Below are 48,354 nucleotides of genomic sequence, written 5' to 3' on the forward strand. Positions count from 1 at the left end.
ACGGGGATGTACCTCGGTGCTGCTGATGGAACCGGCAAACAGGGTTTCGTGGGCAATTAACTGGTTCTGCTGGTTAAGGTACAGCACCATAAACTCTTCGCGCTCCAGTCCAGCCATTTTCAGTTTCAGCCAGTCACGGGCTGCCTGAGTGGAGGTGAATGCCACGCCTGTTTCGCGCAGGTGTCGGTCAAGCAGTGTTAAAGCGCGTTTTATCGTGCGTTGTGCGGTCAGTGGAAGTACCGGTGTCAGTGGGATAAGTGACTGTTCCATCATGAGTATCCTTAATCAATAATGCGCAAAATGGCGCTGGATTCAGGGTGCTGTCGGGCGTAATCCCGCAGGCGGTAATAGTGCTCAGTCATGGCATCGCATTCGGTGCGACAGGCATGATGGCTGTATTCAATCAGGCAGACAGCGATACCTGCGGCTTCCACACTCATTTCCGCATCATTTCCGTTCATGGCGTTGAACAGATGCCATTTTTCGTTACCGTCAGCATCAGGGGCCATAAACGCGCCGCCATTGCTGAGCGTGTAAAAGGACCAGATACCACCGCTGTACTCATCACAGAAGCGGTCCATCCAGGCGAAAATATGGGGTTCCAGCGTGATCCACTGCGGAATAGCACCAAAGTACAGCGGCCAGAAATCGAGACGCTGCTCGTCAGGTACTGGTGTTGCAGTAAGGTCAAATTGAGGTTCATTAGCGGACATCAATTCGCATTGCGTTTGTGTCGTCATGGATATTCTCCGTCAATAAAAACGCCAGCGACGATGGCTGGCGTATGGGAAATAAAGGACATAGAGGGATGATGAATAGGTGTGGTCAGGAGGAGGATGCTCTGAGGATGCCGTACTGTCGGATATAACGGTTAAGCCCTTCACCGGCATCCGGTTCAAAGCACCACGCCCGCCAGATCATTTGACCTTCAGACTCACGAACCACCAGGCGGAAGTGGCTACCCTGGTCGTCTTCAATAGCGATATTTTGATACCGGCGGGTAACCGCTTCGGCCTGCTGTCGGGTAAAAGGTCCCGGTGGAAGCGTGTGAGATTCAGACATTGAGTGTACCTTAAAAGCAAAAGCCCCTGACGCAGAAGCGTCAGGGGCTATGGGTGTATGCAGGTGTGGGGTGATTATCAGAAACCCGTCTGCACCTTATATAGGCGCAAAGTTTTGCTGCCCCGGACAATCTTCACATACAGGGCATTATCTTTTGTGCCACGAACAAACCCGGCCTTTACATCTCCCTTGCAGTCACCACCGTCATAAGGGATGTTAAGTCCGGTGTTAAATACCAGGTCAATAATCCCGAAACTTAAATCTTCACAGGCTGGACCGGGCAAATCCTGAATCAGAGCAAATTTATGGTCGTCGCTGACACCGGTCAGTGAACACATGGAGGTGTTGATGTCGTTTCCCTGGCACCAGTACTCCTGTCCGGGATTGTCTTTATCCATAAGGCTTGCCGGAAGTTGAGCGGCACCGGCACTGAAGGCGGCAAGTGACAGAATGAGGGCGGGTACAGCAGAGGTCATTATTTTCAGCATGGTTTTCTTCCTGAATTAATCCAGCCCGCTGTCGGGCAAAATGAGGGAGGTAGGTATCGGGTGTTATCAGAAGCGCCGGTAGCGAAACAGCTCTTTGCCCTGGTACAACGCCACCAGGTCGTCATATTCCGGCTTCTTCTGGTTGGGCTTAAAGGTCACTACCGTGCCCGGACGACACAGGTCTTTTGCGGTGAGACCGAATTTCTTGTCCGGAGTAATGGTGAATCCTTTCGACACATCGTTGTGCATGATGGTTATCCAGCCCCACAGGCCGCCTTCGCAGTCTTTAAAGGGTGCGGAACGCACCGTGACCATACCGCCCTTACGGTCAACGAACATGGCCTCACACTTCCCCGTGACCTGACGATGCGCATCACACCAGAAAATGTTCCCGTTGTTGTCATTAACTACCGCAGGCAGCGTCCGGTTATAAGGCTGGGCCTGAACTTCTGTACAGAGCAGAAGGCTGCCAGTAATGCCCAGTATTTTAATCAGCGTTTTCATTACGTTGGTCCTTAACAGAGAAAGTATCAGGTAGCGACGATTCAGGCCCAGACAGTCAGGCCCAGCATCACCAGCCATACCCAGAAGTAAGCCGGTTTCTGACCAAGGGTTTTCGCCCGCCGCCACAAATAGAACGGCACCAGCCAGGCAAGTTTGCCGAACGTGGTGGTATCCACTCCGGCCTTACGCAGGTGTCGTTCATCGAGATACCCCAGTGCGATATTGAGCAGCAGCGTGATGAACCAGTACTGCCCACCCGAGACGGCCTCATATGCCTCGTCAAAAGACATTCCGTTCAGCCCTGCCGTCCACAGCTCGAGCGCATAACCAATGAAGGGAGCAAATGCCAGCGCCCATACCACTCCGCCCGGAATGCGGTTTCCTGGCAGTGCCGGTGGTGTAGTGCTGTGGAGCAGCGCCGAAGCCAGCGGGGTAGCGGAGATTGGCTGCCACTCCGTCATGCCCTGTCGCCATACCAAAGTGGATGCAGTCAGTTCACCGCGCGCAATCAGGCCAGTGATGTCGTCTTCGGTCACATTGTCGTGACGTATGCCATTTTTCTCGTAATGCCAGGTCATTGTTTTTCCTTCTTAACAGAGGTAATTAAATCAGTGTGTTGCCCGGCTCCTCCTCAGAGGGCCCAGGAGACAGGACTTCGCGGATACAGCTGAAGTGCGGAAGAGCCCGGATAAAGCCCGCCTGTGTGGTTAACTGGCTGAGACGTTTTAGCGGGGTGAACGTGGTGTTGAGTACTGTCACCGCATGGATGGTCGCCAGAGGATGCACGGTGATATACCCGTTAAGTTCACCGGTGAGGTACCAGCAGCCGTCAAATGAAATCAGTCGGTACGGGGCCAGCCCGTCACAGCGCTCTCCCTCGGCCAGCAGCAGTACCCGCTGGCATGCGGTAATGGCACTGACGAGGCGGTAAAACACCAGCGAGCTGACCGGTGACACTGACTGTGGGGGTTGCCACACCAGGCAGGGCATCCCTCCTGCGGTGAGCAGCATTCCCGCCAGACGCCTGTCCAGCCCCGGAAAAATATCGGCCAGTCCTGCCCGGTGAGCAAAGGTCAGCGCATCCAGCTCGCCCTGTACGCCCCCACCGGTACTGCGCAGGCGGCATTGCCCCCGTCGATACTCCAGGTCCAGATACATCAGCCGTTCGCGAAAATCCCGTCGCAGGGTACGGACTGACACACCAAACTCTGCAGCCAGCCGCGCCATGTTCAGCGTTTCACCGGCAACCAGGCGGCTGATTATCAGTGACAGCCTGACAGCCAGCCGGTCATGACGGCGCTCTGCCTGTGTCATCTTAAATCTCCGAAATAATTAACTGACTGAATATGAAATGATTCTAAAGAGGGGGGCGGACAGGGTATGGACACGGAATGAACTATTTTTTATCAGCCACCGGAGGCAGGGCCGACGCGGCACACCGTGAAATGCGGTGATAAAACACTTAATCCAATGGGGTAAAACGGACAGGGAGTGTCCTTTCTCAACATACTGATAACAAGCTCAGGACTGAAACCCACTCAGCATCGCTTCCGCCATCACCCAGAGGGCCCGGTTGAGCTTCACATCGCCGTCGATACCATGCACGGCGCGGGTATGTGTTCGCCGACCTTTTGCACTCCGACCAGTGAGCCCGCCTTTAATCAGGTTTTCCTGAATACGCTGGTATGTGGTCCACAGGTCATTGCTCTCATCCTGCCAGCGGCGTGGGGAGAGTATCTGAGGTGCTGTCACTGGCTGGTGGTCCTCACCGAAACGGTACGTCAGTGCAGCCTGTGCCAGAGCCTGTTGTGCAGGTGGCGGCAGCATCAGCGACTGCATGGCATCCCGCTTCTCTTCCACACGGTCAAATATACCCAGTACTTCATACGCCCCCTCAATCACCTGACTCACGACATCTCCTTTGTGCGGCACCCGCACCTCGCCAAACGACTCACCACAGACAAGCCCGTTCTGGCATACCGCGCGGAATAATCCCGGCAGCATCTGATACGAGCTGGTGCCGTCATGAGAGTTGAGCAGAATGACTTCCGGGACCTGTTTGCCGGTAATTTGCCCCTCCCGACGCAGGCGCAGCATGTGCTTTGTATGCTTGCGGCGACCTGGGTCACGCACTCTGGCCTGACAGGCAAAGAAGGGCTGAAAGCCTTCGCGCTGCAGACTGTCAAGGAGAGAAATCGTGGGTATATATGTGTACCGTTCACTGCGAGATTCGTGTTTGTCCTCGCTGAAAACACTGGGCACTACACGAAATAGCTCTTCGCGGGTTAACGGACGGTCACGACGGATAAGATTTGATGCGCCAAAGCGCGAAGCCAGACGGGTCATAAGCAGATTCCTCATGATGGGAAAGTAAAGACAGAAAAGCCCTACCGCTCAATCGCGGCAGGGCTCAGGAAACTACGGGTTAGAAGGGTTAATGTTCAGAAGAAGAAGTTCCAGACTGCACGAGCGACCGATACCACGATGTCGCGTACAGACTGGATAACTGTCCGAACCGGGGACGGTATCAGGGGCATGGAACTTACTGTGTCCAGTACCGAGCCGACCGTTTCACCAAAATCGTCACGGGCTTTTTTATTAATGGCATCGGTACGAAGTGGATCACTAAGCTGTACCGCCACCGGACTACTGGCCTCCCGCGGCAGGCAATGAATCATCCGTTCAGCCATTACCCGCAGCCCCCATTGCAAACGTACCGACACCGCACAGACAGGGTTTACAGGTTGGAACAACTCATGCAGCAGACAGATTTTGCGGCTGATATTTTGTTTCTGCTCTGTAGACAGCTTTTCACCACCGCAGGTGGGTTCAACCTTGTCGGACTGACTGATAACAAACAACACCTTATGCCGGTATGCTTCACCAATCACCTGCCGGTAAAAATGTTCATCCACCGCTAGTGCTCGATCATCGGCCTTAATCAACCACAGCACCAGGTCGAGCCGGGAAAGTTGTTCACGGTAGAGTGCAGCATATTCAGCATCCCGGAGTTCGGACTCTCCAACACCGGGTAGGTCCATAATTGTCATAAAGCGTTTGCCGAGCTGCAGGCGAAACTGCAGTGGTTTTCGAGTACATGCCGCCACATCACTGACCGGTGATATATCCCCAGCAAACAGGGCATTACACAGGCTGCTCTTGCCTGCTCCGGTTTTCCCCATAATGCCTATTACAGGCTCGTAGTGGGTTAACTGATTTATCTGCTGCAGAATGCGTTCAGAGACCCACTGGGGGAGGCCGGAAAGCGGTTGCTGCAGTGACTGCAGACCGTCAAATTGTTTCATTACTGCTCCTCCGAAAAAAGTATACAAAAACGGCAGAACTAAGAGGTTCTGCCGTTAATGGGATATGTTCAGAGTGATGATATATATCTGTGATCTTTTTTAATTTTCCCAACTTTTCAGTTTAGCTTTTGCGTATGCATCATTGATCAGCATCTCAATCAATTCATTGATTTTCATTTCATTTTGGCTTGCCAGATAATCAAGTTGTCTCTTACTATCTTTGCTAATATAGGTATTGAGAACTTTTTTGTTTGCAACACTATCTCTGAATTTTTTCTGACCCCATGCTTTTTTTGTTTTTATAATAAACAATTCACCTTCAGCATCGGATTTATCCTCAACCCATTGATCAAAGATTGAATGAACTTTCAGATTCAAATTTTTTTCAAACCAAAAATCCACATTACCATTAATCATTTTGTTCTTATCGAAGTAAGACATCACCCACTGATAATCTGCCAAATATTTAGCATTATATCTGACTGATGAGAACCAAAACGGATTGCCAAATTTTTTCTGGATACGGAGCCATGACCTCTTCAAACGCTCTAAGGTGGAACGGATATTATTAAAGCTTGATACACGACATTGATAGTCTATCAAAAGAATTACCCCATCATAATTTACGCCACCCTTATCAGAATCAAGGCTCCATTCAGGTAAAGTGATATCAAGAAGAGAGGGGGCATTATTATTTGTATATAGCTTGTATTCGGCATGAATATAATTAGCAACAAATGACAACGAACGCTCACAATCAATCCACTCAAGTTCACTAAAAGGTATTAACTTACCCTCAACCTCTCGCTTACTCTTTTCAAAGAAAGCTTCCGCATTCCTATACTTAACCATTTCCTTTTTATTCATATATTTAATGCAAGACTCTTTAAAAAGAGTGGCATCACCTATTCTTTCCACTAATTCACGAGACTCATCAACATGCATTAATGCTGAGCGAAAGATATCCCAGTAAAGCCATAAATTTACTCTTTTCGTCCAGAGACTGGTCACTCGCCTTTCTGCACTCATCACAACCTCAAACGTAACAACAATCGTAGAAAAAACCGTAGCACTCTACGTAGTAGAGTACGTTGTTTTTTTGTTATCACAAGCCTTTCAACGTGCACACCATGCCTGGATTTTAATGATATCTGAGAAACTTTGACGTACATCATGTAGAACGTTTACTTGGAACACTAAAAATTGACTATGTTGCACTCCCTGACGGCTGTCACGGATAGCAGGCAATATAAATGTAAAAGCCATAGGGAAACTGTGCAGTGCCATCAGGTTAAAAAATAATTAAGGTTAATTGGTATTATAGAGAGTAGATCTCAATTCATAGCCATCTAACATCCCCACAACAGAATGACAAATATCCGTCAAAAGCGATTGAACCCTGCTTTACAAGCATCCTTAAAGAGACAAAAAAACAGATGTGCTATTTCCTTTGAATTCATCCAAAGGAACAGAACAATGCAAAGACATTACCCACACTTTAAAAAATTCACTCCAAATGATTTTCTACTGAATATGATCAATCACCATCTTAATCAGATCCTGGCATGTCATTCCAAAATACTGGCGTTCCGAATGGATTTTGATTACCAGCGAGGCACTAACCGATTTATTCGTAACTCTTCCATCGAAATACAGGATGACCTTAGAGAACTGACGCAAGCAATGATCACTCTTCCCGGAGTTATCGGCTTTTTTTGGGTACTGGAATGGACATCTGAAGGGGCTGTTCATGCTCATGCCATTTTTTATCTTAATGGTCAGGAACATCAGAAATCATTCCCATTTATTTTACAGGCAGGAGAACTATGGCACCAGATTACTCATGGAGAGGGGAAATATCAGCAATGCAAACCAAAAAAATATCATCAGGACAACATTAACAATGTTGTCCGATACCAAAACAACGATGCCGTAAGCAGCTTGAGACGCATAGTGAGTTATCTGACAAAAGAAGACCAGAAATATGGCTTCCTGATCTGGGGATGCAATGAGGTGCCACTACCAGCACGACAGGGAAGACCCAGAAAATATATACCCGGCTAATACTATTTTTTACGGCACCACCGGTACCTATGCCGGAGCGGGAAGTAACAAGAATAAGACCTTCTCCGGTTTCCATTCAGATACCGGAGAATCAAATCATGACTATTCAAATTTCCCTGCTCGAAGAACAATTCATCGATATGGCATTCATTACGCAACTCACCCAGTTGACCGACAAATGGTTTTACAAACTGATTAAAGACGGTAAATTTCCAAAACCGACCAAGTTTGGCCGCAGTTCCCGTTGGCGTAAAAGTGAAGTCGAAGCCTGGCTGCAGGCTCGAATCGACGAATCACGCAGCTAGATAGCTCTCCTTACATATCACTTTCCTGACAGACACACTCTTTATCCGCTCATTGCAGAGGTTTGCGGCTGCCTGTCATTCAGTATTCAGAGATAATTCACCATGAAAGAGACAAAGACGCGATATAACAGTTTGCTAGTCAGCTATCAACGTTGGCTAAACGGGTTCACAAAACTGGTCATCATAAATGGCATGTGTCATCCCAATATTCAGGCCAGCCACCACCTGATGGTGGGCAGTCTGTACTTTCCCGGCGCGGGGCAGATGACTGCAGTGGTACCACAATGCCTTTACCGACTGATTTACGGAAGTCAGCATCCAGAAGCAGTGTCGGTAGTGACTGATATGCAAATCAGCCTTGAGACAAAGCAAAAAACTTTACTGCACCACCCAATGCTGGAAGGGATATTGCTGAGTGAATGTATCCGCCTGAAACAACGCCCACTGGCAAATAGGCTGATTAGCCTGTTACAACAATTCAGCTCACCGGAGCATCGCCACAAACTGGTCTGGCTATGTTGGTACGATCTGATGATGGGGACGACGCTGGAAGACTGGCTGGATAACCTGAAACGTATGTCACCTGAAGCTCTAGGCTTGTGGCTGGTTGGACGGCAGGAGGAAAACATATCTCTCACGCAAATGATGGATGAATATCTGCTATTTACCGGCCACTGATATCAGTTCCGACTTGTGCCAAACCGCTTTACTCCTAGGAAAAAAGCAGAGTTCCTCCCGTCTAACAGTCCAATGAACGCTTCTTCAGGAGTCTGAAGAAAGAATGGGTACCGGTGGCGGGTTACACAAGCTTCAGCGATGCAGCCTAGGCAATAACGGACTATATCGTTGGGTATTACAGCGCGCTCAGGCCGCATGAATATAGCGGTGTGTTACTCCCAAACGAATCGGAAAATCGATATTGGAAAAACTCTAGCGGTGGCCAGTCTTAGTTAACCACTTCATTCACAATGATATCCACTTTTAATGTGGGAAACCTTTTTACTTCGGTTCAGGGCGTTGGAGCAGGTCACATCCGCATCTGGCAGCAGTGGATTGCCTGAGGAGTCTGCTCCTCGTTCACAGTGGACCTAAAGCTCGGTTAGCTTGTCCGCTTTGAGCGAGGAGTGGACGTTCTCAAGGCATTGCTTACATCGAGGATGTTTTAATCAGCGGGGTGCAGGTCACCGGCATTGACTGCAACTCGTTTCAGCGATTTAAAAAAAGAGACCGCTTCAGAGAGGAAGAATTAAAACATCAATTAATTCTTGCGACGACGGGACCCACAAAGCAGCTCGAGCCGCTCTGTTGGCTGCACCGCCGAGTAACTAACCTCGGATTATTGGCCCAACTAGCTGCATGATAGCTGGCCGATTCGCTCCAAAGTAGTGCTCAGCAAAAATCTTTAATACTGTCTCCTTAACACTTATGAATGTCACGTTCGGAATCTGGGCCAATAATGCATCGCAAACTTCGTTAACTATGTCCTTGCAAATATCACGTGACCTAGGGGTACCCTGCTGAGGAGGTTGCCGGACATCGCGCGGTCGAAGATGTACCCCATTGAGTCCGAAATACCGACGAACTTCATTCACTAAGTGCGCTCTATTCATGTGTATATATTGAGCAACTCCTTCCTCCGGCGTGAACGGTAGAAAGGATATTCTCTGTCTCTCGTCTCTGTAAATGCTGATTAGGTCGAGCTTCGTAGCGTTCTCGAGAACATCTTCCGCATCGGCATCAAGCATCACGTAAGACCGCGTAATTGATGGCAGTATGGGTCGCTGCCGGACGTAAAACCTCAGTACTTCTACAAGGCCTCCCACTGCAATTACGGTGACACTTGGCGTAAGATGTTGAGACGCAATTGAGTCTGTCAGAAATCTTCGTACAAACTGTTCAAGAATCGCTCGGGCAGCTTCATCTTCAACATAAATAACTACGTCAGAGGCTGACTCCTCTTGATATGCCAACGCACCTAACACATAGGAAGGGAAGCAATTTTTAGCGCAAATCACATGACCATTCTCATCCGATTGCAAGTGTAGAATACTGCCTTTGCTAGCTTGTTTTATTAAGGTTGCCGAGTGCGTGGACACCACGACTGTAAGTGATTTATCTATTGCGATCCTTTTTAGATATTCAAGCAATTCAGCTTGCGCTGTCGGATGCAACGCCAGCTCAATCTCATCAATTAAAATCATCGCTCCACGCTTACATGACGATAGCTTACGCAAAAGCTTTAGAATACAGATTTCACCAAGGCTAAAATTCTTTTCTGAGTAGTAACTCTTAGCTTGCTTGCCATGAGCCGGCAGCTCTAAAACAAACGCTTGAGAACCAATACCCGTTCGAACGTTGGTGATCTTCAAAGCAGAAAACTTTTGTGTCCCAAAAATTTTATTAGCAGCATCAACGATATCTTGCTGAGCAGGACGAAGCTTATTTGGAGAAAAATCCTCCTTACGGGGTTCAATCCGGTCAGCATCAGCGGCTACATAAATAGTTTCAGGGTAACCTAAACCCTCTAAAAACTTACTAGCACTTTTAGGAGTTGGTGACCACCGTTCGGTAACGTAAGTGTATGCAACCTCACCGTTACTGTTCGAGTAACTAATTGAAGCCCCCTCATTGGAGTCAAGTCGAACAGACTTCCGTGATGCCGGAAAGTGGACAGGGAAAGCGTTTCTATACCCAATTCGGCGCAGGCAACCTAGGACAGATGACTTGCCAGTACCATTGGTGCCTGTAAGTAACCAAACTCCAGTGCCAGGAATATCAAACTCAAGACTATTGATATGCCGTAATTTTTTAATGATTATCTTAGCCACATCCTATTCCTTGCTAATTCATTATTTATGCTTTAATTTACCGATTAAAGCACACGTCGAAAACTCCTGCAAAACTTTAAATGGGAACTCGAGGTAGTCATTCCGGCGGCGCGGTAAAGCTTTTCCATCCTCTGGTGCATTTTTAGTGCGCCCCTATACTCACTCCCCGCACTATCTGATATAAGGCAATACGACGACTCGACAACATTTATTGGAAAGAGATTGTACCTTCAATCAAGATCGCTTCTCCAGCTTAAAACTTACCCGAACTCTTACTTGCTTCAGGGCAAAGACATTCTGTCTCTTCGGTGAGTAGTGGCTTTTTGAGCGGCACCGCCTCCGTTCAGGGGAGTGTATATCATGCCGGAATTTTGTTTCTGAATAGAGCAGGATTTTGGGTCAGGGTCATTAGGGAAAAGGACAATTATTTAAAAAATACATTTAAATAAACGATTAACAATGTTGATATTACGTCCTGTCTTTCATTCCTCCGCTATTTGATTGAGCTAAGGTTTTGTCCGCAGTATGGGATACTGAAAACGTCCGCTTCTGGCACTGAGTGGACGTGTTTACTGGGGGGAAGGTCCGCTGCGAGCGAGAAGCGGACATAACTGATGAAGTGTTAACTTCTTGAATTTTATCTAATTACCTTTATTGTTTCAATAGAGATATAGTATCATGATAAGCATTGAATGTATTAGTTTACACCATCACATTAGGATTCAGGATGAGTTATAGCAAAGATATTTCCAGTCGAATTTTTAAATCATGTACATTAAATAAATCCACAATCGAAAAAATAATATTTTCTCACGATGGGTTAATTGGTAATGTCATTATAATCACTGACAATGAATCTTTTGAAAAAGGATTAGATGATTTGTCAAAAACCAATGATGGACAATTTATTTCAAAGATATATTTTAGATATTACATTGAAAAAACCTTATTTGAATGTGGTGATCACCCGGATGATGATGTAGATGTTCGTGTTAAATATTTCAAAAACCTCATTAATAGTCTAAGTTTAGTTAAGCAAACAGAACATAGGGTTGTTAAACAAGTATTTGGTGGAAATATAAAAAATGGGTCTCACCCTATTAATCTAGGGCCATTTTGTTTTTATGAGATTCCTCGCCATGCAAGTCATATAAAACTTCCATTCTCAGACCCTTTCTTTAGTAAACAGCAACCTACAAAAACTGTTGTTCAATTATGTGTGAAATCATTAGATTCCTATAAAGCTTCAGAAATTGCAGACACTTTTTTCAATACACTAGAATTGTCATTTTCTTTCTTATTGGCGAAGAAAGGTAAAGAGTTTTCTATAGGTGCTTTCATGTATGAGTTTTCTCCTACCGAACCACCGATTATTTATACGGAAGGCTCAATTTTTGGAAGGACTGAAAATAAACACGAACAAGATCAAATAATTGATCTGGCTGATCTGACTGATTATTTTCCAGAAAAAAAAGCAAGCTCGATGACAAATTTTTTTAATGTCGTTTTATCTCCGGGTACCCAGCTTGAAAGAAAACTTTCCAGAGCAGTTGAATGGATTGGAGAGGCTTATCGCGATAAAAACAGATCAAGTGCCTTACTGAAAGTCGTAATTGCGCTTGAAGCACTTTTCAAAGTTAATGAACGTAGTGTTATTACTGCCTCTATAGTAGCTAGCATGGCTGAACAATGTGCTTATATAAGTGGGGAATCAGTAGATGAATGCTTAGAAATTGAAGATTACGTCAAAGAACTATATGGATTAAGATCTAAAGTAGTCCATGCTGGGTCTAATAACCTTGGAGAAAATGAGTTGAAAAAGGCGTTAACATTTAGCCGCTCCATAATTTTCAAATTGATAGACTTGAAAATCAACGAGAAATTCGAATCAATTGATGAATTGCAGCCAAAGATCCGGGAAAGCAAATATAAATCATGTCCACTATGGCAAACTACTAATTAGGACACATTAGTGTAATGGACAATGTCCGCTTATGGCACAAAGCAGACCTCCTGAAGTGTTGCGAGGCCTGCTATGAGCGAAAGGCAGGCACCCACATAGCGTTAACAGGCGTCCGAAATTTTGAAGTGGGAAAATTACTTAACACGCTTCCCCGTTTCGTCAATGACCTTCTCACCATCCTCTTTGGTAAACGCTCCTTTCTGACTTTCCGGAAGAATATCCAGTACCTCTTCGGAAGGCCGGCACAGACGCGTTCCCAGCGGTGTCATCACTATCGGGCGATTAATCAGGATCGGATGCTGCAGCATAAAGTCAATTAGCTGGTCGTCAGTAAATTTATCTTCTGCAAGACCCAGTTCCTCATACGGCTCGACGTTCTTACGTAGCAAAGCCCGAACGGAAATGCTCATATCCGCAATGAGTTTGACTAGCTCATCGCGTGAAGGCGGAGTCTCAAGGTAAAGAATAACTGCCGGCTCATTACCGCTGTTGCGGATCATCTCCAGCGTATTACGCGACGTGCCGCAGGCCGGGTTGTGATAAATGGTGATGTTGCTCATATCAGTATCTCATTACAAAGTGAAAGAGAGACGTAGCGCCAGCGCTGCCAGCGTTACAAACAGCACAGGCAGAGTCATGACAATCCCGGTGCGGAAATAGTATCCCCAGGTGATGGTCATATTCTTCTGTGAAAGGACATGCAGCCAAAGCAGCGTTGCCAGGCTACCAATAGGTGTAATTTTAGGTCCCAGATCGCAGCCAATAACGTTGGCATAAATCATCGCTTCTTTGATAACGCCTGTTGCGGTGCTGCCATCAATAGAGAGCGCGCCAACCAGCACGGTAGGCATGTTGTTCATGATGGAAGACAGGAAAGCCGTCAGGAAGCCAGTACCGAGCGTCGCGGCCCAGAGTCCTTTATCCGCCAGTACATTCAGCACACCAGAAAGGTATTCGGTTAGCCCGGCGTTGCGCAGACCGTAGACCACCAGATACATCCCCAGCGAGAAAATAACGATCTGCCAGGGTGCCCCACGCAGCACTTTACCGGTATTAATGGCATGGCCTCGTTTAGCTACTGCAAACAGGATCACAGCTCCAACAGCCGCAATCGCGCTAACGGGAATACCGAGCGGCTCAAGGACAAAGAACCCAACCAGCAGAAGAATTAAAACTATCCAGCCGGTTCTGAAGGTTGCCAGATCTTTAATCGCCTTTGCCGGTACTTTCAGGAGAGCCAGGTCGTAAGTCGGTGGAATATCTTTGCGGAAGAACAGATGCAGCATCACCAGCGTGGCGATAATAGCGGCAATATCCACCGGCACCATTACCGACGCATACTCAGTGAAGCCCAGTCCAAAGAAGTCCGCCGAGACTATATTCACCAGGTTCGACACGATAAGCGGCAGGCTGGCCGTATCGGCAATAAAACCGGCAGCCATGACGAATGCCAGCGTGGTGCCTTTGCTGAACCCTAATGCCAGCAGCATGGCGATGACTATCGGCGTCAGAATAAGTGCCGCACCATCGTTGGCAAACAGTGCCGCCACCGCCGCACCGAGCAGAACGATATACGTAAAGAGCAAACGTCCACGACCGTTACCCCAGCGGGAAACGTGCAGCGCTGCCCATTCGAAAAAGCCGGACTCATCAAGCAGCAGGCTGATAATAATTACGGCAATAAAGGTCGCCGTCGCGTTCCAGACGATATTCCACACCACCGGAATATCGCCCACATGCACAACGCCAGATATCAGAGCCAGGCCCGCGCCCAGCATTGCACTCCAGCCGATCCCTAATCCCTTTGGTTGCCAGATAACCAAAACAATGGTCAGGACAAAAATAGCGCCTGCCAGTAACATAAAACCTCCTGACAGGGCGACTTTGCCGCCCTGTATATGCAAAAAAATTAACTCATCAACTCTCTGAGCTTTTCAATACCAGCGGGCTCTGACGCCAGCACCGGAACAAGCGCTATACGGTTAGCGTACTGATTCTTAACAGCCTCAATCTGAGGCTGTTCCTGATGAGCGCGCTGGCAAAGCAACGGAGAACGCGTATCCGCAATGGAAAGGCTGTTATTGATAATCCAGCCCCACGGATGAATTCCCGCTCTTTCAAGATCAGCCTGCAGGTTTGCCGCTTCCAGCACCGGTGTGGTTTCAGGAAGCGTAACCAGCAGAACTTTGGTTCGTTCCGGGTCCTGAAGCTGCATCATGGGGGTAGTAAAATGACCTTTACTCCCCATTTTTTTGGCAATCTCTCGGTGGTAAGCCCCGGTCGCATCCAGCAGCAACAGCGTGTGTCCGGTAGGGGCGGTATCCATAACAACAAAGCGCTTACCCGCTTCACGAATCACGCGGGAGAAGGCCTGAAACACGGCAATTTCTTCAGTACAGGGAGAGCGTAAATCCTCTTCCAGTAGCCGTTTCCCTGCTTCGTCCAGATCTCTTCCCTTCGTCTCAAGAACATGCTGGCGATAGCGTTCGGTTTCATCGTGAGGGTTGATGCGGCTGACCTGCAGATTTTTGAGGCTGCCGTTCAGCGTTGTACTCAGGTGCGCAGCAGGATCAGAGGTCGTGAGATGCACGTCAAATCCCATGTCTGCCAGCCTGACGCCGATGGCAGCAGCCATCGTGGTTTTCCCTACGCCACCTTTGCCCATCAGCATAATCAGGCCGTGTTCACTGCGAGCGATATCATCGACCAGGCCAGAGAGCGATAAGTTTTCAGGCGTGTACAGGACGTTCGTTACCGGGAGCGGTAATGCCTCAGAACGGGTATCCAGCAGTCCCTTCAATGCTGAAACACCAACCATATTGACTGGCTGTAGTAATAGGGTATCTGTCGGTAGCTCAGATAAACCGGCAGGAAGATTTGCCAGTGCCTCCTGCTCACGTTGCCATATCGCAGCGGCCAGGGCGTCATATTCAGTTTCGGCTTTAGGCAGCACACCATTAATCACCAGATACTGGTTTTTCAGGCCAATTGCAGCCAGTTCTTCATGGGTGCGGGCGACTTCCTGCAGCGTAGATTTTTGCAGTCGTGAAACCAGAACCAAGCGGGTACGTTCAGGATCGGATAACGCCTCTACTACATGAGCATACTGCTCACGCTGCTTTTCCAGCCCGGCCATTGGGCCAAGACAGGAAGCACCATCTGGATTACTTTCAATGAAGCTACTCCAGGCACCGGGAAGCTGGAGAAGGCGAATCGTGTGGCTCGTCGGCGCTGTATCAAAAATGATGTGATCGAAGCGGGTCAGCAGGGAAGCGTCTGTCAATAAGCCGGTGAACTCATCAAACGCTGCAATCTCAGTGGTACAGGCTCCTGAAAGCTGCTCGCTGATACTGTTAACAACATCATCAGGCAGAAGACCTTTGATAGGATCAACGATTCTGGCGCGGTATTGCTGGGCAGCTTCCTGCGGGTCAATCTCCAGAGCAGAAAGCCCAGGAACTGCCGTTACAGGGTGAATGGTGTTACCGATAGCCTGATCGAATACCTGGCCGACATTGGAGGCCGGATCGGTACTGACCAGCAAAACCCGCTTACCCTGTTCGGCAAGGCGGATAGCCGTCGCGCAGAAAATAGAAGTTTTTCCTACACCTCCCTTACCGGTAAAAAACAGGTAAGGCGGGATATTCTGTAAGAATTTCATTTGTCCTCCTGACATATTCAGCAACAGGAAGTATTACCACCACAGCAGCTGGTGGGAGCTAACGCCACCTTCTCCAGCGGAATACCGAACCAGCGAGCCAGCTCAGCGCGTTTTGGGTATCGCCCTGCCATCACCGTTTCACCGTCCAACAGCAGTAACGGAAGCCCTTCTGCTCCAGATGCTTCGAGGAATGCTTTCGCTTTCTCATTCTGAACAAAGCTCATGGGCTGCTGCGCCAGGTTGTAACGTTCAACCTGGACGCCACGTCCTTTCAGCCACTGCACATCAGCAGAAAAATCAACCAGAACCTGATCGACATCTGAGCCACATACGCCGGTACTGCAGCACATTGCCGGGTCAAACACCGTTAACGTCTTCATTCTGAATACATCACATTCGAAATATCATATATGTTCAGGCAAATTTTTTAGATGCAAACACCCTTACCGCTACCAGAGCAGTTTGCCGATGCCAGCTTACGGGCGATGGCCTGTACGTCGTCCTGTTGGCTTAACCAGGCCTGCTCAATCACCTGAGCGGCCCAGGAAGGAATATGCGGGGACAAGCGGTAGTGAACCCACTTGCCTTGTTTACGATCCAGCAATAGACCACTTTCCCGGAGCATTGCCAGATGACGGGAGATCTTGGGCTGCGACTGCTCCAGCGCTGTACAGAGATCGCACACGCACAGCTCTCCCATCTCTCTGAGCAGCAGCACGATGCCTAGACGGGTTTCATCGGAGAGGTTTTTGAAGAGTTGTAGGGAAGTAAACATCTTATTCGCTCCATCATGCCTGCCGTGAGCATACTCCAAATTAGGATTATAGAAATTAATACATGCGTTTTATCATATACATGATATCTAAGTGCCTAGTTTCATGCAACTGTACAGATTTAGTTACGTTACTTAACGAAGCTTTTGAAACCATGTATAAAAAATCAAACTTCTCCCCTAAAAACTGTCGTTTTGTTCATATATGCAAGAAAAAAACCTTTTTACCCTTAATCGTAAACATTACACTATCTGAAACAGGCAACCTTCGGAGCTGAAAGAGATTTTTTCAGCTTTTTTATGAGGTTAGGTTGATCACTATAGTGATATATTGATGATAGGTATAAAAATGGCATTTCAGTTAAGGCATTGTGTTATACACGAACTAGTAAAAGAAAGTGGAAAACAGCGCGTTGAGGCTATTATTAAGCAGGTTCTGCCTACAGATGACAAATATGTGCAGGAATTAGTAAAATCTCTGAATGACTTAATTGGAAAAAAAGAAAACCAAGCAGCAAGAGGTACTTTTGACATTGAGGATCCTACTTACAGGGTACCTAATGCTTTCCAAGACTATTACAACGGTAAGGCAGAGCCTGATTCATTTCATACATTTTCAACTGTGTGTATGAACGAGCTTACTCGGCAAGCAAAAGACCCTTCGAGAGTTGCCGCATCCGGTGGAGCAATAGTATTTGCTCATTACACAAGTGGCACCTCAAACTTCATGCTTATTACAATGGTTAAGCAAAAGGAAGCTTTACGGCTAGATGAAAATTTAAAGCCCGTCGGGATCGTTCAAATAGACATGGCCAAGATACATCAGGCTGCAAGGGTAAATTTTGATAGATATTATCAATATGAAACATTACCGGAAGAAGAAAAACCTACGTATCTCGCTTTCGTCAGTCCTAAAATAAATCAGGATGCTTCGGGGTATTTTGTAGCAGCCTTAGGATGTTCAGATAGTGTTCCCTCTGCTAAAGCCACTGATGGCGCACTTAATGGGGTTAAACAATACTTCGAAGCGAATAAAGAATTAACTGCGTATAAAAATCAAGCATATGATGCTGTACTCAATTATTTAACATTAAAAGAAGATGGTAAATTAGCATCTCTTACCGAAATCGACCATGCAGTTAGAAGTACAGTTCCTGCAGATAAGTATGAACATATGGATAACTTTATAACCTATCTTAATAGTGAGGAAATTGGACTACCGTTAGAGTTTTCTATTAACAGAGCTGTGCTCGGTAGACGTGCGAAAGTAAAAGCTAAGTCAAATGGGTGGGAGTTAAACTTTGAAAGACGATTTTTTGGTACAGCTCCAGGATCAGTAATCCAGTATAATCGTGCAGATAAAAAACTGATAATATCGAAGCTAGACGAAAATATCATACAAAAATTAGAAGCTGTTCTTAAAGAGAGAGGGTAATTATGTCCGCTCAACAATTTGAAAAATTAGTCAATTTATATCGTGGGCTCGGTAGACCTGCCATGACTGATTCTCAATTTGTTTTCAAGGGAAAACTTAGCGATAACCTTACGCAGCTAAAAGAGCTATGGGATGAACATAATCCAATGCTCTCAGATTTTGAAATATTATTTAGTGATTCAAATGCCGGGACTTATTTCGGTGATATCTTCCCCATCAATATTGATCATGATACAGATGTAACACTGAAGGTCTCTTTACCGGGTGGGGATTTTCAATTTGTAGATTCACTTGATGTCTTTTTATCATTTGATAACAAATTAAACATGGGGTTAGATGTCGAGAATGTATATCTTGTTCAAGAAGATTATATTTTTGGAGAAAATACTGACAACCTAACAATTAAAAATACATTAATACTTTCTCATTTTATAAATGAACTCAGCAAATTAGCAAACTATATTGATCGAATTGATGACAATGGCCGCCTTAAGATTGTATTTATTGATACCGGAAGTTCTAAAAAAACACCTCCAATTGTACTTGAGCCAAAGATATCGATAGATAATGCTTCTTACCCTGCCGTAGATTTATCAGTCTTTAATAATATCAATAATCATGAGAATGATAATGCTCATGTTCAAGAAAAACAATCAATGTTTAGAGTTTCAGTAATCGAAGTGCTACGAGAAGTAGATGGGGAGGAAGACAATTTTAATAAATTAATTAAACATTGGGAACTCCTGAAAGAGACATATTACGGTAATTTTGAATGCTATTTGACGAACTTTTCATTTCTGAAACAAAAAAAAGAAGCTGCCGAAAATTACATGTCAGTATCAAGTAAAATATCAAATACTCTATCCTCTATTTCAGGGAAACTTTTCGGCCTTCCCATTTCCATAGGTGTTGCTCTTGCTATATTAAAATCATCAGAAAAATTTGAAAGTATTCTCACATTAATTGGTGTCGCAATCACATCACTGTTAATATTATTTACCATTCAAGATCAGAGAAAGGTCCTTTATTCTATAAGGGCGTCCATAGATGCTTTGTTTAGCCATACAAAATCGGCTAAATCTGGTGAACTGTCAGAACTTATAGCCTCCCATAAAAGAGATCTTTTTTCTCAGGCTGATAAACTTAACTCAGTTATGGTTATCTTTTTAATTTTATCAGTCACACCATTCATCCTCTCATTATTAGTTTATTTATCGAAATTTGAACCAGCCATTGTTATTAAATTCGATGAGTATATATCAATATTCATGAAGCAATTACTATCTTAATTTTAAAAAAAGCCCACTTAAAAATAAAATTTAGCTAGCTAACAATGGCAATGGCAATGGCAATGGCAATGGCAATGGCAATGGCAATGGCAATGGCAATGGCAATGAATATGACAGCATGACATTATTAACTTAACGCTATGATTATAAAGAATATTTAACAAAAACCTACATGCAATTGAATACAGAATTGCCCATACCCCATAACTAGTTTCGCAACGCAAATGCATCTTACAAACATAGCCAGTCCGATATTCCAATCAGGTTATTAGGAGAATGCAACTGAAGTAGAAACTCCCCTATGTAAAATATCATCTCAACCGGAACTTGAATATGGCGGTCATTGCTTGCTTAGTCTGCTTTGAGCGAGAAGTGGATTAAGTATGGCACAAATACCGATTTATGGGTGTTTATCACAAACGTGATATATAGTTTCCTGTGATTAACTCAATGCCTTGACACACAAAATGGTATCCGTTTGATTCATTGATTCATTGATTCATTGATTCATTGATTCATTGATTCATTGATTCATTGATTCATTGATTCATTGATTCATTGATTCATTGATTCAGGAGGGTTTTAGTGATAAAAAAGTCATATAACCTTTGGGATTTAAGGCTAGTTGTGAAAAAAATCAGTCCTTCCGATGTGAAATATATAAAACTAGGTCCCGGTGGAAAATGGGAAGCCGAATGTATTGATACCGGTATCATAAAATTTGGCTACCACGAGACACCAAATCAACTCTGTATAGATGGTAAATGGGCTGAGGTTCATGAAATATGGAAAATCATCAGGGGAAGTAAAACGGGTACAGCTACTAGTGACCTTAACCAGATAAAAGTGTTTTATACTGCTCAGGAAGATACTGTCTTTATCACCTTCTACGGTGGTTTTCTTTATTGGTGCAGACCAACAGGCGACGTCACTGTTCTTCAGGATGGCAGCAGAATTCGTCAGACTATTGATGGATGGCACAATCGTAGCATCAACGGGACAATTTTCACTATTAGTTCAATAAATGGTGAGTTGAATGCAACCCATGGATTCAGAGGCACTATCTGTAATGTTAAAAAAGCCGAATATGTTATCCGAAAAATTAATGATGAATATTCGCCTGAAATTATTGAGTTTGATCTCGCCGAAACTAGCTATCTGAATTCAATTCGTCAACTTTGTAAGCTATTGACATGGCAAGACTTCGAGTTGCTAGTAGACCTTATATTTTCTCAAAGTGGATGGCGACGAGTCGGTAGTCTGGGCAAAACGCAAAAAACGATTGACCTTGTATTGGAACTACCGACAACTCGCGAAAATGCATTGGTTCAAGTTAAGTCCATAGCAGACAATGCTACGTTGGATGAATATGTAAAAAGATTCCATGAATGTGATGCCTACGACAGAATGTTTTTTGTCTGGCATAGTGGTCCGCTGAATGAAGATCAACAAATTGACGGTGTTACATTAATTGGGCCTGAAAAACTATCAGAGATTATTTTGGAAAGCGGGTTGACCCGTTGGCTTCGAAAAAAAGTATGGTGATAAAAAGTAAGAGTATTTGATATATTGATGACCAATTACGGACAATACTTTAAGATATATAGTTATTTCATGTCGCGAATTTAATGTGTATTGATATCTATAATAATAAACTCCCACTCGGCATTTAAACTTAGTTTAAATATGGTGAGTTGAAGTTGTAAAAATATTTTTTATAGTTAATAATTCCTTATTGATTGCATTATTTCTATTAACTCACTTACGATGATTTCTTTCTCTATTCCTGAGTACTCACCCAATTGAACTGCAAAAGACTTCTCGATAAAGTTAAATTTATCTTCCTCAGATTTTGATAGCATAGTGACATGTGCGTTAGATATTCTGAGTAACATTTCTGATTTCAATGAAATTGCTTCAAGACAGGATTTGTAACTATTCGAATCATGAATTATTAACAAATCCACATCATTAAAATCTCCGGAGCTTTTAAAAAAAGAACCAAAACCATAAATAATCACATTCAAGGGTTACAACCAACCATATTCTTTGAATTTCTCTTTTTCATAATCAGTCATATATTCCCAGAACTGCATTTTATTGATCGCAGCCATAAATCCTCTAATGTCAAAAATTCCCACATTTTTCTTCATGCACTCATATTTTAAATCCAGACTATATCCGCACCAGTTAGAACTTATTATAACTGCATCTAACTCCCCATAATTCTGACAAGACTCTACGTACTCTGCAGTGCTAAATGAATAACACTCGCAGATAAAAACTTTTAACATCTTACCATTAGTTAATTGGATGTTGTAAAGCCCTTTTTTTATCTCATGACAAGATGTAACTTTACTATGTTCATGCATTCTCTGCTCAAAGAAATTGTAGTTTCCATAGTAACTTAGCCATGGGAATTTATCATTATGAGCTGACATATTACTCTCCTAAAATTAAGGTTTCAAAGTCTAATGGAAATCTTTGTATGGCGTTATAAGGTATTTCATCATTAACCCATCTTTCATAGCTTTCAGCATGTTGAATAAATTTACTTACTAATCTTTGCTCGTTCCGAGAAAACAACTCTCTATTCCCCTGGAGAATTTTAACAATTTCTCTATTATTAGGAACGATTATTGAGAGGCGTTCAGATGTCCATACGGCATAAATTTGCTCACTGTTAGGATTCTTTTTAGCATTATCCGATAAAGGCCCATATTGTTCCCAACTTTGATGATTTTCAGCTAAGTATGTAGAAATTTGGTCTTTCAGTTTATCAGCAGACTCAAATTTAATAATAGCTAATCGGTTAGAAATCGACACCTCATGTTCTCTTTTCATTTCATGGAGAATTTCAACGCTAAATCTATCAACGTTTTCAACTTTATCAATTAATGTATGATGGGTTGGACAGAGTAAAATAAGATTCTCGTAACTATCTCGTTCAGAAGCAGGCTGTTCAATGTCATAGCGATTGGAACCTGGTCTATTCCCTTTTATATGTGCCATCTCCCCAATAGTATATGGGGCACCTTCAGCAGCCTCCGCTACTGAAAGTTTTTCATTGCAACCGCTAAAAGAACATATACCAGCAGCATTAGACCATAAAATCTTTATCGCTTTTTCTGAAATTGCCATGCGTATGCCTACTTGTCAAAAATTTTGCGCAAATTTTTTTATTTTTTGTAATAAATAATATGTAATTCCAACGACAATAACATACTATTGAATTACATTAAATGATGTGGAACTAAAAATAACACATACTAAACCCCAATGACGCCAAACTGATTTAGTTATTTTAAAATAGCAATAAATCAGTAAAGTAGCTAGTGCCTAAGCATGGGGAAAAACATCAAATCTAAAATCTTTGAGATGGATCAAAAAAAACAACACTCAGTAAAAAGTGACAATAACATTCTTTTTATTTATAATGTACCAATATTCCCCTATAAAAAAATTACGAATCTAATTCTATTAAAATTGCTAAATTACTTTGCAATCAGAATGTCTGTTTTTGGTGCAAAACTAACTATCAAGAAAAGAGGTATCTAAGATACTCCGAATGAAAATAGCCTCCTAGAGATCTAGATGTCTTTTAGCTATTTTATATGTTTCGAGAATATTCCTTTTTAGTGTCTCCCCTTTTTGCAACTCAGCCATATAGTTTGCATACCACTGCATCATCTCCCTCCGCCCATCCAGATACAACGCATGGTTATACGTCCCACGAATCGCATTCTTATCAACGTGAGCCAGCTGGGTTTCAATCCACGCTGTATTGAACCCTTCCTCATGCAAAATCGTACTCATCGTGTGGCGGAAACCATGCCCCGTTACCTTCCTCGTATATCCAATCCGCTTGAACACCTGATTTATACTCGCTTCGCTCATCGTTTTACGGGGGTCATTCCTTCCAGGAAACACAAGAGGATATTGCCCAGACATCACTTTGAGCTGCTGTACGATCTCCAGCGCTTGGGTAGAGAGGGGGACAAGGTGAGGCCGTTTCATCTTCATTCGCTCGGCAGGAATTTCCCACACCGCCTTCTCAAGATCAAACTCACTCCAGAAAGCACCTCGAAGCTCACCGGTGCGAACTCCCGTAAGGATCAGCAAACGTGCGGCAAGAACAACCAGCGGGCTGCCTGTATAGCCAGAAAGAGCTTTAAAGAAGTCTGGTAACTCCTCAACGGTAAGGAAGGGATAATGCTTCGATTCATGCCCTGACATCGCGCTGGTTAGATCCACAGCCGGATTGTATTCCGCACGGCCAGTAACGATGGCGTAGCGAAAGACTTCGCTGCAGCGCTGGCGAACCTTCTTAGCTTTCTCTGTCGCGCCACGGCTTTCCATCCGACGCAGCACATTAAGCAGAACCAGCGGTTTGATTTCATTTACTGACTGCTGGCCGATATAGGGGAAAATATCTTTATTGAATGCTTCGATGATATCGGAGGCATAACCTTCTGACCATCGGCTCACCTTCGTTCCGTGCCATTCAAGTGCCACAGCCTGAAACGTATTATTGAGCTGCACATCGCGAACCAGCTTTTCTTCTTTCTTGGCGAAAGACGGATCGATGCCCTCGGCCAGCTTTTTCTTGGCTTCATCACGTAGTGCCCTCGCTTGTGCAAGGGACACTGCTGGATAGACACCAAAAGCCATCCGCTTCTCTTTTCCATTGAAGCGATACTTCATCCGCCAGTATCTGGAACCAGAGGGCACAACCTCAAGATACAAACCAGCACCATCTGCCAGCTTATAGGCTTTCTCTCTGGGTTTAGCTGCATCTACCTGTCGCGCATTTAGCTTCATTGGGGGCATCTCCTTGGACCGAACACAGAATGCCCCCACTTATGCCCCCAACTATAACTTGATTCCGGTTGAGTCCAGTTGATAACAGGAGATAAGATACGGGCTTGAAGCCGCAGTATACGGGCTTTAAGTTGATTTCGGTAGACTTGGGAAGAGTTTGAAATGGTGCCGATAATAGGAGTCGAACCTACGACCTTCGCATTACGAATGCGCTGCTCTACCAACTGAGCTATATCGGCCCTGAAAGGACATGACCACGAGTGTGAATCACGGGGTAGAAGGTTAAAACTAACCGGGTGATGCGTCAATAGCCTTGTGAATCAAGTGGCTGATTTTGCATCACTCCGGTTTTAATTACGCACGAATGGTATCGTCACCGATGCCGATCCACTTGTAGGTGGTCAGCGCTTCCAGCCCCATTGGGCCGCGTGCGTGTAATTTTTGCGTGCTGACGGCCACTTCCGCGCCAAGGCCAAATTGTCCGCCATCGGTAAATCGGGTAGAAGCATTGACGTAAACGGCGGACGAATCCACTTCATTCACAAAACGATCGGCGTTGCGCAGAGTGCGCGTCAGGATCGCATCGGAATGTTGAGTACCGTGTTCACGAATATGCGCAATTGCGTCATCCAGGCCGGCCACGATTTTCACGTTCAGATCCAACGACAGGAACTCGTCGTCATACTCTTCGGCTTTCACCGCTACCACGTTCGCCGGGCCTGATTTCAGTTGGGCCAGCGCCGTATCGTCAGCATGCAGCGTGACGCCGCTTTCCGCCATTTGCTTGCTCAGCGCAGGCAGAAAACGCGCAGCGATATCCTGATGCACCAGCAGCGTTTCCACCGTGTTGCAGGTACTTGGACGCTGGGTTTTCGCATTGACGATGATCTTCAGCGCCGGTTCGATCTTCGCGCTGTCGTCAACAAAGATATGGCATACGCCAATCCCGCCGGTGATCACCGGGATCGTCGACTGCTCACGGCACAGCTTGTGCAGGCCCGCGCCGCCACGAGGGATCAGCATGTCGATGTATTTATCCATACGCAGCATTTCATTGACCAGCGCGCGATCCGGGCTGTCGATCGCCTGGACTGCGCCAGCAGGTAAGCCGCAGGCTTCCAGTGCTTGCTGAATCACCGCAACCGTTGCCGCATTGGTGCGATACGTCTCTTTACCGCCGCGCAGAATCGCCGCGTTGCCGGTTTTCAGGCATAACGAGGCGACGTCAACGGTCACATTGGGACGCGCTTCGTAAATCACGCCAATGACGCCCAGCGGAACACGACGACGTTCCAGACGCAGCCCGCTGTCCAGCAGACCGCCATCAATCACCTGTCCGACCGGGTCGGCCAGGTTACACACCTGACGGACGTCATCGGCAATCGCTTTCAGGCGCGCCGGCGTCAATGCCAGACGATCCAGCATCGCTTCGCTGAGGCCGTTTTCGCGCGCCTCGGCAACGTCCTGGGCGTTAGCGCTCAGGATGCTTTCAGTTTGCGCTTCCAGTTCATCCGCTATTTTTTCCAGTACGCGGTTCTTCTCGCAGCTGGAGAGTAGCGCCAGTTTGTAGGACGCCGCTTTGGCAGCAATGCCCATTTGTTCCAGCATACGTCGGCTCCTTAACGGGTAATCATGTCATCGCGATGGACAGCGACCGGGCCATATTCATAGCCAAGAATCGCGTCAATCTGCTGAGAGTGGTGACCAGCAATACGGCGCAGCGCGTCGCTGTTATAACGGGTGACGCCGTGGGCGATATCGCGCCCTTCCTGGTTACGGATGCGGATCACTTCACCACGCGAGAAGTTACCTGTCACGCTTTTAATGCCTTTTGGCAATAATGAGCTACCGCGTTCCAGAATCGCAGATGTCGCCCCTTCATCCACCGTGATTTCACCGGCAGGCGGCGCGCCAAAGATCCAGCGTTTGCGGTTTTCCAGCGGGGAGGCTTGCGCATGGAAACGGGTTCCCGCAGAAATGCCTGCCATAACATCGCCAATCACGCCCGGCTTGCTACCCGCCGCGATGATGGTGTCGATTCCGGCACGACAGGCAACGTCGGCAGCCTGCAATTTGGTGCCCATTCCCCCGGTTCCCAGGCCAGAGACGCTGTCGCCCGCAATCGCACGCAGCGCATCATCAATGCCGTACACGTCTTTAATCAGCTCAGCCTGCGGGTTGGTTCGCGGATCGGCGGTAAACAACCCTTGCTGATCGGTCAGTAACAACAATTTGTCGGCGCCCGCCAGAATGGCGGCCAGCGCGGAAAGATTGTCGTTATCGCCCACTTTTATTTCAGCGGTCGCCACGGCATCGTTTTCATTGATGACAGGGACAATATTGTTGTCCAGCAGCGCACGCAGGGTGTCACGCGCGTTCAGGAAGCGCTCTCTGTCTTCCATATCCGCACGCGTCAGCAGCATCTGCCCGATGTGAATACCGTAGATAGAGAATAGCTGTTCCCAAAGCTGAATCAGACGACTCTGCCCCACCGCCGCCAACAGTTGTTTAGACGCTATGGTCGCCGGGAGTTCCGGGTAGCCAAGATGCTCACGCCCGGCGGCGATAGCACCCGACGTGACGATCACAATACGATGGCCTGCGGCATGTAGCTGCGCGCATTGACGAACAAGTTCTACGATATGGGCACGGTTCAGGCGGCGCGATCCGCCCGTTAGCACACTGGTGCCGAGTTTTACCACCAGCGTCTGGCTGTCACTCATGATTCTCTGCCATTCAAAATAGGGGAAAATGATATCAAACGAACGTTTTAGCAGGACTGGCCCCGGTTGCCAACAACCAGAGCACAAAGCATGAAATTTTGTTGCGCAGGATCAGCAAGCATAGCGGCAGTTTCTGACAATTTTATTACCGCAATAATAAATCATCCTTTTTTAAAAATATTCTTAATTTGTCATAAAACCTTCATTGCAGAGCGTTAAAAACCATCCTGTTTTTCACGGGGATCACTCCCAGCGAATATTAGCGCGTAATTTTAAATCAGGAATGAAAATGAAAAAGAGCACTCTGGCATTAGTGGTGATGGGTATTGTTGCATCGGCATCCGTGCAGGCAGCAGAAGTGTATAACAAAAACAGTAATAAACTGGACGTGTATGGCAAAGTAAAAGCGATGCACTACATCAGTGATGATGACAGCAAAGATGGCGACCAGACTTATATCCGCTTTGGCTTTAAAGGCGAAACGCAGATTAACGATCAGCTGACCGGTTACGGTCGCTGGGAAGCTGAGTTCGCCGGTAACAAAACAGAAAGTGAAGGCGGTCAGAAAACCCGTCTGGCTTTTGCGGGTCTGAAGCTGAACGATTTCGGTTCGTTAGATTATGGTCGTAACCTGGGCGCCCTGTACGACGTTGCCGCGTGGACGGATATGTTCCCTGAATTCGGTGGCGACGGCCTTGCACAGACCGACAACTTTATGACCAAACGCGCCAGTGGCCTGGCAACTTACCGTAACACCGATTTCTTCGGCGTTATCGATGGTCTGAACTTAACCCTGCAATATCAGGGTAAAAACGAAAACCGCGACGTCAAAAAGCAGAATGGCGACGGTTTCGGCACATCTCTGAGCTATGACTTCGGCGGCAGCGACTTCGCCATCATCGGCGCATACGCCAATTCAGACCGCACCAATGAGCAGAACCTGCAATCTCGCGGACAAGGTAAAAACGCGGAAGGTTGGGCGACGGGTCTGAAATATGACGCCAATAACATTTACCTGGCGACTATCTATTCTGAAACCCGCAACATGGCGCCTATTTCCGGTGGTTTCGCCAATAAAGCGCAAAACTTCGAAGCGGTTGCCCAGTATCAGTTTGATTTCGGTCTGCGTCCTTCCCTGGGCTATGTTCAGTCTAAAGGCAAAGATATTGAAGGTATCGGTGATGAAGATATCGTGAAATATATCGATGTGGGCGCAACATATTATTTCAATAAAAATATGTCCGCGTTCGTTGATTATAAAATCAACCAGATTGACGATGATAACAAGCTGGGCGTAAGCAGCGATGATATCGTCGCGATTGGTATGACGTACCAGTTCTGATTGTCTTAATTTGCCGGATGACGACGCTCAGGCGTCTTATCCGGCCTACTCTTTTGCACTGTTGCAGGCCGGATAAGCGTAGCGTCATCCGGCATTATTCTATGTTACGCCGTTAACTTCACCGGTTCTTTGAAGTTATCGGCGGGTTCCAGCGCCAGATTCAGCGAAGTCAGCAGTGCACGCAATTTTTCATGAAACTCGCGCAGGGTGTACTCCAGGCGTTCAACCACTTCGGTCTCTTTAATCGGCACGGCGGTCCAGTTACCTTCTTTGTCAAACAGGCCAAACTGGTAGCTGTAGGTAAAGCGTTTTTCCTGCGCTTCCAGTTCCATCCACCAGCCCCAGAATTCACGTTTCTCAGGCGCTGGCTTCACGTTGACGCAAACAGCCAGGCAATCGAAAAAAAAACGATTATCTTCGCACTGCCCTTCGCGTATATACGGGCCAAGCGCAGTGAATTTCTTGATCAATCTACTTTTCGGGTGTCCACTCGGTAACGTCATTGCGATCTCCTTTGGTGAAGCAACTGTTTTACCAAAACAATAAAATTTAGCAATCCATTAACACAATCTGTGATTGATCCAACCGGTAATTTCTTTCAGCGCAGTGTCAAAATTGCGATACACCGGATTAAACGGAATCTCCATCAGCTTACCGTCGGAAGATGACGAGGTGATGAGCCGGGACTCCTCTTCCGGGCTAAACGGATCGTTTTTCCAGAAGCCAGATAACATCGGCGTTGGGCAGCGTCTGCCAAGCAACCCCTGCACCTTCAGTGAATAACGATTTAGCTCAACGCGCAGCGCTTCATCTGACGCATCATGCATCCCCAGACGGCTTGCCAGCACGTCAAGATACATTTCCGGCACCGTCCCCTGACGTTGTGAATCGCTTAACAACGCATGGACCACCGGCCCCAGACAGGCTACCGCTTTCAGTCGCGGCGCTTCCAGGTAGGCCAGACGTACCGCAACGTTAGCGCCAAAACGAAAACCAAACGCCGCCACCCGGGTATGATCAACCCACGGCACCCCAGGCAGCGCTTTCAACACATGCTGATGCAGCAGACTGGAGTCCTGGGTGAGTTTCCATTTTGACGAGAATCCAACCGACGGCATATCCAGCGTCAGCATCGCCATACCGCGCGGCGCGAAGTAACGTTCGAACAGGGTGTAATAGTCCGTTTGCATGGAGTCCAGGCCGCCGCACATCAGTACGGTCGGGAACGGACCATCCCCCTTCGGCATATGCAAAAACGCAGTGACAGGCGCGCCGCCGGGGATCGCAAACGCCATTTCACGCAGCGAGCCCGGCAAGCGTTGCGCGGCCTCTTCGTACGCGCGGTTCGCCAGCGCCTGCGCCTGCTCCGCCAGCTCATCCCCTTTAAGATGCGGGTAAGCCGCAATGTTGTAGAGCGAGGAAGCGTGCAGCCAGTGACGCCCGCTGCGCTGTGGGTCTGTTTCCTGGCAGGCTTTCTGCTGCCATTCCATCGCCTGTTTCGACCATTCAAAGATCCAGTTACCGCCACGGTAGCCAATCACCGTGTCGTACAGCTCTTTGTCGGTTCGCTCGGCTTCGCTCATTACGATACGCGCCTGCACATCAAGGATTTCTCGCGGATCGATACCGCGCCAGATCCACATCAGACGGTTGATCATGCGATACCAGTGCGGCACGTTTTTACCATCCAGAGTGGACTGCACGGACGGCTGCGTTCCGTGATTGAAGCGCCGGACAAGCGTCGACGTTTCAGGATGTTTGAAGCGGGGTTTAAACAGGGTTTCGCTGAGGTTAGCCTGTGACATTCGTACAGCCTCCAAGGGTACTTACTGAGGCCTATTGTAACGTGTGTACGGCTAAAAAAAACAACGCCCGGCATTGCCAGGCGTTGAAAATTTCAGTGATTAGCGACCAGAGATTGGCGGGACGAATACCACGCCCATATCCCACGGCTGCTCAATCCAGGTGTCCTGCGGGATATCAATCACATAATCATCCACCAGCGGGCGGCCAGCCGGTTTAGCGAAGATAGTGACGAAATGAGCTTTAGGGTACATTTCGCGGATAGCAACAGCAGTACCGCCGGTATCGACCAGATCGTCGATCACGATGAAACCTTCACCATCGCCTTCCGCACGTTTCAGCACTTTCAGTTCGCGCTGGTTGTCGTGGTCGTAGCTGGAGATGCAAACGGTATCGACATGGCGAATACCCAACTCACGCGCCAGCAATGCGCCCGGTACCAGACCACCACGGCTGACGGCAATAATGCCTTTCCATTGTTCAGAAGGCATCAGGCGGCTTGCCAGTTTGCGTGCGTGAATCTGCAACATGTCCCAGGTGACGACGTATTTTTCGCTCATGTGAAGTGTCCCAGCCTGTTTATCTACGGCTTAAAAATTGAGGGTGAACCAGGTTGCGCGAGATTATAGAGACCTGACGCGCTAAAAACCAGTGTTTCGCGGAATCCAGCCCTCTTTTTACGTGCTTTATACTACCCGAAGACCAGGAAAGTGGTATTCTCAATCGCATCTCGCAAGCCCGACTTGTGGTGACAATCAATCTGCTAACCCTGTGGCCTGCAAGAAAGTTTTGCAGGACATCGTCAAGGAGACTTATCGTGTCTGAACTGTCTCAATTATCTCCACAACCGCTGTGGGATATTTTTGCAAAAATCTGTTCTATTCCTCATCCGTCCTACCATGAAGAGCAGCTCGCTGAACACATTATGGGCTGGGCCAAAGAGAAAGGTTTCCACGCTGAGCGCGATCGGGTCGGTAATATCCTGATTCGTAAGCCTGCCACCGCAGGTATGGAAAACCGCAAACCAGTGGTTTTGCAGGCGCACCTGGATATGGTTCCGCAGAAAAACAACGACACCGTACACGACTTCACCAAAGATCCGATCCAGCCTTATATTGATGGCGAGTGGGTAAAAGCCCGCGGCACCACGCTGGGCGCGGATAACGGCATTGGTATGGCTTCCGCGCTGGCCGTTCTGGCTGACGACAACGTCGCACACGGCCCGCTGGAAGTGCTGCTGACCATGACGGAAGAAGCCGGTATGGACGGCGCATTCGGCCTTCAGCCAGGCTGGCTACAGGCCGATATTCTGATCAATACCGACTCCGAAGAAGAAGGTGAGATCTACATGGGCTGTGCAGGCGGTATCGATTTTACCTCTAACCTGCCGCTGTCCCGTGAAGCCATTCCGGCGGGCTTCCAGAGCTTTAAACTGACGCTGAAAGGCCTGAAAGGCGGCCACTCCGGCGGCGAAATCCACGTCGGTCTCGGCAATGCCAACAAGCTGCTGGTGCGCTTCCTGGCGGATCATGCTGAAGAACTGGGTATGCGTCTGGTTGATTTCAACGGCGGTACGCTGCGTAACGCTATCCCGCGTGAAGCCTTCGCCACCGTTGCTGTAGCGGCAGATAACGTCGATGCGCTGAAAACACGGGTGAACGCTTATCAGGAGATCCTGAAAAACGAGCTGGCAGAGAAAGAGAAGAATCTGGTGGTTCTGCTGGAAGCAGCCGCTAACGACAAAGCGGCGCTGACTGCCTCGTCCCGCGATGGCTTTATCCGTCTGCTGAACGCCACGCCAAACGGCGTGATTCGCAATTCCGACGTAGCGAAAGGCGTGGTTGAGACGTCCCTGAACGTGGGCGTTGTGACCATGACCGACAACAACGTGGAAATCCACTGCCTGATCCGCTCGCTGATCGACAGCGGTAAAGACTACGTGGTGAGCATGCTGGATTCACTGGGTAAACTGGCCGGCGCGAAAACCGAAGCAAAAGGCGGCTATCCGGGCTGGCAGCCAGATGCGAACTCGCCGGTAATGCACCTGGTGCGTGAAACTTACCAGCGTCTGTTCAATAAGACGCCGAACATCCAGATTATTCACGCGGGTCTGGAATGCGGTCTGTTCAAAAAACCGTACCCGGATATGGACATGGTCTCTATCGGGCCAACCATTACCGGCCCGCACTCTCCAGATGAGCAGGTTCATATCGAAAGCGTCGGTCACTACTGGCGGCTTCTGACTGAACTGCTGAAGTCTATTCCGGCGAAGTAAAATTCTGCGCTAAATGCCGGATGGCGCTGCGCTTATCCGGCCTACAACTAACCCGGCCTACACGCTGATTTGTAGGCCGGATAAGGCGTTTACGCCGCCATCCGGCAATACATCAAAGTCACAGCCCCAGCAGAAGCTGTCTTTCCAGTTGCGGATCCAGTAGCGTAACGTGTAACCCTACCAGCCGCACGCCCCGCCCTCCCCGCCGCTCATTCCAGGTTTTACGCGCCGTCGTGATTAAATCGTCCTTGCTTAAACGCGGCCAGACGTGCTCCTGAGTGGTCAGCTGGAAATCGTTAAATTTTAATTTAACCCCCTGACGGGCGATGAGCAGGTCAGGCTTCACTTTTGCCAGCCGCCTTTCCAGCTCTGGATATAACCGCTCAATGATCGCCTCGCATTTCGCCCATTCGTGAATATCCTCCGCCAGCGTGCGTTCAACGCCTATCGATTTACGCAGTCTTTCATTGTTCACATCCCGCTCATCAATCCCCTGGCTACGCTCCCATAACACGCGGCCAAACTTACCAAAGCGCTTGAGTAACATCGCCAGATCGTACTTTTGCACGTCTTCACAGGTACGCAGCCCCATCGTTTCCAGCCTGGCCGCAGACACTTTACCCACTCCCGGAATTTTCCCCAGCGGTAAGGTTTTGAGAAACTCAGGAACATCGGCGGGGGTAATCACATATTGCCCATTCGGTTTATTAAGGTCAGAAGCAATTTTTGCCAGAAACTTAACCGGAGCAATACCTGCTGATGCGGTGAGCTGGAGTTCGTTAAAAATCGTCTGACGGATTTCCTGAGCGATAAGCGTGGCGGAGCCGTGGCAATAAGTGCTGTCGGTAACGTCCAGATAGGCTTCATCCAGCGAAAGCGGCTCTATACGCGAGGTATAACGAGAGAAGATTTCACGGATATGCTGCGACGCTTCTTTATATGCCTCAAACCGCCCCGGCAATAGCGTGAGGTGCGGGCAAAGCTTAAGCGCCATACCGGTCGGCATCGCGCTGCGCACGCCAAATTTGCGGGCGGGATAATTTGCCGTACTGATAACGCCCCTGCGCTCGCGGCTGCCGCCGATAGCAATGGGAATATCACGCAGGGCCGGGTTATCGCGCATTTCAACCGCCGCGTAAAAACAGTCCATATCAACATGTATGATTTTGCGCATGGCTCACCTCCGCAATACTGTTTAAGCATACAGTATATTTTGTATTGTGAGAAGCGAGTGGAAATTAAGCCGCGGCAGAATGCGCCGGGTTCTGACTGCCTTGACGGCTAAATTTCAGTATAAAGAGAAACTAAATTGTAAACGCATCGCCTGGGGCTTGCGAAAAACTGCCGTGGTGATAATGTGAGCGCACCAAATACGGATTAGTCTGATTTGGGGACTCTGTTTGCCGTTCTGGCGTGTGTAACCGTTTTATCAAGGAATAAGCAGTATGCGTAAAATCGCATTTTTTCTTGCGATGCTTCTGATCCCGTGCGTCTCATTTGCCGGTTTGCTAAGCAGTAGCAGCCCAACCACGCCAGTCAGTAAAGAATATAAGCAGCAGTTGATGGGGTCGCCTGTCTATATTCAGATCTTTAAAGAAGAGCGTACGCTCGATCTGTACGTCAAGATGGGTGAGCAATATCAATTGCTCGACAGCTACAAAATTTGCAACTATTCCGGTGGCTTAGGCCCCAAACAGCGCCAGGGTGACTTTAAAAGCCCGGAAGGTTTTTACAGCGTCCAGCGTAATCAGCTCAAACCGGACAGCCGTTTCTATAAGGCCATTAATATCGGTTTTCCGAACGCCTATGACCGCGCACACGGTTATGAAGGTAAGTATCTGATGATCCACGGCGCCTGCGTCTCCGTCGGTTGCTATGCCATGACCGACAGCGGCATTGATGAGATTTTCCAGTTTGTAACCGGCGCCCTGGTATTCGGGCAATCCAGCGTACAGGTGAGCATCTATCCCTTCCGCATGACCGATGCAAATATGCAGCGCCATAAGTATTCGTATTACAAAGATTTCTGGACGCAGCTAAAACCGGGCTACGACTACTTTGAGCAAACCCGTAAGCCACCAACGGTTTCCGTTGTCGATGGCCGTTACGTGGTCAGCAAACCGTTGAGCCATGAAGTGGTTCAGCCACAGCTGGCGTCAAACTATACGCTCCCCGAGACAAAATAATCGCCATTCGCCTGGCATAATCTTTTGCCAGGTTTCATTTCCTGTCAGCGGCTGCGTTGCAATCACGGTAACCACATCATTCGGTGTGGTTTGTGAACTGAAGTCGATTTCCACATCCTGATCCAACAGCGTGGCGACGCCAAACGGCGCGCGGCGGGTGATCCAGAATAAATTGGTCGAGCAATAGGCCATGACATAGCGCCCGTCTGACAGCAGCATGTTGAAGACGCCTTTCTTACGGAGTTCTTCTGCCAGCGTCGCAATATATTTAAATACCGCCATCATATTGCCCGGCGTGCGCGGATAACGCTGCGTCAGCTTATGCAGCAGCCAGCAGAACGCTTTTTCGCTGTCCGTCTCACCAACCGGGCGAAAATTACCGGTTTCAAGCGATTTGTAGCCGTTGAGCTGCCCGTTATGCGCATACGTCCAGTTACGCCCCCAAAGCTCACGGGTAAACGGATGCGTATTTTCCAGCGCCACTTCCCCACGATTCGCCTGGCGAATATGGGCGACGACGGAACAGGATTTGATGGGATAGTCTTGCACCAGTCTGGCGATGGGCGAATTAAAACTGGGTTGCGGATCTTTAAACGTGCGACACCCTTTACCTTCATAAAACGTAATGCCCCAGCCGTCTTTATGCGGCCCGGTTCCTCCACCACGCTGAACCAGCCCGGTGAAACTAAAGCAAATATCGGTTGGCACATTGGCGCTCATCCCGAGCAGTTCGCACATACATCACCTACCTTAAAACGCTGAACCGCCTGATGGCGCTGCGCTTATCAGGCCTGGACAAATCAAATGTAGGCCGGATAAGACGCTTTAACGTCGTCATCCGGCAAAAACACAGTAAAGAATTATCCGCTTACTTAACCATCTCTTTTTCGATCAATTGGATCAGGATATGAATCACTTTGATATGGATTTCCTGAATACGATCAGCATAACCGAAATGCGGCACGCGAATTTCAATATCCGCCGTCCCTGCCATTTTACCGCCGTCTTTCCCGGTCAGGGTGATGACTTTCATTCCCTTCTCGCGTGCTGCGGCAATCGCTTTAATCACGTTACCAGAGTTGCCCGAAGTTGAAATCCCTAACAACACATCCCCTTCACGGCCAACCGCTTCAACGTAGCGAGAGAAAACATAGTCGTAACCAAAATCATTACTGACACAGGAGATATGGCTGACGTCAGAAATAGCGATCGCCGGGTAGCCTGGACGGTTTTCGCGGTAGCGACCGGTCAGCTCTTCGGCAAAATGCATCGCGTCGCAATGAGAGCCGCCGTTACCGCAGGAAAGTACCTTGCCACCCGCTTTAAAACTGTCTGCCAGCAGGACCGCCGCGCGCTGAATAGCGTGAATATTGGCTTCATCTTTTAAAAAATTGGCCAGCGTTTCCGCCGCTTCGTTCAGTTCGTTACGAATAAGATCCTGGTACATGAGGATATCCTTCAGCATGAATGTAATTGACAGATGCAGTGTACCGGATAGCGCAGAAAGCGAGAAGCACAAGCCACAGGAATGCCGCTGGCTTTTGATTTTTTGTGCCGGTGAAAACGGCAACAATGTGAGCTTCGTTGTAATTATTTTGTAAACATATTGCTAAAAGAAATGACATCCACTACAACCATATCATCACAAGTGGTCAGACCTCCTACAAGCAAGGGAGCTTTTCGTTATGATGATTTTGAGTATTCTCGCAACGGTTGTTCTGCTCGGCGCGCTGTTTTATCACCGCGTGAGCTTATTCCTCAGCAGCCTGATTTTACTCGCATGGACAGCCGCGCTGGGCGTTGCTGGCCTGTGGTCTATCTGGGTGCTGGTTCCTCTGGCCATTATCCTCGTACCGTTTAACGTTACGCCGATGCGTAAGTCGATGATCTCTGCACCAGCGTTTCGTAGCTTCCGTAAAGTGATGCCGCCGATGTCGCGCACGGAGAAAGAGGCCATTGATGCCGGTACAACATGGTGGGAAGGCGATCTCTTCCAGGGCAAACCTGACTGGAAAAAATTGCACAACTATCCGCAACCGCATCTGACTGCTGAAGAACAGGCGTTCCTGGATGGCCCGGTAGAAGAAGCCTGCCGTATGGCGAATGATTTCCAGATCACGCACGAATTAGCCGATCTGCCGCCGGAGTTGTGGGACTACCTGAAAGAGCATCGCTTCTTCGCGATGATCATCAAGAAAGAGTATGGCGGCCTGGAGTTTTCGGCGTATGCGCAGTCTCGCGTGCTGCAAAAACTCTCTGGCGTTTCCGGGATTCTGGCGATTACCGTGGGCGTGCCTAACTCATTAGGCCCAGGCGAACTGCTGCAACACTACGGTACTGAAGAGCAGAAAAACCATTACCTGCCGCGTCTGGCGCGTGGTCAGGAGATCCCTTGCTTCGCGCTGACCAGCCCGGAAGCGGGCTCCGATGCGGGCGCAATTCCTGATACCGGCGTCGTCTGCATGGGCGAATGGCAGGGCCAGCAGGTACTGGGTATGCGCCTGACCTGGAACAAACGTTACATTACGCTGGCCCCTATCGCGACCGTGCTGGGCCTGGCCTTTAAACTCTCTGACCCGGAAAAACTGCTGGGTGGTGAAGAAGAATTGGGTATCACCTGTGCGCTGATCCCGACCTCAACGCCTGGCGTCGAAATTGGTCGCCGTCACTTTCCGCTGAACGTACCATTCCAGAACGGGCCTACGCACGGCAAAGATATCTTTGTGCCGATCGACTACATCATTGGCGGGCCGAAGATGGCAGGCCAGGGCTGGCGTATGCTGGTGGAATGCCTGTCGGTAGGCCGTGGTATCACGCTGCCGTCCAACTCGACCGGCGGGGTTAAATCCGTCGCGCTGGCAACCGGGGCATATGCCCATATTCGTCGCCAGTTCAAAATCTCTATCGGCAAGATGGAAGGTATTGAAGAGGCGCTGGCGCGCATTGCCGGTAACGCCTACGTAATGGACGCCGCAGCGTCGCTGATTACCTACGGCATTATGCTGGGTGAAAAACCGGCGGTGCTATCAGCTATCGTCAAGTACCACTGTACCCATCGCGGCCAGCAGTCCATCATCGACGCAATGGACATTACCGGTGGTAAAGGCATTATGCTTGGCGAAAGCAACTTCCTGGCGCGTTCTTACCAGGGGGCGCCTATCGCCATCACCGTTGAAGGTGCGAATATCCTGACCCGCAGCATGATGATCTTCGGTCAGGGGGCGATTCGCTGCCATCCGTATGTTCTGGAAGAGATGGCCGCCGCGCAAAGCAACGATGTGAATGCGTTCGACAATCTGCTGTTTAAACATATCGGCCATGTCGGTAGCAACAAAGTACGCAGCTTCTGGCTCGGTCTGACCCGCGGCCTGACCAGCTACACCCCGACCAGCGACGCAACGAAACGTTATTACCAGCACCTTAACCGACTGAGCGCCAACCTGGCCCTGCTGTCTGATGTCTCAATGGCGGTGTTGGGCGGTAGCCTGAAACGTCGTGAACGTATCTCCGCACGCCTGGGCGATATTTTAAGCCAGCTGTATCTGGCCTCCGCCGTGCTGAAACGCTATGACGATGAAGGCCGTAACGAAGCCGATCTGCCGCTGGTGCACTGGGGCGTACAGGATGCGTTGTATCAGGCGGAGCAAGCGATGGATGAACTGCTGCAAAACTTCCCGAACCGTTTTGTTGCGGGTCTGCTGAACGTGGTGATCTTCCCAACCGGTCGTCACTACCTTGCCCCTTCCGACAAGCTGGATCATAAGGTCGCGCAGATTCTACAAGTACCGAGCGCAACCCGTTCACGTATCGGTCGCGGTCAATACCTGACGCCGAGCGAGCATAACCCGGTCGGCTTGCTGGAAGAAGCGCTGCTGGACGTGATAGAGGCAGATCCTATCCACCAGCGTATCTGCAAAGAGCTGGGTAAAAATCTGCCGTTTACCCGTCTGGATGAACTGGCGCATAACGCGCTGGCAAAAGGGCTGATTGATAACGATGAAGCCGCCATTCTGGTGAAAGCGGAAGAAAGCCGTCTGCGCAGCATTAACGTTGATGATTTTGATGCCGACGCGCTGGCGACTCAGCCGGTAAAGTTGCCAGAGAAGCAAGTGCGTAAAGTCGAAGCCGCTTAATCCTCTCCGCCCCTGAAAGCCCCGCTTCTGCGGGGCTTTTTATTGCCACATTTTCGTTGATGCTCATGCTACAGTGTAAAAATGCTGTTCAACGAGGAGCCCCGATCGTGCCTGGTTTGAAAATTACCCTGTTGCAACAACCGCTGGTCTGGATGGACGGTCCGGCCAATTTACGTCATTTTGACAGACTGCTGGAAACCATTACCGGACGTGACGTCATTGTTTTACCTGAAATGTTTACCACCGGTTTTGCGATGGAAGCCGCACTTCAGTCACTCCCGCAAGAAGATGCGATCGACTGGATGCAGGCCAAAGCACAACAGACTGATGCCCTGATTGCGGGCAGCGCTGCGTTGCAAACCGAACGTGGCCCGGTAAACCGTTTTTTACTGGTTGAACCTGACGGCAACGTTCATTGCTATGATAAACGCCATCTGTTCCGCATGGCGGATGAACATCATCATTACCAGGCGGGCGATAAACGTGTTGTCGTTGAATGGCGCGGCTGGCGTATTCTGCCGTTAGTGTGTTATGACCTGCGTTTTCCGGTATGGTCCCGCAATCTTAATGATTATGACCTGGCGCTGTATGTAGCAAACTGGCCTGCTCCACGTTCGCTACACTGGCAGGCGCTGCTCACCGCACGCGCGATTGAAAACCAAGCCTATGTAGCAGGCTGCAACCGTGTTGGCACTGATGGCAACGGGCACCATTACCGTGGGGACAGCCGGGTGATTAACCCGCAAGGAGAGATTATCGCCACCGCCGAACCACATCAGGCGACACGTATTGATGCAGACCTGTCGCTCACGGCGTTACGGGAATACCGCGAGAAATTTCCGGCATGGCAGGACGCCGACCCATTCACGTTACGCTGATGATTGTTCATCCTTCTTTGCAACGATTCTGGCATTTCTACAGAGAAGGATAATTTTTGTTGAAGGCTAAAAACGACGAAAGCCTGAATCATTTCTGATTCAGGCTTTCTGAATAGTGGCGGAACGGACGGGACTCGAACCCGCGACCCCCTGCGTGACAGGCAGGTATTCTAACCAACTGAACTACCGCTCCGCGTTGTGTTCCTCTTGGGAACGAAGCGCATATTACGGATTGCCTCGCACCTCGTCAACGGTTTTTCTCACGTTTTGAATCGTTTGCTGTAAAAATCACCCGGACGGCTATTTTTACGTCGTAAAACCCCGAATTACGCCCGCCAGAGGCAACTTCCGCCTTTCTTCTGCACCAGGTCGAGACGCGACTCATGCGCCATCAGCTCTTCATCAGTCGCTAAAACAACGCGTAACTTGCTGGCCTGGCGGACAATACGCTGGATTGTCGCTTCACCCTGCTGTTGCTGCGTTTCCCCTTCCATTGAGAAGGCCATCGACGTTTGCCCGCCGGTCATCGCCAGATAGACATCGGCCAGAATCTGGGCATCGAGCAATGCGCCGTGCAGCGTACGTTTGCTGTTATCTATCTCATAGCGTGAACAAAGCGCATCAAGGCTGTTACGCTTGCCGGGGAACATCCTCCTCGCCAGCGCCAGGCTATCGGTGATTTTGCAGAACTCGCTTGTTTTCGGAATACCACGACTGAGCTTGGCGAACTCATAATCCATAAAGCCGATATCAAACGATGCGTTATGGATCACCAGTTCCGCGCCACGGATATACTCCAGGAAGTCGTCAACCACATCGGCAAAAACGGGTTTATCGAGCAGAAATTCATCCGCAATACCGTGTACGCCGAACGCATCCGGGTCCACCAGTCGGTCCGGTTTTAGATAGACGTGGAAGTTATTGCCGGTAAGGCGGCGGTTCACGACCTCGACCGCACCGATCTCAATGATCTTATGGCCTTCGTAGTGGGCGCCGATCTGGTTCATACCGGTGGTTTCGGTATCGAGGACGATCTGTCGTGTAATTGCAGTGCTCATAGCGGTCATTTATGTCAGACTTGTCGTTTTACGATCGATTTCAATTACAGGAAGTCTACCAGAGATGCTTAAACAGGTAGAAATTTTCACCGATGGCTCTTGCCTGGGAAATCCAGGTCCAGGTGGTTATGGCGCTATTTTACGCTATCGCGGCCATGAAAAAACCTTTAGTGAAGGATATAGCCTCACAACTAACAATCGCATGGAGCTTATGGCGGCCATCGTCGCGCTGGAAGCGTTAAAAGAACATTGTGAAGTCACATTAAGCACGGACAGCCAGTATGTCCGTCAGGGAATTACGCAATGGATCCACAACTGGAAAAAGCGCGGCTGGAAAACAGCAGAGAAAAAGCCGGTAAAGAATGTCGATCTCTGGAAGCGCCTTGATGCCGCGCTGGGCCAACATCAAATCAAATGGGAATGGGTAAAAGGCCATGCCGGCCATCCTGAAAACGAACGTTGCGATGAGCTGGCGCGTGCGGCAGCGATGAATCCTACGCAGGAAGACGTTGGCTATCAGGCAGAGGCTTAAACGTCTGGCTTACGGTATTGCCGGGTCGCGCCCACGGCCTGGCGAATCCGCGCTTTGCTTTTATTTTGTTTCATCGGGTTAAGCGTAAGCGGGATGGTTCGCTTACGCGCCACAATCAGTTGCAGGCAGCCCAACGCCGGAATATGCGTGCTCAGCAGCTTTCCCCCTTGCTTTGACCAGGGTAAAACATGAAAACGGCTGTAGTGCAGCACTTCAAAATTCAATAACGAGAGCCAGTCCAGTTGGCGCATCAGCGTAAACATCCGGCTGTTATAAGGTGAAGATTTACGCAAGACGGGCACCAGCTTACGCAGGCCCATCAGGCTAATCGGGTTAAAACCACTCAAAACCAGCCAGCCATCATCAATTAACACCCGATCGGCTTCACGCAGTAACCGATGTGGGTCGACGCACCACGGTAGCGTATGCGCCAACAGACAAACATCAACAGACTTATCGGCAAAGGGAAGATGTAAGGGATCGGCCTGAACCTGGACGGGCGCGCCTTGCAGGGAAATATTGACTTGATGAGAAACGGCGCACGCTTCAGAGTTGATTTCTGCGCTTAAATTACCAATTTTAAGCAAATGAAAACCATACATTTTGGCGAACCACGGGTTAAGCTGATGCTCCAGCGCCTCACGATAGTATTCACCCCAGGGCAAATCGCCCCAGCGATGGGGAGCTATGACTGTTTGAGGGATCCTTGCCGGTTTCATCACAACCTTCCGCTACGCACTAAGAGGTAATTTATGAATCTTAACAGTATTCCCGCATTTCAGGACAATTACATCTGGGTTCTGAGTAATAATGAAGGACGTTGTCTGATCGTTGATCCTGGCGAAGCGGCTCCCGTGCTAAATGCCATCAAAGAGAAGAACTGGCAGCCGGAAGCGATTTTCCTCACTCACCATCACCACGACCATGTTGGCGGCGTGAAAGAACTTCTTCAACATTTTCCGCACGTAGTGGTTTACGGACCGGCAGAAACACAAGATAAGGGAACCACGCGCGTAGTCAAAGATGGCGATAGCGCCCTCGTTTTAGGGCATGAATTTAGTATATTTGCCACACCGGGTCACACTTTAGGACATATCTGTTACTTTAGCCATCCTTACCTTTTCTGCGGCGACACCCTTTTCTCTGGAGGCTGTGGACGCCTGTTTGAAGGTACAGCCTCACAGATGTATCAATCACTTAAAAAAATCAGCGCCCTTCCTGACGATACACTGATTTGTTGCGCACATGAGTATACTTTAGCAAACATGAAGTTTGCATTGAGCATCCTACCGCACGATTCGTTCATAAATGAATATTATCGTAAAGTTAATGAGTTACGCGCAAAAAACCAAATTACACTCCCCGTAATTCTGAAAAATGAGCGGAAAAATAATATTTTTTTGAGAACGGAAGATCCTGATTTAATTAATGAAATAAACAAAGAAACAAAGTTGCAACAACCTGAAGAGCGTTTTGCCTGGTTAAGGTCAAAGAAAGACAGCTTCTGACAATTCCTACTTGTCATTGGCGAACTTCGCCGTTATGATCGGTCGTCTTTTAAGCAACTATTGACACACACATGAAGGCAAAAGCGATATTACTCGCCTCTGTCCTGCTTGTGGGGTGCCAGTCGTCTCAGAACACTGGCAACGTCCAACAGCACGCACAGAGCCTTTCTGCAGCTGGTCAAGGGGAAGCAGGAAAGTTTACGAGTCAGGCACGATGGATGGACGATGGGACGTCTCTCGCGCCGGATCAAGACTTGTGGGCTTTCATTGGCGACGAGCTAAAGATGGGAATTCCGGAGAACAACCGGATACGCGAACAGAAACAGAAGTATTTACGCAATAAGAGCTATCTCCACGATGTAACTTTACGGGCAGAGCCGTATATGTACTGGATAGCCGGGCAGGTTAAGAAACGTAACATGCCGATGGAACTGGTACTACTACCCATAGTGGAGAGCGCTTTTGACCCACACGCAACGTCTGGCGCCAATGCCGCAGGCATCTGGCAGATCATTCCGAGCACAGGGCGCAATTATGGTTTGAAACAGACCCGCAATTATGATGCGCGTCGTGACGTTGTGGCTTCCACAACGGCCGCGTTAGACATGATGCAGCGTCTGAATAAGATGTTTGATGGCGACTGGCTGTTGACCGTTGCAGCTTATAATAGCGGCGAAGGTCGCGTGATGAAGGCAATCAAAGCGAATAAGGCGCGTGGCAAAGCCACCGACTTCTGGTCGCTTTCGTTACCTCAGGAAACGAAGCTGTACGTGCCAAAAATGCTGGCATTGAGCGATATTCTCAAAAACAGCAAACGCTATGGCGTGCGTCTGCCAACCACAGACGAAAGCCGTGCGCTGGCGCGTGTTCGTTTGAGCAGCCCGGTTGAGATGGCGCAGGTTGCAGATATGGCGGGCATGTCCGTCACCAAGCTGAAGGCGTTTAATGCTGGCGTGAAAGGCTCTACGCTAGGCGTTAGCGGCCCACAGTACGTGATGGTGCCAAAGAAGCATGCAGAACAACTGCGTGAGTCTCTGGCTTCAGGCGAAATTGCTGCCGTACAGTCTACGCTGGTCGCAGACAATACGCCGCTGAACAGCCGTAGCTATAAAGTTCGCTCTGGCGATACGCTTTCCGGCATCGCGGCACGCCTTGGCGTGAGCACGAAAGATTTGCAGCAGTGGAATAGTCTGCGCGGATCTAACCTGAAAGTGGGCCAAAGTCTGACGATTGGCGCAGGCAGTAGCGCACAGCGTCTGGCCAACAACAGCGATAGCATTACCTATCGTGTGCGGAAAGGTGATTCGCTTTCGAGTATCGCCAAACGTCACGGGGTGAACATCAAAGATGTGATGCGCTGGAACAGCGATACAGCAAATCTGCAACCAGGCGATCAGCTAACGTTGTTTGTGAAGAACAGCAGCACACCTGACTCCTGATAGCATGACTCAGAAAAGGCACTGGTTTCCCCCCAGTGCCTTTTTTATTTATGCCGCTTTATGCGCCTCAACCATAATCGTATCGCTGGTAAACGAACCGTCCTCCTGCAAAGCGAAATACGCTTTTACCTCCGCGGATGCGCTCTTCTGATACAAACGAATAGCCTCAACCAGCGCCGCAGGCGTACGCATTCTCGCTACCCATGAACTGAACTCCAGTGGTAAGCGGTCCGTTAACAACGTATCGACAATCAGATTCGCATCATTCACCAGAGACAACCACTCACCGCTGGAGTAGTTACGTACATGAGAAGTGTCGCGTAACGCTTCTACAGTCTGTAACCAGATATCGCGCACCGGATGCCCAGGCGACATCACATCCATCATAATCAACACGCCACCCGCTTTCAGAACCCGGTTGACTTCACGCAGTGCCAGCCCAACATCATGCCAGTGATGTGCAGAATAGCGGCTAATCACAACATCAAAGGCGTGATCCTCAAACGGCAGATTTTCAGCATACCCCTGTCGGGTCGCGATATTTTCTAAACCTTTCTCTTTCGCCGCCTGTACGACGACCTCAAGCATCTGCGAAGACAAATCGTAAGCCACCACCTGCTTTACGTTCTGCGCAGCAATAAAACTGGCGTGCCCGGCGCCACATCCCATATCCAGTACGCTGGCATGCGGAAAAGAGGACAGCCGTTCCGCCAGTCGCTGTAAGTCACGACCAGAAGCATGAACGGTGCTGGTTAAATAGGCATTTGCCTGAGAGCCAAACTGCTTTTCGACGTTGTCATGGTGGGAGTGTGTTGTCATCGTGTTGTCCTTTGGTTGTTTGCAAAATAAAGGGCAGCACCACTTCAGGCCTGCCCCACGGCAGACCTGACACACCTTATTGTTCAGGTTTGCCGGGACTGAATTCAACGAGTAGCGGGTTATGATCGGACGCGCGCGTGACCAGTACGGAAGCCTCGCTAACGTTCAAACCTCGATAAAACACAAAATCAAGAGGACGGCCAAACGCCCGTCGGCGCTGATCGTCAGTAAAACGTACCTGGCGCAGGGACATCTCGCGCGCAAAGCGATACAGCGCATTCATTCGTGGTCGGCTCCAGGCATTGAAATCACCAGCCATAATCACCGGGCCGCTGTGATGCGCAATTTGATCGCCAATAGGAAGTAACTGCTTACTATACACATCCACCCCAAGACTGAAGTTAACGGCGTGAATGTTTACCACCATCAATAATCGCGTATCAGGCAAAGGATAAACGGTCACCAGCGCTGACTTCGCCAGACGTAAGATGGGCTCACGTTCGCGCAGCGGGCAACAGTAGACGGGATGAGCAGCAGAAAGCGTCATAACACCCGAAGGATGCTGAGGTAACACAAAAGCGGGAACCTGATCGGCGGCAAGATAGTTAGCGGTCGCAAACTGCACCAGTTCGGGCGTGGTTTGCGCTTCCTGTAATAAAACCAGGTGCGCATCTTTGCCAAAGTTTTTCAGCACCGATAACCATTCGGCCCGCTGCTGTTTAAAGATATTCCACACCAGAATCCGAATGCGGTCTTCACTGCTTAACGGCACTCCGGCGGGTAATGCCTGGCCAATACTCGCAAACGACCCAGGCGGTAAAATCCGCTCGGCGGGTTGTCCGGCAATATAGCGCATGGCATAAGTATTTTTTCGCACGTTTGACTTTAAAACCTCTGTAACGTCAACCAGCCCGGGCACGGACTGGTTATTCTGTTATAGGGATTTTAGCTCACACTTTCAACGAGCAGTTACATATTGTTTTGTAAGCAAGCGCTTACCTCCGTAAATTTAACCAGGAACAACGCGAACTGGCCTATCCAATCGATCACAGGTTAACGCCGTCAGAACAGGCTCTCCGGCCACCACACCTCACGCGCAGATTGAAACCAACAGCCCAGGGTGTTTTAATGAAAAAATAGCCAAAATATCAATGTAATTTTGCTTCAGGTGCAAAAATGAAAGCTACATCAGAAGAACTCGTGATATTTGTTGCCGTAGTCGAAAGCGGTAGCTTTAGCCGCGCTGCGGAGCAACTTGGACAGGCGAATTCTGCGGTCAGCCGGGCAGTCAAAAAGCTGGAAATGAAACTGGGCGTGAGTCTGCTTAATCGCACAACACGCCAGTTGAGTCTGACGGAAGAAGGCGAACGTTATTTTCGTCGCGTGCAGTCAATACTACAAGACATGGCCGCCGCTGAAACGGAGGTGATGGAAACGCGAAGTACTCCACGCGGCCTGTTGCGTATTGACGCCGCCACGCCGGTGATACTGCACTTTCTGATGCCGCTGGTTAAGCCTTTTCGCGAGCGTTATCCAGAAATGACGCTATCACTGGTTTCCTCAGAAACATTCATCAATCTGATTGAACGAAAGGTCGATGTCGCCATACGTGCCGGGACGCTGACCGATTCAAGCCTGCGCGCCCGCCCGCTCTTTACCAGTTATCGAAAGATTATCGCGTCGCCGGATTATATTGCCCGCTTTGGCAAACCCGAAACCATTGAAGAGTTAAAACAGCATCTATGTCTCGGATTCACTGAACCGGCTTCGCTCAATACATGGCCTGTAGCATGCAGCGACGGGCAACTCCATGAAATCAGCAGCGGTCTGTCGTCAAATAGCGGTGAGACGCTCAAGCAGCTTTGTCTGAGTGGTAACGGGATCGCCTGCCTGTCTGACTATATGATTGATAAAGAAATCGCGCGGGGAGAGCTTGTGGAGCTGATGGCCGATAAGCGCCTACCGGTAGAGATGCCTTTCAGTGCCGTTTATTACAGCGATCGTGCGGTCAGTACCCGCATTCGGGCATTTATCGATTTTCTCAGCGATCATGTAAAAACAGCCCCCGAAGGAGCTGTAAAAGAGGGTTAAGGATACAGAGAGAGTGTTAGCCGATCAGTCCCACTCTGGCGCCAGACCTTCCGGGCTGACAAGGCGATCGTTGCAGTCCAGTGCGGCAATCGCCTTTTTATCTTCGGCATCCAGATGCAGATCGAGCGCCAGCAGGTTGCTTGCCAGGTTTTCACGTTTAGTGGAAGAAGGAATTACGGAGTAGCCTTCTCCCATTGCCCATGCAAGGATCACCTGCGCCGAAGTCGCATTGTGCTTAGCGGCAATACGGGCAATCACTTCATCTTTCAGTGCCTTACCATAAGCCAACGTCATGTAAGAGGTGATGTGAATTCCATGCTGTTTTGCCCAATCCACGACCTTGCGGTTTTGCAGATACGGAGACAGTTCAATCTGGTTAGTCGCAATGTTTTCTGCGCCGACAGCGGCAATGGCTTTTTCCATCAACGGGATAGTAAAGTTAGAAATACCGATTTCGCGCGTCAGTCCCTGCTCTTTTGCTTCCAGCAGCGCCTGCATGAACTCTTCGACAGATACCGCATCGTTTGGTGACGGCCAGTGGATCAATGCCAGATCCACATAATCAGTGCGCAGTTTTTCCAGACTTTCTTTCAGACTCAGGATCAGCTTCTCTTTGCTGAGATTTTCAGTCCAAATCTTGGTGGTGATGTACAGCTCGCCACGCGGGATGCCACTTTCGGCAATCGCCTGACCAACAGCCGCTTCATTATCATAGATTTGTGCGGTATCAATTGCACGATAGCCCAGTTCCAGCGCTGTTTTGACCGATGCGATAACAACATCGTTTTTCAAGCGAAAAGTACCTAAACCAAATGCAGGGATTGTCATTGAGTTCCTCATTAATTGTTGTGTCGTTAACTGAGGAGGGATTATCGCGGTTGTTTTTATGCGGAAAAAGATCGTAGAACGCAGAGGATTTTTGCGAAATAAGCAATAATGGAACAGCAGACAAGAAAAAAGCCCTGAGCGTTAGCTCAGGGCTCTTAATAAGTGGCGGAACGGACGGGACTCGAACCCGCGACCCCCTGCGTGACAGGCAGGTATTCTAACCAACTGAACTACCGCTCCAC

48 protein-coding genes, 3 tRNA genes and 2 pseudogenes (1 of these 53 running past the window's edge) are annotated in these 48,354 nt (G+C 48.5%); 18 read left to right on the forward strand and 35 right to left on the reverse strand.

Features of this window, described 5'->3' with window-relative positions; all coding sequences use genetic code 11:
- The 10 genes from radC to OGX93_RS08220 all read right to left on the reverse strand — a co-directional run.
- Window positions 1–273 carry the 5' portion of a RadC family protein gene (radC, locus tag OGX93_RS08175; RefSeq protein ID WP_286449361.1) on the reverse strand. 210 nt of this gene lie to the left of the window's left edge, so 273 of the gene's 483 nt are visible here — the first part of the coding sequence; it begins with the start codon at window positions 271–273; its stop codon lies beyond the left edge, outside the window.
- A gap of 8 nt (window positions 274–281) precedes the next feature.
- On the reverse strand, window positions 282–740 hold the full coding sequence (locus tag OGX93_RS08180; RefSeq protein ID WP_286449360.1) for an antirestriction protein: 459 nt from the start codon (window positions 738–740) through the stop codon (window positions 282–284).
- Between the two features lie 85 nt (window positions 741–825).
- The gene (locus OGX93_RS08185; protein ID WP_033557159.1) at window positions 826–1,062 is read right to left on the reverse strand and encodes a DUF905 domain-containing protein; all 237 of its coding nucleotides are present in this window, start codon (window positions 1,060–1,062) and stop codon (window positions 826–828) included.
- Between the two features lie 77 nt (window positions 1,063–1,139).
- Complete coding sequence (locus tag OGX93_RS08190; protein ID WP_286449358.1) at window positions 1,140–1,550, reverse strand: hypothetical protein; 411 nt, start codon at window positions 1,548–1,550, stop codon at window positions 1,140–1,142.
- A 66-nt stretch (window positions 1,551–1,616) separates the two neighbouring features.
- Window positions 1,617–2,054, reverse strand: coding sequence for a hypothetical protein (locus tag OGX93_RS08195; protein WP_286449356.1), 438 nt, complete (start codon window positions 2,052–2,054; stop codon window positions 1,617–1,619).
- 41 nt (window positions 2,055–2,095) lie between these two features.
- Entirely contained in the window at window positions 2,096–2,632 is a 537-nt protein-coding gene (locus OGX93_RS08200) for a DUF4339 domain-containing protein (protein ID WP_286449354.1), read from the reverse strand.
- A 25-nt stretch (window positions 2,633–2,657) separates the two neighbouring features.
- Entirely contained in the window at window positions 2,658–3,368 is a 711-nt protein-coding gene (locus OGX93_RS08205) for a DeoR family transcriptional regulator (RefSeq protein WP_023233121.1), read from the reverse strand.
- 207 nt (window positions 3,369–3,575) lie between these two features.
- Window positions 3,576–4,400, reverse strand: coding sequence for a DUF932 domain-containing protein (locus OGX93_RS08210; protein ID WP_199971278.1), 825 nt, complete (start codon window positions 4,398–4,400; stop codon window positions 3,576–3,578).
- Between the two features lie 95 nt (window positions 4,401–4,495).
- Window positions 4,496–5,359, reverse strand: coding sequence for a GTPase family protein (locus OGX93_RS08215; protein WP_199971277.1), 864 nt, complete (start codon window positions 5,357–5,359; stop codon window positions 4,496–4,498).
- 99 nt (window positions 5,360–5,458) lie between these two features.
- Window positions 5,459–6,370 (reverse strand): hypothetical protein, encoded by a 912-nt coding sequence (locus OGX93_RS08220; protein WP_286449352.1) that lies wholly within the window; start codon window positions 6,368–6,370, stop codon window positions 5,459–5,461.
- Between the two features lie 465 nt (window positions 6,371–6,835).
- On the opposite strand from OGX93_RS08220, the gene OGX93_RS08225 reads away from it, so the two are divergent.
- The 4 genes and pseudogenes from OGX93_RS08225 to OGX93_RS08240 all read left to right on the forward strand — a co-directional run.
- A complete protein-coding gene (locus tag OGX93_RS08225; protein ID WP_199971275.1) occupies window positions 6,836–7,423 on the forward strand; it encodes a rolling circle replication-associated protein in 588 nt (195 codons plus the stop codon).
- A gap of 98 nt (window positions 7,424–7,521) precedes the next feature.
- On the forward strand, window positions 7,522–7,728 hold the full coding sequence (locus OGX93_RS08230; RefSeq protein WP_199971274.1) for a helix-turn-helix transcriptional regulator: 207 nt from the start codon (window positions 7,522–7,524) through the stop codon (window positions 7,726–7,728).
- Between the two features lie 102 nt (window positions 7,729–7,830).
- Entirely contained in the window at window positions 7,831–8,406 is a 576-nt protein-coding gene (locus OGX93_RS08235; RefSeq protein ID WP_199971273.1) for a hypothetical protein, read from the forward strand.
- A gap of 74 nt (window positions 8,407–8,480) precedes the next feature.
- Window positions 8,481–8,678 (forward strand): annotated as a pseudogene (locus OGX93_RS08240) (IS3 family transposase); the annotation flags it as partial.
- A gap of 375 nt (window positions 8,679–9,053) precedes the next feature.
- On the opposite strand, the gene OGX93_RS08245 reads toward OGX93_RS08240, so the two are convergent.
- Window positions 9,054–10,556, reverse strand: coding sequence for an ATP-dependent nuclease (locus OGX93_RS08245; protein WP_199971272.1), 1,503 nt, complete (start codon window positions 10,554–10,556; stop codon window positions 9,054–9,056).
- A gap of 727 nt (window positions 10,557–11,283) precedes the next feature.
- On the opposite strand from OGX93_RS08245, the gene OGX93_RS08250 reads away from it, so the two are divergent.
- Window positions 11,284–12,519, forward strand: a complete 1,236-nt coding sequence (locus OGX93_RS08250) for a HEPN domain-containing protein (RefSeq protein WP_199971271.1) — start codon at window positions 11,284–11,286, stop codon at window positions 12,517–12,519.
- A 134-nt stretch (window positions 12,520–12,653) separates the two neighbouring features.
- Here the strand turns inward: OGX93_RS08250 and arsC are convergent, their stop codons facing one another.
- From arsC to arsR, 5 genes are read right to left on the reverse strand one after another with little or no spacing between them, the layout of a single operon-like run.
- A complete protein-coding gene (arsC, locus tag OGX93_RS08255; RefSeq protein WP_199971270.1) occupies window positions 12,654–13,079 on the reverse strand; it encodes a glutaredoxin-dependent arsenate reductase in 426 nt (141 codons plus the stop codon).
- Window positions 13,080–13,091: 12 nt separating this feature from the next.
- Window positions 13,092–14,381, reverse strand: a complete 1,290-nt coding sequence (gene arsB / locus OGX93_RS08260; RefSeq protein ID WP_199971269.1) for an arsenite efflux transporter membrane subunit ArsB — start codon at window positions 14,379–14,381, stop codon at window positions 13,092–13,094.
- A gap of 47 nt (window positions 14,382–14,428) precedes the next feature.
- On the reverse strand, window positions 14,429–16,180 hold the full coding sequence (gene arsA / locus OGX93_RS08265; RefSeq protein WP_286449350.1) for an arsenite efflux transporter ATPase subunit ArsA: 1,752 nt from the start codon (window positions 16,178–16,180) through the stop codon (window positions 14,429–14,431).
- Between the two features lie 17 nt (window positions 16,181–16,197).
- Window positions 16,198–16,560 (reverse strand): arsenite efflux transporter metallochaperone ArsD, encoded by a 363-nt coding sequence (gene arsD / locus OGX93_RS08270; protein WP_024273801.1) that lies wholly within the window; start codon window positions 16,558–16,560, stop codon window positions 16,198–16,200.
- Window positions 16,561–16,607: 47 nt separating this feature from the next.
- Entirely contained in the window at window positions 16,608–16,955 is a 348-nt protein-coding gene (gene arsR / locus OGX93_RS08275) for an As(III)-sensing metalloregulatory transcriptional repressor ArsR (protein WP_060571114.1), read from the reverse strand.
- Between the two features lie 346 nt (window positions 16,956–17,301).
- Between arsR and OGX93_RS08280 the strand changes: the two genes are divergently transcribed.
- From OGX93_RS08280 to OGX93_RS08290, 3 genes are all read left to right on the forward strand, one after another.
- Entirely contained in the window at window positions 17,302–18,387 is a 1,086-nt protein-coding gene (locus OGX93_RS08280; RefSeq protein ID WP_004129395.1) for a nucleoid-associated protein, read from the forward strand.
- A 2-nt stretch (window positions 18,388–18,389) separates the two neighbouring features.
- Window positions 18,390–19,676 (forward strand): hypothetical protein, encoded by a 1,287-nt coding sequence (locus OGX93_RS08285; protein WP_004129398.1) that lies wholly within the window; start codon window positions 18,390–18,392, stop codon window positions 19,674–19,676.
- A 627-nt stretch (window positions 19,677–20,303) separates the two neighbouring features.
- Window positions 20,304–21,221 carry a restriction endonuclease gene (locus OGX93_RS08290; RefSeq protein ID WP_060571148.1) on the forward strand — a complete coding sequence of 306 codons (918 nt, stop codon included), beginning with the start codon at window positions 20,304–20,306 and terminating at the stop codon, window positions 21,219–21,221.
- 485 nt (window positions 21,222–21,706) lie between these two features.
- Here OGX93_RS08290 and OGX93_RS08295 read toward each other — a convergent pair whose 3' ends face one another.
- From OGX93_RS08295 to proB, 6 genes are all read right to left on the reverse strand, one after another.
- The gene (locus OGX93_RS08295; protein WP_004129411.1) at window positions 21,707–22,117 is read right to left on the reverse strand and encodes a hypothetical protein; all 411 of its coding nucleotides are present in this window, start codon (window positions 22,115–22,117) and stop codon (window positions 21,707–21,709) included.
- A 1-nt stretch (window position 22,118) separates the two neighbouring features.
- A complete protein-coding gene (locus tag OGX93_RS08300; RefSeq protein WP_060571112.1) occupies window positions 22,119–22,817 on the reverse strand; it encodes an HNH endonuclease signature motif containing protein in 699 nt (232 codons plus the stop codon).
- A gap of 441 nt (window positions 22,818–23,258) precedes the next feature.
- Window positions 23,259–24,497 carry a tyrosine-type recombinase/integrase gene (locus OGX93_RS08305; protein ID WP_199971266.1) on the reverse strand — a complete coding sequence of 413 codons (1,239 nt, stop codon included), beginning with the start codon at window positions 24,495–24,497 and terminating at the stop codon, window positions 23,259–23,261.
- 163 nt (window positions 24,498–24,660) lie between these two features.
- Window positions 24,661–24,736: transfer RNA gene (locus OGX93_RS08310), tRNA-Thr, on the reverse strand.
- 115 nt (window positions 24,737–24,851) lie between these two features.
- Window positions 24,852–26,105 carry a glutamate-5-semialdehyde dehydrogenase gene (gene proA, locus OGX93_RS08315; RefSeq protein ID WP_286449348.1) on the reverse strand — a complete coding sequence of 418 codons (1,254 nt, stop codon included), beginning with the start codon at window positions 26,103–26,105 and terminating at the stop codon, window positions 24,852–24,854.
- A gap of 11 nt (window positions 26,106–26,116) precedes the next feature.
- A complete protein-coding gene (gene proB, locus OGX93_RS08320; RefSeq protein WP_012133771.1) occupies window positions 26,117–27,220 on the reverse strand; it encodes a glutamate 5-kinase in 1,104 nt (367 codons plus the stop codon).
- A gap of 289 nt (window positions 27,221–27,509) precedes the next feature.
- Here proB and phoE point away from each other — a divergent pair, with 289 nt between their 5' ends.
- Window positions 27,510–28,562 (forward strand): phosphoporin PhoE, encoded by a 1,053-nt coding sequence (phoE, locus tag OGX93_RS08325; protein ID WP_024130644.1) that lies wholly within the window; start codon window positions 27,510–27,512, stop codon window positions 28,560–28,562.
- 104 nt (window positions 28,563–28,666) lie between these two features.
- Here phoE and crl read toward each other — a convergent pair whose 3' ends face one another.
- The 3 genes from crl to gpt form a co-directional block, all read right to left on the reverse strand.
- Window positions 28,667–29,065 (reverse strand): sigma factor-binding protein Crl, encoded by a 399-nt coding sequence (gene crl, locus OGX93_RS08330; protein ID WP_047458752.1) that lies wholly within the window; start codon window positions 29,063–29,065, stop codon window positions 28,667–28,669.
- A gap of 57 nt (window positions 29,066–29,122) precedes the next feature.
- Entirely contained in the window at window positions 29,123–30,367 is a 1,245-nt protein-coding gene (gene frsA, locus OGX93_RS08335) for an esterase FrsA (protein ID WP_058668603.1), read from the reverse strand.
- 99 nt (window positions 30,368–30,466) lie between these two features.
- Window positions 30,467–30,925, reverse strand: a complete 459-nt coding sequence (gene gpt, locus OGX93_RS08340; RefSeq protein WP_006685917.1) for a xanthine phosphoribosyltransferase — start codon at window positions 30,923–30,925, stop codon at window positions 30,467–30,469.
- A gap of 257 nt (window positions 30,926–31,182) precedes the next feature.
- Here gpt and pepD point away from each other — a divergent pair, with 257 nt between their 5' ends.
- Window positions 31,183–32,640, forward strand: a complete 1,458-nt coding sequence (pepD, locus tag OGX93_RS08345; protein ID WP_275147868.1) for a cytosol nonspecific dipeptidase — start codon at window positions 31,183–31,185, stop codon at window positions 32,638–32,640.
- A gap of 13 nt (window positions 32,641–32,653) precedes the next feature.
- Window positions 32,654–32,803 (forward strand): annotated as a pseudogene (locus OGX93_RS22335) (hypothetical protein); the annotation flags it as partial.
- On the opposite strand, the gene dinB reads toward OGX93_RS22335, so the two are convergent.
- The gene (gene dinB, locus OGX93_RS08350; protein WP_200075562.1) at window positions 32,759–33,814 is read right to left on the reverse strand and encodes a DNA polymerase IV; all 1,056 of its coding nucleotides are present in this window, start codon (window positions 33,812–33,814) and stop codon (window positions 32,759–32,761) included. The pseudogene OGX93_RS22335 and the gene dinB overlap by 45 nt on opposite strands.
- Before the next feature lie 271 nt (window positions 33,815–34,085).
- Between dinB and dpaA the strand changes: the two genes are divergently transcribed.
- Window positions 34,086–34,826 (forward strand): peptidoglycan meso-diaminopimelic acid protein amidase, encoded by a 741-nt coding sequence (gene dpaA / locus OGX93_RS08355; RefSeq protein ID WP_012133778.1) that lies wholly within the window; start codon window positions 34,086–34,088, stop codon window positions 34,824–34,826.
- On the opposite strand, the gene OGX93_RS08360 is transcribed toward dpaA, so the two are convergent.
- Window positions 34,797–35,564, reverse strand: coding sequence for a class II glutamine amidotransferase (locus OGX93_RS08360; RefSeq protein ID WP_012133779.1), 768 nt, complete (start codon window positions 35,562–35,564; stop codon window positions 34,797–34,799). The two genes, dpaA and OGX93_RS08360, sit on opposite strands and share 30 nt — an antisense overlap.
- A gap of 130 nt (window positions 35,565–35,694) precedes the next feature.
- Window positions 35,695–36,273 carry a D-sedoheptulose 7-phosphate isomerase gene (gene lpcA, locus OGX93_RS08365; protein WP_024130646.1) on the reverse strand — a complete coding sequence of 193 codons (579 nt, stop codon included), beginning with the start codon at window positions 36,271–36,273 and terminating at the stop codon, window positions 35,695–35,697.
- Between the two features lie 238 nt (window positions 36,274–36,511).
- Here lpcA and fadE point away from each other — a divergent pair, with 238 nt between their 5' ends.
- On the forward strand, window positions 36,512–38,959 hold the full coding sequence (gene fadE, locus OGX93_RS08370) for an acyl-CoA dehydrogenase FadE (RefSeq protein WP_286449346.1): 2,448 nt from the start codon (window positions 36,512–36,514) through the stop codon (window positions 38,957–38,959).
- 107 nt (window positions 38,960–39,066) lie between these two features.
- The gene (locus OGX93_RS08375) at window positions 39,067–39,837 is read left to right on the forward strand and encodes an amidohydrolase (protein ID WP_047458766.1); all 771 of its coding nucleotides are present in this window, start codon (window positions 39,067–39,069) and stop codon (window positions 39,835–39,837) included.
- A gap of 116 nt (window positions 39,838–39,953) precedes the next feature.
- On the opposite strand, the gene OGX93_RS08380 is transcribed toward OGX93_RS08375, so the two are convergent.
- Together OGX93_RS08380 and dnaQ are read right to left on the reverse strand one after the other, a co-directional pair.
- Window positions 39,954–40,030, reverse strand: a tRNA-Asp gene (locus OGX93_RS08380).
- A 133-nt stretch (window positions 40,031–40,163) separates the two neighbouring features.
- Window positions 40,164–40,895, reverse strand: coding sequence for a DNA polymerase III subunit epsilon (dnaQ, locus tag OGX93_RS08385; protein WP_286449344.1), 732 nt, complete (start codon window positions 40,893–40,895; stop codon window positions 40,164–40,166).
- Between the two features lie 64 nt (window positions 40,896–40,959).
- On the opposite strand from dnaQ, the gene rnhA reads away from it, so the two are divergent.
- On the forward strand, window positions 40,960–41,427 hold the full coding sequence (gene rnhA / locus OGX93_RS08390) for a ribonuclease HI (protein WP_012133784.1): 468 nt from the start codon (window positions 40,960–40,962) through the stop codon (window positions 41,425–41,427).
- Here the strand turns inward: rnhA and OGX93_RS08395 are convergent.
- Window positions 41,424–42,146: a class I SAM-dependent methyltransferase gene (locus OGX93_RS08395; protein ID WP_200053467.1), complete on the reverse strand. Its 723-nt coding sequence runs from the start codon at window positions 42,144–42,146 to the stop codon at window positions 41,424–41,426. The genes rnhA and OGX93_RS08395 overlap by 4 nt on opposite strands.
- A gap of 33 nt (window positions 42,147–42,179) precedes the next feature.
- On the opposite strand from OGX93_RS08395, the gene gloB reads away from it, so the two are divergent.
- Together gloB and mltD are read left to right on the forward strand one after the other, a co-directional pair.
- On the forward strand, window positions 42,180–42,935 hold the full coding sequence (gloB, locus tag OGX93_RS08400) for a hydroxyacylglutathione hydrolase (protein WP_012133786.1): 756 nt from the start codon (window positions 42,180–42,182) through the stop codon (window positions 42,933–42,935).
- A gap of 71 nt (window positions 42,936–43,006) precedes the next feature.
- On the forward strand, window positions 43,007–44,374 hold the full coding sequence (gene mltD, locus OGX93_RS08405) for a murein transglycosylase D (RefSeq protein ID WP_047458772.1): 1,368 nt from the start codon (window positions 43,007–43,009) through the stop codon (window positions 44,372–44,374).
- A 48-nt stretch (window positions 44,375–44,422) separates the two neighbouring features.
- Here the strand turns inward: mltD and OGX93_RS08410 are convergent, their stop codons facing one another.
- Both OGX93_RS08410 and OGX93_RS08415 read right to left on the reverse strand, forming a co-directional pair.
- On the reverse strand, window positions 44,423–45,193 hold the full coding sequence (locus OGX93_RS08410; RefSeq protein ID WP_071260099.1) for a class I SAM-dependent methyltransferase: 771 nt from the start codon (window positions 45,191–45,193) through the stop codon (window positions 44,423–44,425).
- Between the two features lie 76 nt (window positions 45,194–45,269).
- On the reverse strand, window positions 45,270–46,070 hold the full coding sequence (locus OGX93_RS08415) for an endonuclease/exonuclease/phosphatase family protein (protein WP_024130650.1): 801 nt from the start codon (window positions 46,068–46,070) through the stop codon (window positions 45,270–45,272).
- A gap of 299 nt (window positions 46,071–46,369) precedes the next feature.
- Here OGX93_RS08415 and yafC point away from each other — a divergent pair, with 299 nt between their 5' ends.
- Entirely contained in the window at window positions 46,370–47,284 is a 915-nt protein-coding gene (gene yafC / locus OGX93_RS08420; RefSeq protein ID WP_012133790.1) for a DNA-binding transcriptional regulator YafC, read from the forward strand.
- 24 nt (window positions 47,285–47,308) lie between these two features.
- On the opposite strand, the gene dkgB is transcribed toward yafC, so the two are convergent.
- Complete coding sequence (dkgB, locus tag OGX93_RS08425; RefSeq protein ID WP_071260102.1) at window positions 47,309–48,112, reverse strand: 2,5-didehydrogluconate reductase DkgB; 804 nt, start codon at window positions 48,110–48,112, stop codon at window positions 47,309–47,311.
- Window positions 48,113–48,275: 163 nt separating this feature from the next.
- Window positions 48,276–48,352, reverse strand: a tRNA-Asp gene (locus OGX93_RS08430).
- Window positions 48,353–48,354 lie beyond the last annotated feature (2 nt).

This window comes from Citrobacter sp. CK195, assembly GCF_030333365.1.
Lineage (GTDB): Bacteria > Pseudomonadota > Gammaproteobacteria > Enterobacterales > Enterobacteriaceae > Citrobacter_B > Citrobacter_B koseri.

Bases quoted from the DNA above. Each gene is read 5' to 3' on its own strand.
- OGX93_RS08180 (WP_286449360.1), bottom strand. From the start codon at position 740: ATGACGACACAAACGCAATGCGAATTGATGTCCGCTAATGAACCTCAA.
- OGX93_RS08185 (WP_033557159.1), bottom strand. From the start codon at position 1,062: ATGTCTGAATCTCACACGCTTCCACCGGGACCTTTTACCCGACAGCAG.
- OGX93_RS08190 (WP_286449358.1), bottom strand. From the start codon at position 1,550: ATGCTGAAAATAATGACCTCTGCTGTACCCGCCCTCATTCTGTCACTT.
- OGX93_RS08195 (WP_286449356.1), bottom strand. From the start codon at position 2,054: ATGAAAACGCTGATTAAAATACTGGGCATTACTGGCAGCCTTCTGCTC.
- OGX93_RS08200 (WP_286449354.1), bottom strand. From the start codon at position 2,632: ATGACCTGGCATTACGAGAAAAATGGCATACGTCACGACAATGTGACC.
- OGX93_RS08205 (WP_023233121.1), bottom strand. From the start codon at position 3,368: ATGACACAGGCAGAGCGCCGTCATGACCGGCTGGCTGTCAGGCTGTCA.
- OGX93_RS08210 (WP_199971278.1), bottom strand. From the start codon at position 4,400: ATGACCCGTCTGGCTTCGCGCTTTGGCGCATCAAATCTTATCCGTCGT.
- OGX93_RS08215 (WP_199971277.1), bottom strand. From the start codon at position 5,359: ATGAAACAATTTGACGGTCTGCAGTCACTGCAGCAACCGCTTTCCGGC.
- OGX93_RS08225 (WP_199971275.1), top strand. From the start codon at position 6,836: ATGCAAAGACATTACCCACACTTTAAAAAATTCACTCCAAATGATTTT.
- OGX93_RS08230 (WP_199971274.1), top strand. From the start codon at position 7,522: ATGACTATTCAAATTTCCCTGCTCGAAGAACAATTCATCGATATGGCA.
- OGX93_RS08235 (WP_199971273.1), top strand. From the start codon at position 7,831: ATGAAAGAGACAAAGACGCGATATAACAGTTTGCTAGTCAGCTATCAA.
- OGX93_RS08250 (WP_199971271.1), top strand. From the start codon at position 11,284: ATGAGTTATAGCAAAGATATTTCCAGTCGAATTTTTAAATCATGTACA.
- arsC (WP_199971270.1), bottom strand. From the start codon at position 13,079: ATGAGCAACATCACCATTTATCACAACCCGGCCTGCGGCACGTCGCGT.
- arsB (WP_199971269.1), bottom strand. From the start codon at position 14,381: ATGTTACTGGCAGGCGCTATTTTTGTCCTGACCATTGTTTTGGTTATC.
- arsA (WP_286449350.1), bottom strand. From the start codon at position 16,180: ATGAAATTCTTACAGAATATCCCGCCTTACCTGTTTTTTACCGGTAAG.
- arsD (WP_024273801.1), bottom strand. From the start codon at position 16,560: ATGAAGACGTTAACGGTGTTTGACCCGGCAATGTGCTGCAGTACCGGC.
- arsR (WP_060571114.1), bottom strand. From the start codon at position 16,955: ATGTTTACTTCCCTACAACTCTTCAAAAACCTCTCCGATGAAACCCGT.
- OGX93_RS08280 (WP_004129395.1), top strand. From the start codon at position 17,302: ATGGCATTTCAGTTAAGGCATTGTGTTATACACGAACTAGTAAAAGAA.
- OGX93_RS08285 (WP_004129398.1), top strand. From the start codon at position 18,390: ATGTCCGCTCAACAATTTGAAAAATTAGTCAATTTATATCGTGGGCTC.
- OGX93_RS08295 (WP_004129411.1), bottom strand. From the start codon at position 22,117: ATGTCAGCTCATAATGATAAATTCCCATGGCTAAGTTACTATGGAAAC.
- OGX93_RS08300 (WP_060571112.1), bottom strand. From the start codon at position 22,817: ATGGCAATTTCAGAAAAAGCGATAAAGATTTTATGGTCTAATGCTGCT.
- OGX93_RS08305 (WP_199971266.1), bottom strand. From the start codon at position 24,497: ATGAAGCTAAATGCGCGACAGGTAGATGCAGCTAAACCCAGAGAGAAA.
- proA (WP_286449348.1), bottom strand. From the start codon at position 26,105: ATGCTGGAACAAATGGGCATTGCTGCCAAAGCGGCGTCCTACAAACTG.
- proB (WP_012133771.1), bottom strand. From the start codon at position 27,220: ATGAGTGACAGCCAGACGCTGGTGGTAAAACTCGGCACCAGTGTGCTA.
- phoE (WP_024130644.1), top strand. From the start codon at position 27,510: ATGAAAAAGAGCACTCTGGCATTAGTGGTGATGGGTATTGTTGCATCG.
- crl (WP_047458752.1), bottom strand. From the start codon at position 29,065: ATGACGTTACCGAGTGGACACCCGAAAAGTAGATTGATCAAGAAATTC.
- frsA (WP_058668603.1), bottom strand. From the start codon at position 30,367: ATGTCACAGGCTAACCTCAGCGAAACCCTGTTTAAACCCCGCTTCAAA.
- gpt (WP_006685917.1), bottom strand. From the start codon at position 30,925: ATGAGCGAAAAATACGTCGTCACCTGGGACATGTTGCAGATTCACGCA.
- dinB (WP_200075562.1), bottom strand. From the start codon at position 33,814: ATGCGCAAAATCATACATGTTGATATGGACTGTTTTTACGCGGCGGTT.
- dpaA (WP_012133778.1), top strand. From the start codon at position 34,086: ATGCGTAAAATCGCATTTTTTCTTGCGATGCTTCTGATCCCGTGCGTC.
- OGX93_RS08360 (WP_012133779.1), bottom strand. From the start codon at position 35,564: ATGTGCGAACTGCTCGGGATGAGCGCCAATGTGCCAACCGATATTTGC.
- lpcA (WP_024130646.1), bottom strand. From the start codon at position 36,273: ATGTACCAGGATCTTATTCGTAACGAACTGAACGAAGCGGCGGAAACG.
- fadE (WP_286449346.1), top strand. From the start codon at position 36,512: ATGATGATTTTGAGTATTCTCGCAACGGTTGTTCTGCTCGGCGCGCTG.
- dnaQ (WP_286449344.1), bottom strand. From the start codon at position 40,895: ATGAGCACTGCAATTACACGACAGATCGTCCTCGATACCGAAACCACC.
- rnhA (WP_012133784.1), top strand. From the start codon at position 40,960: ATGCTTAAACAGGTAGAAATTTTCACCGATGGCTCTTGCCTGGGAAAT.
- OGX93_RS08395 (WP_200053467.1), bottom strand. From the start codon at position 42,146: ATGAAACCGGCAAGGATCCCTCAAACAGTCATAGCTCCCCATCGCTGG.
- gloB (WP_012133786.1), top strand. From the start codon at position 42,180: ATGAATCTTAACAGTATTCCCGCATTTCAGGACAATTACATCTGGGTT.
- mltD (WP_047458772.1), top strand. From the start codon at position 43,007: ATGAAGGCAAAAGCGATATTACTCGCCTCTGTCCTGCTTGTGGGGTGC.
- OGX93_RS08410 (WP_071260099.1), bottom strand. From the start codon at position 45,193: ATGACAACACACTCCCACCATGACAACGTCGAAAAGCAGTTTGGCTCT.
- yafC (WP_012133790.1), top strand. From the start codon at position 46,370: ATGAAAGCTACATCAGAAGAACTCGTGATATTTGTTGCCGTAGTCGAA.
- dkgB (WP_071260102.1), bottom strand. From the start codon at position 48,112: ATGACAATCCCTGCATTTGGTTTAGGTACTTTTCGCTTGAAAAACGAT.